33 protein-coding genes and 2 pseudogenes (1 of these 35 only partly in view) are annotated in these 42,438 nt (G+C 60.0%); 16 read left to right on the forward strand and 19 right to left on the reverse strand.

The annotated features are described in order from the left end of the window. From DU29_RS0104925 to DU29_RS0104935, 3 genes are all read left to right on the forward strand, one after another. Positions 1-83: the end of a TetR/AcrR family transcriptional regulator gene (locus DU29_RS0104925; protein ID WP_028620713.1), read on the forward strand. Its footprint begins 544 nt before the window's first position; only the last 83 of its 627 coding nucleotides appear in the window; its start codon lies off the left edge, out of view; the stop codon is at positions 81-83. 87 nt (positions 84-170) lie between these two features. Further along, positions 171-980, forward strand: a complete 810-nt coding sequence (locus DU29_RS0104930) for a substrate-binding periplasmic protein (protein WP_028620714.1) — start codon at positions 171-173, stop codon at positions 978-980. 91 nt (positions 981-1,071) lie between these two features. Beyond that, positions 1,072-2,085 (forward strand): GNAT family N-acetyltransferase, encoded by a 1,014-nt coding sequence (locus DU29_RS0104935; protein WP_028620715.1) that lies wholly within the window; start codon positions 1,072-1,074, stop codon positions 2,083-2,085. Between the two features lie 1,331 nt (positions 2,086-3,416). On the opposite strand, the gene DU29_RS0104940 is transcribed toward DU29_RS0104935, so the two are convergent. Then, the gene (locus DU29_RS0104940; RefSeq protein WP_028620716.1) at positions 3,417-3,965 is read right to left on the reverse strand and encodes an RNA polymerase factor sigma-70; all 549 of its coding nucleotides are present in this window, start codon (positions 3,963-3,965) and stop codon (positions 3,417-3,419) included. 380 nt (positions 3,966-4,345) lie between these two features. Here DU29_RS0104940 and DU29_RS0104950 point away from each other — a divergent pair, with 380 nt between their 5' ends. Together DU29_RS0104950 and DU29_RS1000000131155 are read left to right on the forward strand one after the other, a co-directional pair. Further along, positions 4,346-17,329 (forward strand): non-ribosomal peptide synthetase, encoded by a 12,984-nt coding sequence (locus DU29_RS0104950; protein WP_028620717.1) that lies wholly within the window; start codon positions 4,346-4,348, stop codon positions 17,327-17,329. Positions 17,330-17,435: 106 nt separating this feature from the next. Then, positions 17,436-17,582 (forward strand): annotated as a pseudogene (locus DU29_RS1000000131155) (alpha/beta fold hydrolase); the annotation flags it as partial. Between the two features lie 161 nt (positions 17,583-17,743). Here DU29_RS1000000131155 and dsbG read toward each other — a convergent pair. The 4 genes from dsbG to DU29_RS0104975 form a co-directional block, all read right to left on the reverse strand. Then, a complete protein-coding gene (gene dsbG / locus DU29_RS0104960) occupies positions 17,744-18,520 on the reverse strand; it encodes a thiol:disulfide interchange protein DsbG (RefSeq protein WP_028620718.1) in 777 nt (258 codons plus the stop codon). Continuing rightward, positions 18,496-19,362: a TlpA disulfide reductase family protein gene (locus DU29_RS0104965; RefSeq protein WP_028620719.1), complete on the reverse strand. Its 867-nt coding sequence runs from the start codon at positions 19,360-19,362 to the stop codon at positions 18,496-18,498. Before DU29_RS0104965 ends, dsbG begins: the two co-directional genes overlap by 25 nt. Further along, positions 19,362-21,098, reverse strand: a complete 1,737-nt coding sequence (gene dsbD / locus DU29_RS0104970; RefSeq protein WP_028620720.1) for a protein-disulfide reductase DsbD — start codon at positions 21,096-21,098, stop codon at positions 19,362-19,364. The genes DU29_RS0104965 and dsbD overlap by 1 nt, the downstream gene beginning before the upstream one ends. 107 nt (positions 21,099-21,205) lie before the next feature. Further along, positions 21,206-21,907, reverse strand: coding sequence for a hypothetical protein (locus tag DU29_RS0104975; protein WP_028620721.1), 702 nt, complete (start codon positions 21,905-21,907; stop codon positions 21,206-21,208). A 279-nt stretch (positions 21,908-22,186) separates the two neighbouring features. On the opposite strand from DU29_RS0104975, the gene DU29_RS0104980 reads away from it, so the two are divergent. The 5 genes from DU29_RS0104980 (at position 22,187) to DU29_RS0105000 (ending at position 26,683) form a co-directional block, all read left to right on the forward strand. Next, on the forward strand, positions 22,187-22,867 hold the full coding sequence (locus DU29_RS0104980; RefSeq protein ID WP_028620722.1) for a response regulator: 681 nt from the start codon (positions 22,187-22,189) through the stop codon (positions 22,865-22,867). Beyond that, positions 22,864-24,189, forward strand: a complete 1,326-nt coding sequence (locus DU29_RS0104985) for an ATP-binding protein (protein WP_028620723.1) — start codon at positions 22,864-22,866, stop codon at positions 24,187-24,189. Before DU29_RS0104980 ends, DU29_RS0104985 begins: the two co-directional genes overlap by 4 nt. A 207-nt stretch (positions 24,190-24,396) precedes the next feature. Beyond that, the gene (locus tag DU29_RS01000000129500; RefSeq protein ID WP_050483073.1) at positions 24,397-24,918 is read left to right on the forward strand and encodes a GNAT family N-acetyltransferase; all 522 of its coding nucleotides are present in this window, start codon (positions 24,397-24,399) and stop codon (positions 24,916-24,918) included. A gap of 40 nt (positions 24,919-24,958) precedes the next feature. Further along, positions 24,959-26,371 carry an aspartate aminotransferase family protein gene (locus DU29_RS0104995; RefSeq protein ID WP_028620724.1) on the forward strand — a complete coding sequence of 471 codons (1,413 nt, stop codon included), beginning with the start codon at positions 24,959-24,961 and terminating at the stop codon, positions 26,369-26,371. A gap of 81 nt (positions 26,372-26,452) precedes the next feature. Beyond that, entirely contained in the window at positions 26,453-26,683 is a 231-nt protein-coding gene (locus DU29_RS0105000) for an MbtH family protein (protein WP_028620725.1), read from the forward strand. A 121-nt stretch (positions 26,684-26,804) separates the two neighbouring features. On the opposite strand, the gene DU29_RS0105005 is transcribed toward DU29_RS0105000, so the two are convergent. The 9 genes from DU29_RS0105005 to DU29_RS0105045 form a co-directional block, all read right to left on the reverse strand. Beyond that, a complete protein-coding gene (locus DU29_RS0105005; protein ID WP_028620726.1) occupies positions 26,805-27,707 on the reverse strand; it encodes a metal ABC transporter substrate-binding protein in 903 nt (300 codons plus the stop codon). Further along, positions 27,708-28,607, reverse strand: a complete 900-nt coding sequence (locus tag DU29_RS0105010) for a metal ABC transporter permease (protein WP_028620727.1) — start codon at positions 28,605-28,607, stop codon at positions 27,708-27,710. After that, positions 28,607-29,350 (reverse strand): metal ABC transporter ATP-binding protein, encoded by a 744-nt coding sequence (locus tag DU29_RS0105015; protein WP_028620728.1) that lies wholly within the window; start codon positions 29,348-29,350, stop codon positions 28,607-28,609. Before DU29_RS0105015 ends, DU29_RS0105010 begins: the two co-directional genes overlap by 1 nt. Further along, complete coding sequence (locus DU29_RS0105020; RefSeq protein WP_028620729.1) at positions 29,347-30,273, reverse strand: metal ABC transporter substrate-binding protein; 927 nt, start codon at positions 30,271-30,273, stop codon at positions 29,347-29,349. Before DU29_RS0105020 ends, DU29_RS0105015 begins: the two co-directional genes overlap by 4 nt. A 34-nt stretch (positions 30,274-30,307) precedes the next feature. Beyond that, the gene (locus DU29_RS0105025; RefSeq protein WP_028620730.1) at positions 30,308-30,880 is read right to left on the reverse strand and encodes a DUF6162 family protein; all 573 of its coding nucleotides are present in this window, start codon (positions 30,878-30,880) and stop codon (positions 30,308-30,310) included. Beyond that, the gene (locus DU29_RS0105030) at positions 30,877-31,206 is read right to left on the reverse strand and encodes a hypothetical protein (RefSeq protein ID WP_028620731.1); all 330 of its coding nucleotides are present in this window, start codon (positions 31,204-31,206) and stop codon (positions 30,877-30,879) included. Before DU29_RS0105030 ends, DU29_RS0105025 begins: the two co-directional genes overlap by 4 nt. After that, entirely contained in the window at positions 31,203-31,742 is a 540-nt protein-coding gene (locus DU29_RS0105035) for a hypothetical protein (RefSeq protein ID WP_028620732.1), read from the reverse strand. Before DU29_RS0105035 ends, DU29_RS0105030 begins: the two co-directional genes overlap by 4 nt. Beyond that, on the reverse strand, positions 31,739-32,938 hold the full coding sequence (locus DU29_RS0105040) for a PepSY-associated TM helix domain-containing protein (RefSeq protein ID WP_028620733.1): 1,200 nt from the start codon (positions 32,936-32,938) through the stop codon (positions 31,739-31,741). The genes DU29_RS0105035 and DU29_RS0105040 overlap by 4 nt, the downstream gene beginning before the upstream one ends. A gap of 288 nt (positions 32,939-33,226) precedes the next feature. Beyond that, entirely contained in the window at positions 33,227-33,685 is a 459-nt protein-coding gene (locus tag DU29_RS0105045; protein ID WP_028620734.1) for a VOC family protein, read from the reverse strand. Positions 33,686-33,903: 218 nt separating this feature from the next. Here DU29_RS0105045 and DU29_RS0105050 point away from each other — a divergent pair, with 218 nt between their 5' ends. The 5 genes from DU29_RS0105050 to DU29_RS0105070 all read left to right on the forward strand — a co-directional run bounded on the left by DU29_RS0105050 (position 33,904) and on the right by DU29_RS0105070 (position 38,595). Continuing rightward, positions 33,904-34,269 (forward strand): antibiotic biosynthesis monooxygenase, encoded by a 366-nt coding sequence (locus tag DU29_RS0105050; protein ID WP_028620735.1) that lies wholly within the window; start codon positions 33,904-33,906, stop codon positions 34,267-34,269. A 151-nt stretch (positions 34,270-34,420) separates the two neighbouring features. Next, on the forward strand, positions 34,421-34,690 hold the full coding sequence (locus DU29_RS0105055) for a hypothetical protein (protein ID WP_028620736.1): 270 nt from the start codon (positions 34,421-34,423) through the stop codon (positions 34,688-34,690). A gap of 98 nt (positions 34,691-34,788) precedes the next feature. Then, entirely contained in the window at positions 34,789-35,403 is a 615-nt protein-coding gene (locus DU29_RS0105060; protein ID WP_028620737.1) for a LysE family translocator, read from the forward strand. Positions 35,404-35,562: 159 nt separating this feature from the next. Beyond that, the gene (locus tag DU29_RS0105065; protein WP_028620738.1) at positions 35,563-36,729 is read left to right on the forward strand and encodes an aminotransferase class V-fold PLP-dependent enzyme; all 1,167 of its coding nucleotides are present in this window, start codon (positions 35,563-35,565) and stop codon (positions 36,727-36,729) included. A 57-nt stretch (positions 36,730-36,786) separates the two neighbouring features. Continuing rightward, positions 36,787-38,595, forward strand: a complete 1,809-nt coding sequence (locus tag DU29_RS0105070; protein ID WP_028620739.1) for an aminopeptidase P family protein — start codon at positions 36,787-36,789, stop codon at positions 38,593-38,595. 56 nt (positions 38,596-38,651) lie between these two features. On the opposite strand, the gene DU29_RS0105075 is transcribed toward DU29_RS0105070, so the two are convergent. After that, entirely contained in the window at positions 38,652-39,242 is a 591-nt protein-coding gene (locus DU29_RS0105075) for a 2-hydroxychromene-2-carboxylate isomerase (RefSeq protein WP_028620740.1), read from the reverse strand. A gap of 34 nt (positions 39,243-39,276) precedes the next feature. Further along, positions 39,277-40,005 carry an SDR family oxidoreductase gene (locus tag DU29_RS0105080; protein WP_028620741.1) on the reverse strand — a complete coding sequence of 243 codons (729 nt, stop codon included), beginning with the start codon at positions 40,003-40,005 and terminating at the stop codon, positions 39,277-39,279. A gap of 92 nt (positions 40,006-40,097) precedes the next feature. Here DU29_RS0105080 and DU29_RS0105085 point away from each other — a divergent pair, with 92 nt between their 5' ends. Continuing rightward, positions 40,098-40,661 (forward strand): TetR/AcrR family transcriptional regulator, encoded by a 564-nt coding sequence (locus DU29_RS0105085; RefSeq protein ID WP_028620742.1) that lies wholly within the window; start codon positions 40,098-40,100, stop codon positions 40,659-40,661. Position 40,662: 1 nt separating this feature from the next. Here DU29_RS0105085 and DU29_RS0105090 read toward each other — a convergent pair whose 3' ends face one another. The 3 genes and pseudogenes from DU29_RS0105090 to DU29_RS1000000133140 form a co-directional block, all read right to left on the reverse strand. After that, positions 40,663-40,944: a hypothetical protein gene (locus DU29_RS0105090; RefSeq protein ID WP_028620743.1), complete on the reverse strand. Its 282-nt coding sequence runs from the start codon at positions 40,942-40,944 to the stop codon at positions 40,663-40,665. Between the two features lie 167 nt (positions 40,945-41,111). Then, positions 41,112-41,999 carry a threonine/homoserine exporter RhtA gene (gene rhtA, locus DU29_RS0105095; protein ID WP_028620744.1) on the reverse strand — a complete coding sequence of 296 codons (888 nt, stop codon included), beginning with the start codon at positions 41,997-41,999 and terminating at the stop codon, positions 41,112-41,114. Between the two features lie 239 nt (positions 42,000-42,238). Beyond that, positions 42,239-42,438, reverse strand: a pseudogene (locus tag DU29_RS1000000133140) (hypothetical protein); the annotation flags it as partial.

Below are 42,438 nucleotides of genomic sequence, written 5' to 3' on the forward strand. Positions count from 1 at the left end.
CCTGGTTCCGCCCCGAGGGCAGCATGAACCTCGATCAATTGGCCGATGAGGCATTGATTCTGGTTTTGGAAGAAAAACAGTAGTATCGGCGACAGGGAAGGAAACTGGCTAAGTGGCCGAAACCGCCTAGCTTCAACGCAATGCTGCGTCATTTTCGGGGAGTGGGTGTTTTGAAGTCTTCGCCAATCAGGACGGCCTTGGGGCTTTTGCTCGCAGCGCTCGCGATGCTGTGGGGTTTGCCCGTCCAGGCTGCACAACTGGTGCGAGTTGGCGCCGCACATTTCCCACCGTATACGGTGCGCCCTGAGTCCGGTGCCGACACGGGCCTGCTGCCGCAGTTGGTCGAAGCCCTGAATACCGCGCAAAGCGACTATCAGTTCGTGCTGGTGCCCACTTCGATTCCGCGGCGATTTGGTGATTTCAAGCAGGGTCGGGTAGACATGGCGATTTTCGAGAATCCGCAATGGGGCTGGACCGAGATCCCGCACACCACGGTCGACATGGGGCTCGAAGACGCGGAAATATTCGTCGCACAGCGCTCGCCCGATGGTCACGCGGCGCGCCAACAAACGTACTTCGCCGATCTCGCCGGCAAACGTCTGGCGCTGTTTAGCGGCTATCACTACGAGTTCGCCAATTTCAATGCCGACCCCAAAGTGCTTGCGCAAGACTACAACGCCACGCTGACGTATTCCCACGACAGCAACTTGCTGATGGTGCTGCGCGGGCGCGCCGACATTGCGTTGGTGACGCGTTCCTACCTGAGCGATTACCTGCTGCGTAACGAGAAGGTCGCCAGTCAATTACTGGTGTCTGAGCGCATCGACCAGATCTATCACCACTACGCGATCCTGCGCCCGGCGGCGCCGATCAGTGGCGCTGCTTTCGAAAAAATCCTGCGAGGGTTGCGCGACAACGGTCAGATGCTGAAGATTTTTGATCCCTATAAAATCGCAGTGGTGCCGGTCCAGGGCAACTGAGCCCGGGGCTGGTATTTTCCGCCGTCGGTTAAATTTCCCGCACTGGCTCACGTCACTTTGTTAAACCGTCGACGAATCGTGAGCCCCACCCATGCCCAATCCAAATGACCTGACGGCCTTGGCCTTGCCGACTGGCAAAAGCCTCACGGCTGATGAAACTGCAAGCCGCCTGATGTTGAGCCTGGAAGGGCAGCCCTTGATCTCGCTGTGCCTGAGCCGCCAGCCCGGCTTGCAGGTATCTGTCGGAGAGCGCTTTGCTCAGCCCGACACTCAGGCAATCTGGGCGAGCTGTTATTGGTTGTTCGCCCGCGACCCTGCCTGTCAGCGGCTTGTCTGGCGGCTCGACGAAGCGCCGGCGCACGCGTTGCTCAGCGGGTTGCTAATCCCCACCGAAACCGCTGGCGAGTATGGCTGCGAGCGCACGTTGTTCTGGCAATTGCCGCAGCCTTGGCTGGGTCAGACGATGGCCGGGGTGTACCCGCAGCAAATGGTCATCAGTGGCGGCAAGCGTCATCCGTTGCGCCCGGTCAAACCGCGCGGTGAGGTTTATCGGCGTTTCGATGCGCGGCTGGGGGCGTGGATTTCCCTGCGGACGGTGGAGATAGAGCTCGACCTGCAACGTTTCAACAGGTGGCAGAACAGTGCGCGCGTCGCCAGTTTCTGGGAGGAGGAGGGCAGCCTCGAGCAGCATCGCGAATACTTGAGCAAGCTTGAAGCGGACCCGCACACCTTGACGCTGATTGGCTGTTTCGATGATCAGCCGTTTGCCTATTTTGAAGCCTATTGGGCCAAGGAAGACCGCATCTCGCCGTTCTACGACGCAGGCGATTACGACCGCGGCATTCACATGCTGGTCGGTGAAGAAAATCACCGCGGGCCGCACAAGGTCGCGAGCTGGTTATCGGCGCTGGTGCATTACCTGTTTCTCGACGATCCACGCACTCAGCGGGTGGTCGCCGAGCCGCGCGCTGACAACGCGAAGATGATCGGCTATATGCAGAATCAGCGCTTCCACTGCGAAAAGGAATTCGACTTCCCGCATAAGCGCGCGGCGTTGATGGTGTTGGGGCGGGAGCGGTTTTTTGATCGGTGTGTGTTGGGCTGAGGGGCAGGGCTCGGAATCTTTGTTGGTTTTGAGTCAGTCTTCGCGAGCAAGCTTGGCTCCCACATTCGAGTGCGTTTTCTAAGAGAATTCGGTCAACTGTGGGAGCTGGCCTGCCAGCGATGGCGGACTTTGATTTGCCTGGATCTCAAGGCTGTACGCGGTTAACTGTGGGAGCTGGCCTGCCAGCGATGGCGGGCTTTGGTTTGCCTGGATCTCGAGGCCGTACGCGGTCAACTGTGGGAGCTGGCCTGCCAGCGATGGCGGACTTTGATTTGCCTGGATCTCAAGGCTGTACACGGTCAACTGTGGGAGCTGGCTTGCCAGCGATGGCGGACTTCTGATTTTGCTGGATTCTTGAGGGTGTAACCGGTCCCCTGTAGGAGCTGGCTTGCCAGCGATGGCTATGTTTTAGGCGCTGAGGATATTGCTGGTGTACATATCCGTTATTGCGGTCAGGGCTGCTATCGGTTTCGCCCTTACGGCGAGTCACTTGGAGAAGCACCAAGTAACCAAGTGCTCTTGCCCCTGACGTCCGGTGGCTCGCTTCGGCTCGCCATGCCTTCGCTCCGGTCCTGCTCCGTGGGCCCGGCGCGGTCGGCCATCCTTGGCCGTGCGCGCCTAACCCGGCATCCATGCCGGGTTGCCCACTGCGCAGAACCTGCGCTCAGCCTCCCGAGGGGGCGGCTAACCGCTACAGCCGCCGAGGCGGCCTACCGGCCGACCTGGCTGCGCAGGTTACGTTGCTCGTCGCCCGTCGCCCGCAGCTCATTCCCACGCTCCGCGTGGGAATGCATCCCGTGACGCTCTGCGTCACGACTTTGCAAGGCTGCAGTCTTGCGTCGACTTCGGAACGCAGAGCGTCCCTGGCGGCATTCCCACGCGGAGCGTGGGAACGATCAGCTTCGGGGCAGGAGCCTGGGGTTTTGCTTTGCTTTGCTTCAGATCTTGATCTTGATCCACCTGGCCCTTTCCCAGAGGCTGAACGCAGGCGTTGCGCAGGGGGCACCGCGGCAAGGATGCCGCGGTAGTCGCCCCCGGCCATGGATGGCCGATGGCGACGGGCCCCCGGAGCAATGCCGGAGTGAGGGCATGCCGAGCCTAGGCGAGGCACCGAATGGCGGGGCGAAAGCGTTTGGTTACTTGGGGCCGGGCCGCGTAGGCATTTCCAAGTGACTCGCCGTAAGGGCGAAACCCATATCAGCCGTCACCAAAAAAATCGGATATGTACACCAGCCAGATCCAAGTCGCCGGCAAGATGTGGGAGCGGCTTGCCCGCAAATGACGGCGACGCGGTTTAGCGGCTAGCGAACGGCAGCGACGCGGTTCAGCGGCTAACGCCGCGCAAACGTATCCGCGCGACTGCCCGAGACTTTGCGGCAGTGAACCAGTGCATCACGAATCATGAAGTTCACCAGGGTCGGCGATACGCCGAGTTCCTTGGCGATGTCCTTTTGCGGCACGCCGTGCAGCCGGTACATCTCGAAGGCGTAGCGCGTGCGGCTGGGCAGCTCGGTCAGCGCGTCGGCGATGTTTTCCAGCGTCGAGAAATTGATGTGCGAGGTTTCCGGCGAAGCGCCTGGTATCACCACGTTCAACCCTTCCTCTTCAGGCCCCGAATACTTCTGCTCCAGCGCCTGCTTGCGATAGTGATCGATCGCCAGATTTCGCACGATCTGGAACAGATAACTCAGCTGAGCCTTGAACGACGACGTGATCTGCGGCGCCGAGTGCAGGCGGAAGAACGCGTCTTGAACCACATCTTCGGCGCGTGACCGGCAGCCGGTAATACGCGCTGCAATCTTGACCAGAATCAGTCGGTTATCGACGAATGCCTGAAGTAGCGGTGAATCGCACCTGCTTGTGGATACTTGTTCCGTCATGGAAATCACCTTGCTGCAAATGGGGTCGTGGGACGTCAAGCGCAAAGGAGCCGTCCTACACATCGAGCGACAAATTATGTTGAATGATAATGATTGTCAATTGAGAAAGAGAATTAATGCGCCGTAAAGGCGCAAGCTGAGAACTGCGACACATGGCCACACCTTGGCCATGTCCTGGCCCCGCCGACGATCAGTCCGGCCGACTAATTATTTGCAGAGGTCATCCGTTCTCATTGGTGATGGAACCGGATGAAAGCCCGGTTCTCAGCGCATTTCCAATGCCTTGCGCGGTCGGCGAAGACCCCGCCCTGCATGCCCTCAATAGGCGTGGCGTTACAACACCGATACCCCTTGCAAGCCGAATACAGGCAGGAAACCTCATGACCGACGCGTTCGAAATCCCAAGTACCCTGGTCCAGGCCCTTCAGCGCCGCGCGGCCCTGACACCGGATCGGGTGGCTTTGCGCTTCCTCGCCGAAACCGCCGATCAGACCGTGGTGCTCAGTTATCGTGAACTGGACCAACGGGCGCGAATGATTGCCGGTGCGGTGCAGGCGCAAGCGGATTTCGGTGATCGCGCGGTGCTACTGTTTCCCAGCGGTCCGGACTACGTTGCGGCATTTTTTGGCTGTCTGTACGCGGGCGTGATCGCAGTCCCGGCTTACCCGCCTGAATCGGCCAAGCGTCATCATCAGGAGCGTCTGCTGTCGATCATCAGCGATGCCGAACCGCGCCTGTTACTGACCAGTGCCGACCTGCGCGACGCGTTGCAGCACATCCAAGGTGCACCGCCGCTGCTGTGCGTCGACACATTGGCGACCGAGTTGGCCGGACATTGGCTCGAGCCGGTTCTTGATCACGACCACATTGCTTTCCTGCAATACACCTCCGGCTCCACCGCGTTGCCCAAAGGCGTGCAGGTCAGCCACGGCAACTTGGTCGCCAACGAATTGCTGATTCGTCACGGCTTCGGCATCGACCTGAACCCCGACGACGTGATCGTCAGCTGGCTGCCGCTGTACCACGACATGGGCCTGATCGGCGGTCTGTTGCAGCCGATTTTCAGCGGCGTACCGTGCGTGTTGATGTCGCCAGCGTACTTCCTCGGCCGGCCGTTACGCTGGCTGGAAGCGATCAGCGAATACCGCGGCACCATCAGCGGCGGACCGGACTTTGCCTATCGCCTGTGCAGCGAGCGGGTCAGCGAATCGGCGCTGGCACGTCTCGATTTGAGCAATTGGCGAGTGGCTTATTCCGGTTCGGAACCGATTCGTCTCGACACCCTGGAGCGCTTCGCCGAGAAGTTCGCCCCGTGCGGTTTCACCCCCGGCAGTTTCATGGCGTCTTACGGTTTGGCCGAAGCCACGCTGTTCGTCGCCGGGACGGCGCGGGGGCAGGGGATCGGCAACCTGCGGGTGGACGATCAGGCGCTGGCGCAAAATCGCGCCGAGCCGGGCGAAGGCAGTGCAATCATGAGTTGCGGCATCAGTCAGCCGGATCACGCGGTGCAGATCGTCGATTCGCTCGCGCTCACCGAGCAGGCCGAAAACGCCGTCGGCGAAGTCTGGGCGACCGGGCCGAGCATCGCCCACGGTTACTGGCGCAACCCGCAAGCGTCAGCGCAAACTTTTGTCGAGCAGGCCGGCCGCACCTGGCTGCGCACCGGCGATCTGGGGTTCATGCGCGAGGGTGAGCTGTTCATCACCGGTCGCCTCAAAGACCTGCTGATCGTGCGTGGGCAAAATCTCTATCCGCAAGACATCGAACAGACCATCGAGCGCGAAGTGGAAGTGGTGCGCAAAGGTCGGGTCGCCGCGTTTGCAGTAAACGTTGGCGGTCAGGAAGGCATCGGCATCGCTGCAGAAATCAGCCGCAGCGTGCAGAAAATCCTGCTGCCGGACGCGTTGATCAAAGCCATCCGTCAAGCGGTGGCGGAGGTGTATCAGGAAGCGCCGAGCGTGGTGGTATTGCTCAATCCCGGCGCATTGCCGAAGACCTCCAGCGGCAAACTACAACGCTCCGCGTGCCGCAGTCGCCTGGCCGATGGCAGCCTCGACAGCTATGCGCTGTTCCCGTCGGCGAGCATGGAAAACGCTAAGGAAATCGACTCGGTTTCGGAACTGCAAACGCAGATCGGCCTGATCTGGTCCGAGCAATTGCAGGCTGGAAAGGTCGGCAGCGATGACCATTTCTTCTTGCTCGGCGGCAACTCCATCGCCGCCACGCAGGTGGTGGCGCGGCTGCGTGAAGAACTTGGCCTGGAGCTGAACCTGCGCCTGTTGTTCGAGGCACCCACCCTCGGCGCTTTTGCCGCTGCCGTGGCCCGCCTGCAACAGGATGGCGGCCTCGCTCAAGGCGCAATCACACGGCTGTCGCGCAGCGAAGCGCTGCCGCAATCGCTGGCGCAAAACCGTCTGTGGATCACATGGCAACTCGATCCACAAAGCAGCGCCTATAACATTCCCGGTGCTTTGCGTTTGCGTGGCGAACTGGATGAAGACGCCTTGCGCGCCAGTTTCCAGCAACTGCTCAACCGCCATGAATCCCTGCGCACACGGTTTTTCGAACGTGATGGCGTGGCGCTGCAACAGGTCGATGCTCATGCCGAATTCAATCTGCAAAAGATCGACCTTAGCGACTTGCCCGTCGCTAAGCGTGAAACCCGTGCGCTGCAAATCCGCGAGGATGAAGCGCGTACTCAGTTCGATCTGCAGAACGGCCCGCTGCTGTGGGTGACGCTGGTGCGCCTGGCCGATGACGATCATCAGTTGCTGGTGACGCTGCATCACATCATTGCCGATGGCTGGTCGCTGAACGTGCTGATCGATGAGTTTTCGCGCCTGTATGCCGCCGCCTCTCAAGGCCAGGCTGCGACGCTCGCAGCATTGCCGACGCAGTACGCCGATTACGGCAGCTGGCAGCGTCAATGGCTGGCGCAAGGTGAGGGCGAGCGGCAGTTGGCGTACTGGAAAACACAATTGGGTGAGGAGCATCCGACCCTTAGTCTGGCCACCGATCACCCGCGTTCAGCGCAGCAAACCTTCAGTGCGGCGCGTCATTCGATCAAACTCGACACAGCGTTGAACGAAGCGATTCGCTCGACTGCGCAGGCCCACGATGCCACACCGTTCATGCTCTTGCTGGCCGCGTTTCAGAGCCTGTTGCACCGCTACAGCGGCCAGCGCGACATCCGCATCGGCGTGCCGAACGCCAACCGTCCGCGCCTGGAAACCCAAGGGCTGATAGGCTTCTTCATCAACACCCAAGTACTGCGCGCCGAGGTGGATTCGCGGCTGTCGTTCGTTGAGCTGCTGGCGCAGACCCGTCAGGCGGCATTGGGCGCGCAGGCGCATCAGGACCTGCCGTTTGAACAGCTGCTCGAAGCGTTTCCGCAGGCGCGTGAACAAGGCCTGTTCCAGGTCATGTTCAACTATCAACAACGGGACCTGAGTGCGCTGCGACGCTTGCCGGGATTGCTCGCGGAAGAACTGCCTTGGCACAGCCGCGAAGCCAAGTTCGACCTGCAACTGCACAGTGAGGAAGACCGCAACGGGCGCCTGAGCCTGTCGTTCGATTACGCCAGCGAACTGTTCGACGCAGCGACCATCCAGCGTCTCGCTGACCATTTCTGCAACTTGCTCAACGCCGTTTGTGCACAACCGCAAACCGCCGTCGGCGACCTGTCGTTGCTCACAACTGGCGAGCAGGATCAGCAAAAAAACTGGAGCGCCGCACCGTGTGCTCCGGCGAGCCAGTGGCTGCCGGAACTGCTCAACGAACAGGCGCGGCGCACACCGCAAAGTACTGCGCTGATGTGGGACGGTGGCAGCCTCGACTTTGCCGAACTGCATATCCGGGCCAATCGCCTCGCGCACTATCTGCGCGATAAAGGTGTCGGCCCGGACGTCTGCGTGGCCATCGCGGCCGAGCGTTCGCCGCAACTGCTGATCGGCCTGCTGGCGATCATCAAAGCGGGCGGCGCCTATGTGCCGCTGGATCCGGACTACCCGGCCGAGCGTCTGGCCTACATGCTCAGCGACAGCGGCGTCGAACTGCTGCTCACGCAAACCGCATTGCTCGATCGTTTGCCGGCCAGCGCTGGCGTCAGCGTCATCGCCATGGACGCGCTGCATCTGGAGAGCTGGCCAAGTCAGGCACCGGGCCTGCATTTGCAGGGCGACAATCTTGCGTACGTGATTTACACCTCGGGTTCGACCGGCCAGCCCAAAGGCGTCGGCAATACCCACGCAGCCCTCGCCGAGCGCCTGCAATGGATGCAGAGCGCCTATCAACTGAACGACAGCGACGTGCTGATGCAAAAGGCGCCGATCAGTTTCGACGTCTCGGTGTGGGAATGCTTCTGGCCATTGATTACCGGGGCCCGTCTGCTGCTGGCCGGCACCGGCGAGCACCGCGATCCGCAGCGCATTGCCCAGCTGGTTCAGCAATACGGCGTGACCACCTTGCACTTTGTTCCGCCCTTGCTCTCGGTGTTTATCGATGAGCCACTCAGTGCTGAATGTACCAGCCTGCGACGGCTTTTCTCCGGTGGCGAAGCCTTGCCGGCGGAGCTGCGCGACCGTGTGCTGGCGCAGCTGCCGGCGGTGCAATTGCACAACCGCTATGGCCCGACCGAAGCCGCGATCAATGTCACCCATTGGCACTGCACAGCAGAGGATGGCGAGCGTTCGCCCATCGGACGTCCGCTGGGCAATGTCATCTGCCGGGTGCTCGACAGCGAACTCAATGCGCTACCGGCCGGTGTGCCAGGCGAACTGTGCATCAGTGGCATCGGTCTGGCGCGTGGCTATCTGGGCCGACCGGGTTTGACCGCCGAACGCTTCGTGGTCGACCCGCTGGGCGAGCAGGGCGCGCGCCTTTATCGCACCGGCGACCGCGCCCGCTGGAGTGCCGATGGCGTGATCGAATATTTGGGGCGTCTCGATCAGCAGGTCAAACTGCGCGGCTTTCGCGTCGAGCCGCAGGAGATAGAGGCGCGCCTGCTCGCGCAGTCCGGTGTCGCGCAAGCCGTGGTGCTGGTGCGCGAAACAGCGGCTGGCGGGCAGTTGATCGGTTACTACACCGCCCTTGATTGCAACGAAACTGTCGAGGAACAAAGTGCCCGCCTTAGCGCTGCGCTGGCGGCCGAGTTGCCGGACTACATGGTCCCGGCGCAGTTGATGCGTCTGCAGCAGATGCCCCTCAGCCCCAGCGGCAAACTCGACCGCCGCGCCTTGCCTGAACCGCAGTGGCAAGTGCGCGAGCACGTTGAGCCTGTCACGGCGCTGGAGCAACAGATCGCCGCTGTATGGCGTGATGTGCTGGGCCTTGCGCAAATCGGTTTGCGCGACGACTTTTTTGCGCTCGGCGGCCACTCGCTGCTGGCCACGCAAATCATTTCGCGCAGCCGTCAGGCCTGCGACGTCGAGCTGCCGCTGCGGACATTGTTCGAGCACAGTGAACTCGGTGCGTACGCCGAACAGGTTCGGCTGATTCAGGTCAGCGGCAACACCAACAAACAGCCGCCCATCGCCAAGGTCGACCGGCACAATCCGGTGCCGTTGTCCTATTCACAGCAACGGATGTGGTTCCTCTGGCAGATGGAGCCGGACAGCCCGGCCTACAACGTCGGCGGCATGGCGCGGCTGCGCGGTGTGCTCGATGTTGGGCGATTCGAAGCCGCATTGCAGGCGCTGATCATGCGCCACGAAACCTTGCGCACTACGTTCCCAAGCATCGACGGCGTGGCACTACAGCGGGTGCACGCCCAAAGCGGCCTGCGCATGGACTGGCAAGATTTCTCGGCACTGGACGCCGACCTGCGTGAACAACGGGTGCAAGCGCTGGCCGACAGCGAGGCGCACCAGCCTTTCAATCTGGAAACCGGTCCGCTGCTGCGGGCCTGTGTGGTCAAGACCGCCGAGCATGAGCATTACCTCGTGCTGACCTTGCACCACATCGTCACCGAAGGCTGGGCGATGGACATCTTCGCCCGCGAGCTCAGCGCGCTGTATGAAGCGTTGGTCGATGACCGCGAATCGCCGCTGCAACCCTTGCCGGTGCAGTACCTCGATTACAGCGTCTGGCAGCGTCAGTGGCTGGAATCCGGCGAGCGTCAGCGCCAACTCGATTACTGGACCGCGCAGCTGGGCCGTGAACATCCGCTGCTGGAGCTGCCCGCCGACCGGCCGCGCCCGGCGGTGCAAAGTCATCAGGGCGAGCTGTTGCGCTTCGATCTGAGCGATGAGCTGGCTGCCCGGGTCCGCGCCTTCAATGCGCAAAACGGCCTGACCCTGTTCATGACCATGACTGCCGCGCTGGCCGTGCTGCTTTACCGTTACAGCGGCCAGACCGACCTGCGTATCGGCGCACCGGTGGCCAACCGGATTCGGCCGGAAAGCGAAGGGCTGATCGGCGCCTTCCTTAACACTCAAGTGCTGCGCTGTCAGCTCGACGGGCAGATGTCGGTCGCGGAGTTGTTCGAGCAGGTCCGCCACACCGTGATCGAAGGCCAGTCGCATCAGGACTTGCCGTTCGATCATCTGGTCGAAGCCTTGCAACCGCCACGCAGCGCCGCGTACAACCCGCTGTTCCAGGTGATGTGCAACGTGCAGCGCTGGGAGTTTCAGCAGAGCCGCACACTCGCCGGTATGACCGTCGAGTACCTGGCTAACGATGCCCGCGCGACCAAGTTCGACCTGAACCTTGAGGTTACCGACCTCGATCATCGCCTCGGTTGCTGCCTGACTTACAGCACCGACCTGTTCGATGAACCGCGTATCGCGCGCATGGCGGGTCACTGGCGCAATCTGCTGGAAGCGCTGCTCGCCGACCCGCAGCAACGCCTCGGCGAACTGCCGCTGCTGGCCGCGAGCGAAGAGCAATCGCTGCTGGACAGCCTCGGGGTCGAGCCGGGTGAACATCGACTCGATCAGTGCATTCATCAACTGTTCAGCGAGCAGGCACTCATCCGTGGCGACGCACCGGCGCTGACGTTTGCCGATGAAACCCTGAGCTACGCCGAGCTCGACCGCCGCGCCAATCGCCTGGCCTGGATGCTGCGCGAGCGCGGTGTCGGACCGCAGGTGCGCGTCGGCCTGGCGCTTGAGCGTTCGCTGGAAATGGTCATTGGCCTGCTGGCAATTCTCAAGGCCGGTGGCGCTTACGTGCCGCTGGACCCGGAATACCCGCTTGACCGTTTGCATTACATGATCGAAGACAGCGGCGTCGGTTTGCTGCTCAGCGACGCGGCGATGTTCGACGCGTTAGGCGAATTGCCGCCGGGCGTTGAGCGCTGGTGTCTGGAAAAAGACGCCGCGGCACTGGCCGATTATCCGGCCAGCGAGGTGCCGTTTGTCAGCTTGCCGCAGCATCAGGCCTACCTGATTTACACCTCCGGCTCCACCGGCAAACCGAAAGGCGTGATGGTGTCCCACGGTGAAATCGCCATGCATTGCCGTGCCGTGATCGAACGCTTCGGCATGCGCCCGGACGACTGCGAATTGCACTTCTATTCGATCAACTTCGACGCCGCGACCGAACGTTTGCTGGTGCCGTTATTGAGCGGTGCGCAAGTGGTCCTGCGGGCTCAAGGGCAGTGGGATGCGCAAGAAATCTGCGCATTGATTCGCCGTCATCGCATCAACATTCTCGGATTTACCCCGAGCTACGGCAGCCAGTTGGCGCAATGGCTGGTCACCCAGGGCGACACTCTACCGGTGCGCATGTGCATCACCGGTGGCGAGGCGTTGACCGGTGAACATTTGCAGCGGATTCGCACAGCTTTCACACCGGAGCTGTTTTTCAACGCCTATGGCCCGACCGAAACCGTGGTCATGCCGCTGGCGAGTCTGGCGCCGGAGCAGCTCGAGGAAGGCCTCGGCAGCGTGCCAATCGGCAGCGTTATCGGTGCGCGCGTGGCGTACATTCTCGACAATGACCTGGCGCTGGTGCCGCAAGGCGCGACCGGCGAGTTATACGTCGGCGGTGCCGGTCTGGCGCAGGGTTATCACCAGCGTCCGGGGATCACTGCCGAGCGCTTTGTCGCTAACCCGTTCATGGCCGATGGCGGGCGCATCTACCGCACCGGCGACCTGGTGCGGCAGCGCGCCGGTGGCCTGGTCGAATACCTCGGGCGCATCGACCATCAGGTGAAGATTCGCGGCTTCCGCATCGAACTCGGCGAAATCGAAGGCCGGCTGCTGGAACATCCTTCGATCCGCGAAGCGGTGGTGCTGGCGCTGGACGCGTCAAGCGGCAAACAGCTGGTGGGCTATCTGGTCACTGACGTGGTTTCACAGGATGAAGATCAGAAAAAGGTACTGCGCGATGCGTTAAAAAATCACCTGAAATCCCAGTTGCCGGACTACATGGTGCCGACGCACCTGATCCTGCTGACGAGCATGCCACTGACCGCCAATGGCAAGCTAGACCGCCGCGCCTTGCCGGCCCCCGATCCCGAGCTCAACCGTCAGCATTACGTAGCTCCGAGCAGCGAACTTGAGCTGACCCTGGCGAGCATTTGGTGCGCTGTGTTGAACGTCGAACAGGTCGGCCTCAACGACAACTTCTTCGAACTGGGCGGCGATTCGATCCTGTCAATCCAGGTAGTCAGCCGGGCGCGGCAGCAGGGCATCCATTTCAGCCCGCGCGACCTGTTCCAGCACCAGACCGTGCAGACCCTCGCGGCCGTGGCGACTCGCACTGAACAGGTCAGGGCCGAGCAAGGCTTGCTCAGCGGAGAATCGCGTCTGACGCCGATCCAGCACTGGTTTTTCGATACCGAGATCGCTCAGCGTCAGCATTGGAATCAGGCGCTGCTGCTGGCGCCAACGGTGGCACTGGAACCGCATCGCCTGGAGCAGGCGCTGCTGGCGGTGATCGAGCAGCACGATGCGCTGCGTCTACGTTTTGAGCAAAGCGCCGGCGAATGGAAAGCCCATCATCAGGCGATCTGCGATGCGCCGGTGCTGTGGCAGTTGCAGGTCGCGGCGATGGACAAATGCACGGCCCTGTTCGCCGACGCGCAACGCAGTCTGGACCTTGAACACGGTCCGTTGATGCGGGTGCTGCTGGTCGATGGGCCGGAGGGCGTGCAACGCCTGTTTATCGCCATCCATCACTTGGTGGTCGACGGGGTTTCCTGGCGCGTGTTGCTGGACGATCTGCAGACCGTCTACCGCCAACTGGAACACGGGCAGTCGGTAAAACTGCCGGCGAAAACCAGCGCCTTCGGCGACTGGGCCGCGCGCTTGCAGGCGTATGCCGGCAGTGAATCGCTGCGTGAAGAACTCAGTTGGTGGCAAGCGCAACTGGCGGGGCCAGCGGCTGAATTGCCCTGTGATCGTCCGGATGGCGGTCGGCAGAATCGTCACGCGCAAACCGTCAGCGTGCGCCTCGACGCCGAGGCTACCCGGCAGTTGCTGCAACAGGCACCGAGCGCTTATCGCACTCAGGTCAATGACTTGCTGTTGAACGCATTGGCCCGAGTGATGTGCCGCTGGACCGGTCATGAATCGGCGCTGATTCAACTCGAGGGCCATGGCCGCGAAACCCTGTTTGACGACATCGACCTGACCCGTACCGTCGGTTGGTTCACCAGCGCTTATCCGCTGCGTCTGACCCCTTTGGCAGAGCAGGGCGCGTCGATCAAGGCGATCAAGGAACAACTGCGCGCCGTGCCGCACAAGGGCTTGGGGTATGGCGTGCTGCGTTACCTCGCCGACGATCCGTGCCGGCAAACCTTGGCTGCGCTGCCAGTTGCACCGATCACCTTCAACTACCTCGGTCAGTTCGACCAGAGCTTCGGCGCAGACGCGCTGTTCCGTCCGCTCGATGAGCCGGTTGGTGCCGCACACGACGAGCACGCGCCGCTGCCTAATGAGCTGAGCGTCGACAGTCAAGTCTACGGCGGTGAACTGGTGCTGCGCTGGACGTTCAGCGCCGAGCGCTACGACCCGCAGACCATTGATGATCTGGCGAACGCCTACCTCGGCGAATTGCACAGCGTGATCGAGCATTGCCTTGAGGACGCTGCCGGCGGCCTGACGCCGTCGGATTTCCCGCTGGCGAAACTGACCCAGCTACAACTCGATGCGGTGCCGATCCCGGCGGCCAATATCGAAGACGTTTACCCACTGACGCCAATGCAGGAAGGCATGCTGCTGCACACCTTGCTCGAACCGGGTACCGGCCTCTATTACATGCAGGACCGTTACCGCATCAACAGTGAGCTTGATCCGCAGCGCTTTGCCCAGGCCTGGCAAGCGGTGATCGCCCGTCACGAAGCCTTGCGCGCGTCGTTCTGCTGGAATGTCGGCGAAGACATGCTGCAAGTGATCCACAAACCGGGCAGTACGCCGATCGAGTTCCTGGACTGGAGTGCCGTTCTCGAGAGCGAGCAAGAGCCAAAACTGCAAACGCTGCTGAAAAGCGAACGCGAAGCAGGTTTCGAGCTGTTGCATCAGGCGCCGTTCCACCTGCGCCTGATCAAGGTTGGCGCGGCGCGTTACTGGTTCATCATGAGCAATCACCACATCCTGATCGACGCCTGGTGTCGCTCGTTGCTGATGAATGATTTTTTCGAAATCTACATGGCGCTGGGCGAAGGACGCGACGCGCAGTTGCCGCTGCCGCCGCGCTATCGCGACTACATCGGCTGGCTGCAACGGCAGAGTCTTACCGCGGCGCGCCAGTGGTGGAAAAGCAATCTGCAAGGCTTCGAGCGAACCACGCCGATCCCGAGCGACCGACCGTTCCTGCGAGAACATGCCGGCGATAGCGGCGGCATGATTGTCGGCGATCGCTACACCCGACTGGATGCCCGCGACGGTGCCCAGCTGCGTGAACTGGCGCAGGCGCATCAGTTGACTATCAACACCTTCGCGCAAGCGGCGTGGGCGCTGGTGTTGCGGCGCTTGAGCGGGGATCGCGACGTGCTGTTCGGCGTCACGGTGGCCGGGCGTCCGGTAGAAATGCCAGAGATGCAACGCACCGTCGGGCTGTTCATCAACAGCATTGCGCTGCGGGTGAAGATGCCCGAGGACGACCAACCCTGCAGCGTACGCGAATGGCTGAACGGTTTGCTCGACAGCAATATGCAGCTGCGCGAGTACGAATACCTGCCGCTGGTGAGTATTCAGGAAAACAGCGAATTGCCCAAGGGCCAACCGTTGTTCGACAGCCTGTTCGTGTTCGAAAACGCCCCGGTGGAAGTCTCGGTGCTGGACCGCGCGCAGAGCCTGAATGCGACCTCGGATTCGGGCCGCACCCACACCAATTTTCCGCTGACGGCGGTGTGTTATCCGGGCGATGACCTTGGCTTGCACCTGTCGTATGACCAGCGCTATTTCGACGAATCGACCATCGAACGCATGCTCGCCGAGTTCAAGCGTTTGTTGCTGGCGCTGGTCGAAGGCTTCCACGGTGAGATGGCGAATCTGCCGCTGCTCAGTGCCGAGGAGCAGGATTTTCTGTTGCACGGCTGCAATCAGAGCGAGCACGATTACCCGCTGCAGCAGAGCTACGTCGCACTGTTCGAAGCGCAAGTGGCTCGGCACCCGCAGCGGATTGCCGCAAGTTGCCTGCATCAGCAACTCAATTATCTCGAACTGAATCAGCGCAGCAACCGCCTCGGCCATGCATTGATCGCAGCCGGTGTCGGACTCGATCAACCGGTAGCATTGCTTGCCGAACGCAACCTCGATTTGCTCGGCATGATCATTGGCAGCTTCAAGGCCGGTGCGGGTTATCTGCCGCTGGACCCGGCGCTGCCAAGCCAGCGTCTCGCTCGAATTATCGACTTGAGCCGCACGCCGTTGCTGGTCTGCACGCAGGCCTGTCACGAACAGGCCGTCGCCTTGCTGGACGAGTTCGCCTGCGCCAATCGACCAAAGTTACTGGTTTGGGAAGTGATCCAGGCGAGCGCTGTCGCGCTGGATAATCCAGGCGTCTACAGCGGTTCGGATAACCTCGCTTACGTGATCTACACCTCGGGCTCCACCGGTTTGCCGAAAGGCGTGATGGTCGAGCAACGCGGCATGCTCAATAACCAGTTGAGCAAAGTCCCGTATCTCAACCTGAGCGAGGCTGACGTGATCGCGCAGACGGCGTCGCAAAGCTTCGATATTTCAGTCTGGCAGTTCCTCGCCGCGCCGCTGTTCGGCGCGCGGGTGGACATTGTGCCGAACACTATCGCCCACGATCCTCAGGGCTTGCTGGCGCATGTCTGCGCACAGAGCATCACCGTGCTGGAGAGCGTGCCGTCGTTGATTCAGGGCATGCTCGCGCAGGAACGCATGAGCCTCGATGGTCTGCGCTGGATGCTGCCGACCGGTGAAGCGATGCCGCCGGAACTCGCCCGTCAATGGCTGTTGCGCTACCCGGATATCGGCCTGGTGAACGCCTATGGCCCAGCGGAATGTTCCGACGACGTGGCGTTCTTCCGCGTCGACCTGGCGTCCACGCGGGGCAGTTATCTGCCGATCGGAACGCCGACCGACAACAACCGTTTGTACCTGCTCGATGGCGCGCTGGAACTGGTGCCGCTGGGCGCGGTGGGTGAGTTGTGCGTCGCCGGTACGGGCGTCGGCCGTGGTTATGTCAGCGATCCGTCGCGCACCGCGCAAGTGTTTGTGCCGAATCCATTCGGCGCGCCGGGTGATCGTTTGTATCGCACCGGGGATTTGGCGAGGCGGCGCAACGACGGCGTGCTGGAATACGTCGGACGGATCGACCACCAGGTGAAAATTCGCGGCTACCGCATCGAGCTGGGCGAAATCGAAGCGCGTTTGCACGAGCAACCGGAAGTGCGCGAAGCCGCAGTGGGTGTGCAGGAGGGCGTTAACGGCAAGCATTTGGTGGGTTATCTGGTGGCGACGGAGTCGGCGCTGAATCCGGGTGAACGTCTGGAGCGCATCAAGCAGCGGCTGCGCGCCGAGTTGCCGGAATACATGGTGCCGCTGCACTGGTTGTGGCTGGAACGGATGCCGCGCAATGCCAACGGCAAGCTGGACCGCAAGTTGCTGCCAGTACTGGAGATCGGTCAGTTGCAGAGTCAGGATTACCAGGCGCCGCGCAATGAACTGGAACAGACGTTGGCGGACATCTGGGCGCAGGTGTTGAAGGTCGAGAAGGTGGGTGTGCAGGACAACTTCTTCGAGCTCGGTGGCCATTCCTTGCTGGCTACGCAGATTGCCTCGCGAGTGCAGAAAACCCTGCAGCGCGATGTGCCGCTGCGGGCGATGTTCGAGTGCAGCACGGTGGCGGAACTGGCGGAGTACATCAACGGGCTGGCGGCAAGCGATATGACCGAGGAGAAGGTCGATCGCCTGAATGATTTGATGGCGGCGCTGGAGGGGCTTTGATGGGCGGGTAACGTGTCGAATACGGCAACGTTTGGGCGCATACCCCATACAATCGTGCGATTGACGCTCACGGCTCGTCGGCTCAGTCTTTGTGCTCCATTTTTTGCCGCGACCGCCGTCGGAGGCCAAGGAAATGGCTGAACTGATCGGCTGCCCGTGCGTGCTGGTGCCGGATGCCGGACATATTTCAAGTCGGGAAAATCCGCAATTTGTGACGGACAAGTTGCTGAAGTTTCTGGCTGATGGAAATTAACGGTTTTTGCTGACGCTTTCGCGAGCACGCTCGCTCCCACAGAGGAAACCATTCCATTGTAGGAGTGAGCCTGCTCGCGCGCTCACAGGGAACAGCATTCCATTGTGGGAGCGAGCCTGCTCGCGAAGGGGCCGGCGAGGTTTCGCAGTGTCTCAGAGGACCTACTTCGGCCCCAGAATCTTCACCAGCTTGTCCGGCGACGGTGCGCCTTGTTGCTGCTGCAACTCACCCTTGTCGTCCATGTAGAAAATCGCCGGGGTGGCTGACAATTCCAGCTCTTCCATCAACTGCATGTTCGCCGCCAGTTTCGCCTGAATCGCCGGTGGCACTTCTTTCAGTGCTTTCAGCGAACTGGCCTTGCCGGCACCTTCATGGTCTTGCAGGGCTTTTTGCGGATCCTTGGCGGCGAGCAATGCAGCTGATTTGCCCGGGCTGTCCTCGCGAATGATACCGACCATGATGTGTCGCAACTGCACTTTGCCCGCCTTCACCCACGGCCGGGCCTGCTCCCAGAACATGTTGCAGTAAGGGCAGTTCGGATCGCTGAACATGTAAACGATACGCGGCGCGTCTTTGTTGCCATCGGCGATCCAGCTGCTGGCTTCCATCTTGCCCCAGACTTCTTTCGACATCGGTGCGTAGACCAGCTTCTGCAAAGGCTCGCTGCTCAGGTCGTTGCCTTCGGCGTCATACAGATTGCCCAGCAATACGTGCTTGCCATCCGGCGTCAGGTACAGCGCCATGCCACGATTCTGGTATTGCGCGGCATAACCGCGCAAACCGTCAGGGGCGTCGAACTGGCCGACAATTTTGGCGCCCTTGGCTTCGATTTTCTTGATCGCCTCAGGCAGTTCTTCGGCGGCCTGCAGCGATGGCAGATGAAGAATTGCTGCGCTCAGGGTCAGGGTCAGCGTCAGCAGGTGGCGGAAGCGGGGCATGGCAATTTCCTTGAAGAGGTGGCCGGTGTGGCGGAAGGGAGGCTGTCGAAGTTTTCCAGGGCGCGCGCCAGACTGGCTTCCGACAACTCGCCCAGATGGCTGCCCAACAGTCGACCGTCAGGGTTATAGAACAGCGTAGTCGGCAATGCCATTGAACCCACGGCCTGGCCCAGGCGACCACTGCCGTCGAACAACACGTTGCTCAGGCTCAGGCCTTGGGTTTCCAGATAAGTGGCGACGCTTTGCATGCTTTCCGCCTGATTGACGAACAGAAAGGTCAGGTCCGGACGCTGCATCTGCGCGTTTTCCAGCACGGGCATCTCCCGCCGACAAGGCGGACACCAGGTCGCCCAGAGGTTGATGACCAGCGGTCCACCCTTGTAATCCGCCAGTTGCACGGTTTCCCCAGCGGCATTGCGCAGGGTGATTTCCGGCAGGCGTGTGCCTTGTTCGTAGATCGTCAGAGAAAACGTCGCCAACAACCAGAAGGCCACGCCGCTGACCACGCCGAAGCCTAATGGACGACGCAAACCAGGCCGACGCCAGCCGCGATATACGGCGCCGAGCAGCAGCGCAATCACGCCCGGCCAGGCGAGAAAACCGCCGTCGCGCACGTCGATCATCTGCCACGGATCATCACGGTAATGTGCCCAGTACATGGTCACAAAACTGATCCGTGCCGCCAGCATGCCGAACAGAAAAAGACTGAACAGCGCCGATTCGGGATTTTCGCCACCGCGTTTGGCCGCTCGCCAGCCGACAAAAGTCGCCAGTGCCAGCGCACTGATCAGCAGCAGATGGTTGAGCGCGATGGCGAAGGTGCCGAGGGTAAAAGTCAGCATTAACGGGCGTCTCGGGTGGTGGTCCAGCGTTGCAGGAACGTTTCGGCATCGACCTGGCCGGTGATGCGTTGGCTGCGTCGTTCTTCACCGTCGCCGCCAATCCACAGAAAGCTCGGCGGCCCCGGCACCTTATAGCGGCTGAGCAATTCCCGGCTGGCGGCATTGTCGGCGGTCACGTCGAGGCGCAGCAAGCGTACCTCACTCAGCGCGTCGAGAACTTCGGATTTGCCGAACACTTGCTTTTCCATGACTTTGCACGACACACACCAGTCGGCGTAGTAGTCCAGCAGCACCCACTGACCTTGCGCCTGTGCGGCGTCCAGCTCCTTTTGCAGCGCTGCCGGATCCTTGATCGTGGTGAATGCATCGTGGCCGACCGGACGGGTGACCGGGCTCGCGTTCGAGGCGTTGAACACCTGCAGTGGCTTGAACAGTTCACCACTGCCACCCGCCGCGCCGATGATCAATAAGCTGCCCCACAACCCCATCAGCAAAGCACTGGCGCCGAACAGATGAGCAACGCGACCGAACCCTTGCGACTGCTTCCAGGCGCTGTAAGCCGCGATCACGAGCAAGGCACCGCACAAGCCAATCCACAGCGAATCGTCCAGCAGCGGACGCACCATCAACAGCGCGGTGGCCAGGAACAGGAAACCGAACACGCCTTTGAGCAGGTTCATCCAGGCGCCGGGTTTGGGCAGGAAGCGGTTGCCCACGGTCACCAGTAGCAGCAGCGGAATACCCATGCCGATGCCCATGGCAAACAGAATCAAGCCACCGTGCAGAGCGTTGCCGCTTTGCGCGATATAAAGCAGCGCGCCTGCCAGTGGGGCGGTCATGCACGGCCCGACCAGCAAACCGGATACGGCACCCAGAACACCGGCACCGATCAGGCTGCCGCCGCGTTGACCGCGCGAGACATTTTCCAGTCGATCACGTACAGCGACCGGTAACTGCAGCTCGAAGAAGCCGAACATCGGCAACGCCAGCAGTACGAACACCGCCGCGAACGTGCCAAGCAGCCAAGGATTCTGCAACAGCGCCTGCAAATTCGCACCGAGCAGCGCCGCCAATACGCCCAGCGCTGCATACACCAGCGCCATGCTGACGACATAGCTGCTCGCCAGGGCAAAGCCGCGTTTCGGTGAAGCGCCGCTGCCGACGACCAAACCTGCGAGGATCGGCAACATCGGTAACGTGCACGGAGTGAACGCCAGCAACAGTCCCAAGCCGAAGAACACCAGCAAGCTCCAGCCCAGCGCGCGTTGTTGCAGGCCGCTGGCGAGTGCCTGATCAGGTGCTTGTTCGACCGCCGACGCGGCAGATATTCCGCCCAGGTCCACGACCTTGGTTTGCGGTGGGTAACAGAGGCCGGCATCCGCACAGCCCTGGAAACCGACTTTGATCTGGCCCGTGGCGCCGGCCGGGATCTTTAGCTCCAGACCCTGCCGATAGACTTGCTGTTCGCCAAAGAACTCATCGCTGTGCGATTCGCCCGCCGGTAATGCGGGGTTATGCTCCTTGGCCAAACCGTCGAACTTCAGACGTTGCTGGTAGAGGTAATAGCCATCGGCAATCTGCCAATAAAGCTGCATTTCCCCGGATTCCAGTCGCTCTGAGGTAAAAGTGAACGCTTTATCAACCGGAAGGAATTCGGGTTTGGTAGCAAACGGATTGGTCCCGGCCTGAACAAGGCCGGAAACCAGAAGAGCAAAAATGAAAAATAGCCGACGCATTGGTGAGAGCCTTGTCCCTGTGCAATTGCTGTGCACGATGGGGGGGCGCGATTAACCGTCGATTAACTTTACTGACCAGCGAGCGTCATTCTGTAACCGGCGGCGGTTTAATCGCGCAACAGCCCTGGCCAGCTGACATCACTGACCCGTAGCGGTCCTGCGAGAAATCTCATGTTGAAAAGGTCATAGCGCATATACCGGTTCTGCGTGAGAAAAACGTAGTAGTGGCTGTCGGCTAGTGTTCGGTCGTTTTGTACCGCCGTGATGATCAGATCCTTGTAGGGCGCAAGTCCAGGCAACGTTTCATCGAATACTTTCAATGCAACCGGTTTTGTTCTGTGCAGATCAAGGTAGATGGACTTTCCACCCTCCAGCAGGAAATGAAATCGACGAGGGTGCAAGGCGGAAGACTTGAATGTCCCGGCTATGATTTGATCGAAATACGGGAGAAGAGAGTGCCAGATGGATTTCGAAACAGGAATGATACTTTCTACCCGGTCGTCATCCTGGTCGTATTTGCAAACCGTCGGAACATTGTCCTTGTAGAAGAAAAGCCACAGCGTGTCGGAATCAAAGTCAAAGGCAGTTGTAATGTCAATGCCTGAGGTTGCAAAGCCGAAAAGAAGATGTTTCGCGTAGGGGTGAAAGTCGCCCCAGGTACTCTGATCGATATCTTTGGGGTAGCCGTCTTCCACTCTGTCTTCGGCGATGTCAAAGCGCGAATAGGTGTTGTTGTCCTTAAAGAAAAAATAAATTTTGTCCTTTCCGGCGCGCCAATCGACGGCCACAAAATTCTGAAGTGTCTGCATGATTATGAATCCGTTCATTAGTTTATAAGGCTTGATGGATGTTTGTGTCTGATCCGGACTTAGGTTATCTCGAAGTTTCAACTTGCGGATGTAATTACTGTTGGGTTTTGTTTCCTGATGGGCGCTGTGTTAGTTGCGTTTATAAAAGACAGTTGCAGTGGTTTGGAAACGGACAAGGCGCACCTGAATTATTGGTGCTACTCGTCAGCAACGGACCTTGCCATAATCACGGCTTAATGCCCGCTTGCTTCAATCGCTTTTTTACGCAGGAAGCTTTCAATGCACGTACTGGTTTGCGAAGACGATGAGCTGATCGCCAGCGGCATCGTCGCCGGCCTTACCGCCCAGGGCCTGACGGTGGAGCACGTCGCTACCGCGTCAGCTGCGCGGGCGATGCTCAAGGTCGCCGAATTTGATGTCATGGTGCTCGATCTCGGTCTTCCTGATGAGGACGGCCTCAAGTTGCTGCAACAGTTGCGGCATAACGGTCTGGAAATTCCGGTGTTGATCCTGACTGCACGCGATTCGGTCACTGATCGTGTCGACGGTTTGCAGGCCGGGGCGGACGACTACTTGCTTAAACCGTTCGATCTGCGCGAACTCGCCGCGCGTCTGCATACTTTATTGCGCCGAGTTGCCGGGCGCAGCGTCAACCTGATCGAACATGGTCGTCTGACGTACAACCCGAGCAGCCGTGAAACCCTGCTCGGAGGCCAACCCGTCGACCTTTCGCGGCGTGAACAGTCGCTGTTGCAGGCCTTGCTGCACAATCGCGGGCGGGTCCTCTCCACTGAACAACTGAAAGACAGCGTCTACGGCTTCAGCGACGAACTCGAAAGCAACGCCCTCAACGTGCACATTCATCACCTTCGGCGCAAACTCGGTAACGGTATCGTCGAAACGGTGCGCGGCCTCGGTTATCGCCTGGGTCCGGCCGACAGTGGGGAAGAATCGAAGTGATGAGCCTGCGTTTGCGCTTGAGTCTGACACTCGGCGCCGCTTTCGCGCTGATCTGGGCGTTGGCTGCGGCCTGGATGCTCAGCGACCTGCGTAATCAGATGATGTTTTCCCTTGATCAACGGCTCGTGGCCTCCGCTCGAATGGTTGCCGGGTTGATGGAGCAGTTGCCGGCACTGCCAAGCAACGGCGAAGGGACCCGTGTCAGTGCAGAGCAACTGAATCTTCCGGGGGGCATGGCGTGTCAGGTCAGCTCGTTGCGGGGTGAGATTCTGGCGCGCAGCCATACCGATCCTGAACAAACCCTGGAAGCCGAGAAAATGGGCTTTCACGATCAGATGATAGACGGGGCGCCGTGGCGCAGTTTCACCCTGGCCCGCGGAGATTTGCGGATCACGACGGCCGATCGGCAAATCGAGCGGGAAGCCCTCAATATGTCGATCCTGCTGGCTGCTTCGGTGCCGGTAGGAGTGGCGTTGCTCGGCTGTCTTTGCTTGCTCTGGTTGGGCATCGGTCAGGGGTTGGCCCCGCTCAATCGCATGCGTGATGCCTTGATGCGGCGCAGTGCCGACTCGCTGGAACCGTTGCAGATCCAACCGCTGCCGAGCGAGTTGCAGCCTTTGCTGGACACTCAGAATCAGCTGTTTCTGCGCATCGGCAAGGCCATTGAGCGCGAACGGCGCTTGACCGGTGACGCTGCTCACGAATTACGCAGCCCGCTGACGGCGATCAAGACGCACCTGCAGGTCGCACGCATGACCGATGGCGCTGCGCGTGATCAGTCGCTGGCTCGGGCCGAAGAGGGCGCCGATCGCCTGCATCGCACGCTTGAGCAGTTGCTGTTGCTGGCTCGAGTCGAGGGCAGCCTGTCCTTTGATGACGGCGTGCAATGCAGCGCCGAGCAAGTGGCAAAACTGGCGATTCAGGATGCGGCAAGCGGTGATCGTCAGCGCATCAGGTTTCTGCCACCTTCGAAGCTGTCGCACGCCCCCGTGCAAATGCCCGCCGTGCTGTCGATTGCGGCGCTACGCAACTTGCTGGACAACGCACTGCGGCATACCCCCGGCGACGAGCCGGTGGAACTCAGCCTGGAAACCAGCGCAGACCGGGTGCAATTCGTTGTGCGCGATCATGGGCCGGGAATCGCCGAAGGTGATTTACAGCACCTGACGCAACGCTTCTGGCGCAACGGCCAAAGTACCGGCTGCGGGCTGGGCCTGGCGATCGTGCAAGCGATCGTCCAGCGCTGCGGCTGCACCCTGCATTTCGACAGCCGCCCGGACGGGCTAAGGGTTGAACTCACCATGCCGTTACAACCCGTCTGACCTCTGCCCTTGTAGGAGCCGAGCTTGCTCGCGATAGCGGTTTAACATTCAGCATAACTATTGCCTGACACACCGCTTTCGCGAGAAAGCTCTGCTCCTGCAGATCTGCGCCGCACATCAAATGTAACCTCTGTTCGATGTATTCCTGATGTCACTGGCGCTATCGTCGGCCTCCGCTTTTTCTCAATGGATTGAGGCAGCAGCGCCATGGATTCTCTTATTCGCATCTGCAAGGCCACCTCTGCCGACGCCGGCATCATCAGCCGCATCGTCGAACGCTCCATCCGCGTCGGCTGTGCGCTCGACCATCGCAACGATCCGCACACCGTCGCCACCTGGACCCACAGCAAAACCGTCGACCACATTCAAGCCTGGCTCACCGATCCGCGGGTGTACCTGAACCTGGCCCTGCTGGAGAACAAACCGGTGGGCGTTGCGATGGCTGCGACGAGCGGCAGGATCGCATTTTGCTACGTGCAACCGGAATGGTTCCGCCGCGGCGCCGGGCAGGCACTGGTTGGCGACCTTGAACGCTGGCTGCACGATCTGGGGTTCAGTCAGGCTCGGCTCAACAGCACGCGAACCAGCGAAACGTTTTACCGTCATTTGGGTTACCAGCCCGCTACTCCTCCCTTCCAGATGGCCGGGCTCCAGGCGATTCCAATGTTCAAAGACTTGACAGTGCCGTTGCAGAAAGCCGATCAAGGACCTAAATCCCCGGCGCCCTGATGCGTTTCCAGAACAGGAAAACCTTATCGAGGGTCGAGAGATGTCAGTCGCTACCAGCCTTATGGAAGATCAGTCGGCCCGGACCGCTTCGGCGCCGGGCGAAACGCTCTATCACTTCACCGAGTCACCGTTGCTGGCGCGTCAGAACCGCCAGGAGTCCAACGCCCGCAGCTACCCGCGACGCATCCCTCTGGCACTCAAGCGAGCCAAGGGTATTTACGTCGAAGACGTTGAAGGGCGGACGTTCATCGACTGCCTCGCCGGGGCTGGCACGTTGGCACTGGGGCATAACCACCCGGTGGTGATCGAAGCAATCCGGCAAGTGCTGAGCGATGAACTGCCGCTGCACACGCTTGACCTGACGACCCCGGTCAAGGATCAATTTGTTCAGGACCTGTTCGGCTTGCTGCCACCGGCGCTGGCGGCTGAAGCAAAAATCCAGTTCTGTGGCCCGACCGGTACCGATGCGGTGGAAGCCGCGCTGAAACTGGTGCGCACCGCCACCGGGCGCAGCACTGTGTTGTCGTTCCAGGGCGGTTACCACGGCATGAGCCAGGGCGCATTGAGCCTGATGGGCAGCCTGGGTCCAAAGCAACCGATGGGTGCATTGCTCAGCAGTGGCGTGCAATTCATGCCGTATCCATACGATTACCGCTGCCCGTTCGGCCTGGGTGGTGCGCAGGGTGTGCAGGTCAATTTGAGTTACCTGGAAAACCTGCTGAATGATCCGGAAGCCGGCGTGCAGTTGCCGGCGGCGGTCATCGTTGAAGTGGTACAGGGCGAAGGCGGGGTGATTCCGGCCGATCTCGACTGGTTGCGCGGCGTTCGGCGCATCACTGAAGAGGCCGGCGTGGCGCTGATCGTCGATGAAATCCAGAGCGGTTTTGCGCGCACCGGCAAGATGTTCGCCTTTGAGCACGCCGGGATCATTCCGGATGTCGTAGTGATGTCCAAAGCCATCGGCGGCAGCCTGCCGCTGGCGGTCGTCGTCTACCGCGACTGGCTCGACACCTGGCTGCCAGGCGCGCATGCCGGGACTTTTCGCGGCAACCAGATGGCCATGGCTGCGGGCTCTGCAGTGATGCGTTATCTGATTGAGCACAAGGTTTGCGAACACGTCGCGGCGATGGGTGAGCGCTTGAGCGAACACCTGCGGATTCTCCAGCGGGACTTTCCGCAATTGGGCGATATCCGTGGGCGCGGCTTGATGCTCGGCGTGGAACTGGTCGATCCAACCGGAGCACCCGACGCGCAAGGTCATCCGCCGATTTTCGCTCGACTCGCGCCGCTGGTGCAGCGCGAATGCCTCAAGCGCGGCTTGATCCTCGAACTGGGCGGACGGCATGGCGGCGTGGTGAGGTTCCTGCCGCCCCTGATCATCACCGCCGCGGAAATCGACAGGGTCGCGGAGATTTTCGGTCGGGCGATGGTGGCGGCAACAAGCAGTGTCTAAATTTCCTGACCCGCGCAACGTTCCTTCTACATAACGGCTGTGCACCGCTGCGCAGCCAACCGACAACGATGGAGAATCAGCATGACTTCAGTATTCGACCGCGAGGACATCCTCTTTCAGGTGGTAGTGAACCACGAAGAACAGTATTCGATCTGGCCCGACTACAAAGCCGTGCCCGGGGGCTGGCGCACCGTGGGTAAAAGCGGCTTGAAAAAGGAATGCCTGGCCTATATCGAAGAAGTCTGGACAGACATGCGCCCGTTGAGCCTGCGCCAGAAGATGGAAGAGCAGGCGGCAGTGGCTATTAATTGAGACGCTGATCGTCCCACGATGCGTGCCAACGCAGAGCGTGAGAAAAAAGCCCGCTGGACCGAGAAGGTCAGCGGGCTTTTTTCATGTGCGCATTTCGTGTCGCCTTGCGGTCCGGCTGACGTTACGCCCCACTCAATCCTTTGATAACCAGATCCACGTTGCCTTCGAGCTCGGCCACCGGATCGGCCGCATCGGTACTCAATACCACCAAGCGACTTCCTGACTCAGCAATCGCCGCTTTCACCGCGTCAGACGGCTGCCGATGATGCAGCACGATTGCCACGTCGTTGTCCTTCAGCGTCGCGACCAACTGCTTCAGCGCCTCGGGCGTCCACTCGGTATCCGGTCGTGCATCCAGCCCAACCAACTCCAGATTGAGCCCGCCGATCAGGTAGCCGAAGTGATCGCTCAAACTCATCACGCTCAGATTGTCAGCGGCGGCCAGCCGCGCTTCGCTGTCGGCGCTGAGTTTGAGCAAACGCTGTTTCAGCGCCGCCAGGTTTGCCTCGATCGCAGGCTTGGCCGCAGGCGCCAGGCGCACCAGGTCCGCCGCCATCACGTCCGCCATGCGCCCCATGTTGTTGCTGGAAAACCACGGCTGACTGTTGAGGCCATCGACTTTAATGTCCGGTTGCAAGGCAATGCCGGGCAGGGCGCCGTCCACCGGGCGGGCGGCATCAATTTCGACGATGCGAATGTTGCTGCGGCGGGAAAACGGATACAGCGGATCATCCGCCCACAGCGAGCGCACACCGATAACTGCATCAGCATCGCTCGCCAGTTTCGCCAGCGCCGGTGCGCCACGGCCAGTGAAATAAGCGGTCTGACGACTGCCGGGCAAGTTCGCCGGCGCTGCACGTTCAAGTTTGACGTCGGTGCCTTTGAGCAGCACTTCGCCCAGACCATAGGTGATCGGCAATGACGCGAGTACATGCAAGGGTTGCGCGCCCTGCGCGGCGAATGACGTATTCACCAGCCCGCAGAGAGCCACGGCAAGGGCCAGTTTTCGCATTGAAAAAATCATTTATCCGAGATTCCCTTTAAGACTGGGGACCACGCCGCGCGCAATGGCGGAGAGGGCGAAGGCGATGCCGGCGACCAGGATGATGGCGGCGCCAGACGGGATCGGCAGGTCGAATACGATCGGTGCGAGGATCCCGCACAGCGTGCTGACCGTGGCGATCAATACCGAGCACCAGAAAAAGCCCTTGAGCGACTGGCTGAGCAAACGTGCGGCCGCGGCCGGAATCACCAGCAATGCCCCCACCAGAATGGCGCCAATGACTTTCACTGCCGCCACGGTGATCAGCGTCACCAGAATCACGAACAGATAATCCAGGGTTTTCACCGCCACGCCGCGCACCGCCGCCAGTTGCGGATTGAAGCTGGCGAGCATGATGCGGTTGTACAACGGCAGCGCCAGCGCCATCACCAGCGAGCCGACGATGGCCAACACCAGCAGGTCATTGCCGTTGACCGTCAGCACCGATCCGAACAGCACGTTTTCGAGGATGTGCACGTTGATTTTGCCGGCCAGAATCAGCAACAGACTGGCGCCCAGTGCCAAAGACACCGACAGGAAGACGCCGATCAATGTATCCGGCGAGAGCCCCGTACGGTTTCGCAGGTAATTCAGCGAAATCCCGAACAACAGGCAGTAACCGAACAGGCTGCCATAAGGCCCGGTGTAGGGTTCGCCGAGCAGAATGCCGATGGCAACGCCGGTCAGCGCCGCGTGACCTACCGCCTCGGAGAAAAACGCAAAACGCTTGACCACCACCAGCGTGCCAAGCCCACCGAGCACCGGGCCGATCAATAGCCCCGCGAGCAGGGCGTTGACCACAAATCCATACGCCAGCGCTTCAGGCAGATAACCCGAAGACGCCCAGCCCTGAATCATCAAACGAAAGGCTTCATAACTCATCAGGCAGCGCTCCGTGGATGGGTCGAAAACAGCGTCAGCAAACGCTCCGGGGTCAGTGCCTGTTGCGGCGTCGCATCGAACAGTACTCGACGGTTCAGCCCGGTGACGCGATCGGCCAGCCGACCGACGGCTTCCAGGTCGTGCTCGATCCACAGCACGGTAATGCCGCCTTGGCGCCAGTCACCGAGCAAACGCTCGAAGACCCGGATACCAGCCTCGTCGAGTGCCGACATCGGTTCATCGAGTACCAGCAACTGCGGCGCCGGAATCAGCCCTTGCGCCAACAGCACGCGCTGACGCTCGCCTCCGGACAGCGCGCCCATGCGGCGCTTGCGCTTGTCCTGCATGCCGACGCGCTCCAGTGCTTCGCCGATGGCCGCGGCGTAATGCTTGCTCACCCCGAGAAACGCCGGGCGCCGCTGGCACATCGCAGCCATGAAATCATCGACGGTCATCGGCAGGCCGCGGTCGAATTCCAGGGCTTGCGGCACATAACCGATGGTCCCGGGTTCGCCGGGCCATTGCAGGCTCAAACGACCTTGATGAGGCATCTGCCCGAGCAAGGTCTTGATCAGTGAACTCTTGCCGCCACCGTTGGGACCAACCAGCGCGTGGATGCTGCCGGGCTGAACCTGAAAGGTCACCTTGTCGAGGATGGTCGTGCGGCCGAGCGTCAGGCTGATTTCGGCGAAATCCAGGGTCGGGCCGGCGGTCTGGACGAGGCGGGTTTCCTGGACAGTCATGCGCCGGACTCCTGAATAGCGCGTACCACGGTGTTAAGGTTGCCGGTCATTTCCTTTTCATATTTGTCGGCGGTGTATTCGCCGTAGGAAATGTGCGACAGCGGGTAGAGCTTCACCCCGGATTCACGCTGAATGGTGTCAACGTAGCTGGACGGGAAGTCCATCTCGGAGAAGATCACCTTCACGTCCAGGTCGCGCAGTTGATCGATGGTTTTCTTCAACTGGCTCGGGCTTGGCTCGATACCGTGGGCGGGTTCGACCACGGCCGTCACTTCGAGGCCGAATTCGCGCAGCAGGTAGTCATACGCCGCGTGCACGGTGGCCACGCGCAATTCGGCATTCGGCGCTTCGGTCAGTTTCGCCAGGGCATCGGCGCGCATCGTGCGCAGGCGCTTGCCGTAAGCGCGGGCGTTCTGGGTGTAGGTCTTGGCGTTCGCCGGATCGAGTTTGCCGAGCTCCCGGGCGATGTTGTTGACTTGGGCGATGGAAGCGCTGATCGACAGGAATGTGTGCGGATTTACGACCTTGCCGGCACCGCGAGCAGCAACGCCGGTTGCCGCCAGCAGCGGCACATTTTCATTGGCTTCGATCACGGCGATATTCGGCGTTTCGCTGGCAGCGATCATACGGTCGGCGAAATCGTCATGGCCGACGCCATTGAGCACAACCACGTCGAGCCCGCCAATGCGCTTGATGTCTTCTGCGCGAGGTTCATAGGCGTGCGGGTTGAAACCGGCCGGAATCAGCGGCACCACTTCGGCCTTGTCGCCGACGATATTTGCTACATAGCTGTAATAAGGGTGCAGCGTGATGCCGATGCGCAGGCGCTTGGCCTCATCGGCGCTGACCATGGGGGGCAGCAGGCAAGCGAGCAGGCCGACCAGTAGCAGGCGCACGAAGGAACGTTGAGATGAACTAGGCATGGGAAAGCGGTCTTCTTCGGAGGAAGGCGAGGGTTCAGTGCCGATGCTGGCGGGTCACACCGGCATCGAATTGCGCGACGATCTGCTGCCATCCGGCGCTTTCCAGCGCGGCGTCAGTGAGGTCGGTCGGCGCTGCGAGGGCTTTGCCGCGATTGAGCCAGACGTCCGGCGCATCGTCCGCAGCGGTCAGGCGCATCAGGAACGAGCCTGCCACGTCCGGCGCCTGGCTCAGGCCGAAATAGGCCTTGGCGTCGAGCAATTGCCAGGCATGACCGCCGCGACTGACCGAGCTCGCGTCCTGAGCGAACGGCGCGAATCCTTCGTCTGCGAGGGCTGCCGGCGTCGGCAGGGCTTGCTGTTCCTGGCGCAACAGGTGGATCTCGTCCAGTGTCACTCGCAAGTCGGCGTAGATACCTTGTTCGGATGCGCCGAGATCACGGCGTGCATCGAGCTGATGGCTTTTGACGCTGCTGACCTCCTGCTTTTCTCCGCGCCAGGCGGCCACCGTGCCGGCCACCGCGAGGATCATCAGGCACAACAGCAGCACGTAGAGGGTCTCATGGCCGGCACCGGCCGGGCGCACAACTTGCGTGGTTGGTGTACTCATGGCGCCTGAATGTCCGCCTGGTCGATCTCGACGACGTGGCCGGGGCCGGCGTCGAACAGCACGTAGAACTCGGCGCCGGGTTTTTTGAAGGTCACCTTGGAGTCAGCCCCGAGCTTGCCCGGCACCAGGATGGTTTCGTCATAGCCGATCACGTCGAGCGTCACACCCGGTGCGCCGCTGCCGTCGGAGAAACCGCCGGTGCATTCGATCTGCTCGGCGTCGACGGCTTTGCATTCGCACATCGGATTGTGCGCCAGCGCACTGGCGCTGAAGCCAGTACACAGCATCAACAGCGCGACGTTGCGGCGAATGAATAAGTTGCTCATGGTTTGCCTCCTTGTTTGTTCAGCCACGCGAGGGTAGCGGGGGATGCCTGACTCAGGGGGATCGACGCCTGATGCATGGCGCCGTCCCAGCCTTCCATCGTGATCCACAGTTCGGCGTCAGCCTTGGTCTTTTCCGGGATGGGCAACATGGCGCCCATGCGGTGCGGCGTGCCGAAGAAAATAACCCCGGCGGCGCGCAGGCTGCGCGGTTTGCCGACACGCAGGTAGGTCGCCTTGACTTGATCGCGGCAGCTGTCGCACAGGGCCGCATTGAAGCTTTTCATGTAACCGGCCGCATCCAGTTGCGGCGCTTCATTGCGCAATTCAGCCAGACGCACGCTCCACGGGCCCACTTTGACTTCACCGATTTCCCGCTCGCCGAGGCCGGCGTCACCGCGAAACAGCGCCGCATCGGCAAAGTATTTGGGCATGAAACCCAGCGGAATCAGCAACAGCAGAATGTTGATGTGGAAGCGCCATTTGTGCCAGAAACGGCTCAACGCCGACGCCGGTTTATCTGCGACGAACAGGCTCATTGGCTCACCTCCGTGGCTTCATGACTGGTCGCCGAAACCGTCTCGTTGCGCGTTTGCTTGCCGGTGCGTTTAAGCGCATTTGCCGTGGCCAGGGCAGTACGCTTCGTCCAGATCAGCAAACCGCTGAGCACCATCATGGTCATGATCAGGCCAAAGAAGAACCAGATCAGCTTGATCCACAGTCCACCGAAATCGCCGGTGTGCAGTGGACGCATTGATTCGGTCACCAGCTCCAGGCCCGAGCGATCCTTGAGCAGGCGAGTCGCGGCAATTTCCCCGGTGTAAGGGTTGATATCGGCTGTCTGGTACATCAGTGGGTACCAACTGCGGCCACCGACCGAGAGGTAGCTGTAGGCATTGGCAGGAAGACTGACAAAACTGTCCTCAAGACCTGGAATCCGCTGCTTCGCCTGCTCGATTGCAGCTTGCATGCTGATCATCGGTGCCGGTGAGCCATCGGCGGTGATCGGCACACTTTCACGCGGAACTACCAGCGCCACGGGGGCGGTGGAGATCGAAATCTGATTGTCGAACATGAATGCCCGGATCAGGAACCAGACGCTGGTGATGGAAATGATCGCGATGAACCAGATCGACCAGATCCCGCTGAGTCGATGGAAATCGCCCCAGAAAATCCGTGCGCCGTGACGAATGCGCAAGGTCGGTCGGAAGAAACCTTTCCAGAAACGCTTGTAGACCACCAGCCCAGTCACTAGCGAAGCGAGCAATGGCAGGCTCAGGAACGACACCAGGTACCAGCCCCAGCTGAATCCGTTGGTGAACGGTACCAGCCACCACCCGTGCAGCGCCCGGGTGAAGGCCTTGAAGTCAAATTGCGGAGCGGCTCCCTGAATCACCCCGGTATACGGGTTGACGTACACCGTGACGTTGCGGCCATCGGGGTAGCTGACGTTGACGTCGAGCGCAAAGTGCGATTCGTCCGGCCGGTTGATTTCTTCGACCAGCGTGTCCGGCTCGGCCTTTTTGATTGCCGCGATGATTTGGTCGTAATTCAGCAGCGGCGCATCGTCGGATGGCTGGCTGGCGCGCATCTGCGGGTTGGCCAGCCAGACGATTTCCTGGCTGATCACGGCCAGCGTGCCGGTGACACAGACGATCAATACGAAAAACCAGATCGGCAGTGCCAGCCAGCTATGGACGAGAAACCAGAGTTTGGAGCGGGATTTCTTCGACATGTTTAGGGTCTTGTATCGATGAGAGGGCCTTGGCTGCGGGCTTCCCAGCGTGGGGTCCATGAAAAGTACGGTCGTGGCTTTTGCCTACGCGAACCGCCTGCATCTATATAAGACGAATGAGAATCAAAAATCCCGAAGATGTTTATGAAAGAAAATGTTTCTTGTTCGCGATAGACATTCTGTAGGTGCAAGCTCGCTCGCGAGAGCGGTGGATCAGACAACATCTCTCTGCGCTGTTCCGTTGTCGCGATCAAGCGTGCACCCACAAAACATTTTGATACCTAACCTTCATTCCTGCTGAAACATCTCCTTCGCGCGCTGTTCGATCTGCTCCTGGGTCAGGTCCTCCTTGTGCGTCGCCAGAAACCACACATGCCCATAAGGGTCCTTCAAGGTTCCCGACCGGTCACCGTAGAATTGATCCTTCACCTCGGACACTACGGTAGCGCCAGCGTCGATGGCCTGTTTATAGGACTTGTCGACATCGCTGACATATAGATGCAGGCCCACTGACGGTGACGATTGCGGGTTGCTCAACGGCCCTTGATCACAGGGCGTGCCCAGCATGATGGCGCTGTCGCCGATACGCAGTTCCGCATGGCCGATGCTTCCATCCGGCATGGCCAGACGCATGACCTCGGCCGCGCCAAAGGCTTTTTTATAGAAATCGATGGCTTCGGCGGCTTTCTGAATCCCCAGATAGGGCGTGATGCTGTGATAACCCTCGGGAATGGGTTTGACGCTCATGACGGCTCTCCCTTTTTATTGTGAACAGTGGGAAATCGGTTGCTCCGACTTCCAGCCGCATAACTATAGGCCAGACCCTTTTGGTCGACCGGGAGCCCGACGAGCAGCAGATTTCGGGGCGGACAGCGGAAATAATTTCTTGACCTTAACTTAACTGGAGGTTTTACCCTGCCGGCTTTCGGATCGTCATATTCGGCTTTCAGGCAGAGGGATTATTCATGCAGCCCGTTGAGAAAAATTGCAGCTTCACTCAACTCATCGAATTCCATGTCGAGCCCCATAGGCATCGGGCGCTGGTGTCGGCGCTCTCGGCCCAGACCGAACGTTTGGCTCAGGCTTATGGCGGTTTCCTTAGCGCGAGCATCCAGGTCAGCGACGACGGCAGTCGGGTCTTGAATTACCTGCAGTGGCAGTCACGCGAGGCGGGGGAGGCCGCATTCCGCAGTTTCGAACGCGGCGAGGAAGATTTCTGGCAATTGATTCGCGCGCACCAGGCCAGAACGGTGACTTTCGGCTCGTATCAAGTGCTGCACAGTCTGGAGCGCAGCCGTGACAACGCGTTGCATTGCAACCTGGTGGGCTAGATCGAGTGCAGCAGCCTGGGCATCACGCGGAATATACAGCCAGGCATTAGCCAAACTCGATAGCGACTATCGAGAGCGTTGATTTCTGCTCATTCGGCTGCCCGAGTAGCCTGTGTTCATTGCCCCGAACCCAGATTCCAGGACGCCGGAAATGAAAACACTCCTCGCCACCAGCCTCATGCTCGCCGTCTCCGTTCTCAGCGGATGCGCCACTCACGTTTCGCCGGAACTACGGCCGTACACCGCTGAAGAAACTCGTCAGTTGGCACTTGAGGCGCTGAACCGGCGCGGCCTGTCCTTCGATGAATACCACTCGAGGAAAGCCGCATTGATCGGCGAACCGCAGAAATCGTTCAGCTTCGATAAACAAGGTGAAATGAACGCGGAACGTGCCGTGCAACTTCACGGCCGTCCAAGCTGAGCGACTGTACTGCTCGAAGTTTCACGCAACTGTCCGTGGGTTTCTCCCGAGGCGTGCGATAGGGTCGTTACCTGACTGACCTTGATGGACTGCCACCCATGACACTCTCGCTCGATTTGCTGCTCGGCTTCGCTTTGTTCGCCCTGGTCACTTCGATCACACCCGGCCCCAACAACACCATGTTGCTGGCATCGGGCGTGAACTTTGGCTTCCACCGCACCATTCCTCATATGCTCGGTATTACCTGCGGCTTCTTCGTCTTGGTCGTGGCGGTGGGCTTTGGTCTGGGCGCAGTGTTTCAAACCTATCCGCTGCTCTACACGGTGTTGCGCTACGTCGGTGCCGCGTATCTGTTGTACCTGGCGTGGAAAATTGCACACTCCGGGCCTGTGTCCGACGCAGAGCGGGGCGACGCTAAACCGATCAGCTATCTGGGTGCTGCGGCATTTCAATGGGTCAATCCGAAGGCGTGGATCATGGCCATCGGCGCCATCAGCACCTACACGCCGATGCAGGGCTACTTCACCAATGTCATCGTGATTGCTGCCGTCTTCGCGCTGATCAACCTGCCCAGCGTGAGTGTCTGGGCGGCTTGCGGCACACTGTTGCGCAACGTCTTGAAGGACCGGCGCTGGTTGCGGCTGTTCAATTGGGGCATGGCGACGCTGCTGGTGATTTCGCTGTATCCGTTGTTGCTTGAAAGCTTTAGCTGACGCATTGCTTCAACCGGTTGGCCGATGCCTGTTAAGCTCGACTTCAGGAGCGTTCCTACGCACTTTTCACTGAAGTCGTACTTTCTTAACGCATCCGATCAGGTATTGCTGTGTGCTCTTTCCAGCCGCTGATCCCGGAACAAGCTCTGCGAGTCTTTTATGAACAAACGTCCGTTGTATTTCGACTACGCCGCCACCACTCCGGTGGATGAGCGGGTCATCCAGGTCATGGTCGAGTGTCTGGGTTTTTCCGGCAATTTCGGCAACCCCGCGTCCAGTTCCCACGCGTTTGGCCAGCAGGCCCGGCAAACGGTTGAGCGGGCGCGGCAGCAAGTGGCAGAGCTGGTCGGTGCTCAGGCCCAGGAAATCGTCTGGACGTCCGGGGCGACCGAATCCAACAATCTTGCGCTCAAGGGTGTGGCCCAGGCTCGTGCTGTTGGCGGCGGTCACATCATTACCAGTCAGATCGAACACAAAGCCATTCTCGACACGGCCAGCCAGTTGCAGGACGCCGGCGTTTCCGTCACTTACCTGATGCCGGACGCGGACGGCTTGATCACAGCTCAAGCGGTCAGCGATGCCCTGCGTGAGGACACTTTTCTGGTGTCGCTGATGCTGGTCAACAATGAGTTAGGTACCGTGAATGACATCGCGGCGATCGGCGATACCGTCCGCGCGCATGATGCGCTGTTCCATGTGGACGCGGCGCAAGGCGCAGGCAAAGTCGCCATCGACCTGGCTCGTTTGCCGGTGGATCTGATGTCTTTTTCGGCGCACAAGATTTACGGCCCCAAAGGTATCGGCGCGTTGTATGTCGGCCCGCGTGCGCAACAGCGCTTGCAGGCACAGATTCACGGCGGCGGGCACGAAGGCGGTTTGCGTTCAGGCACGTTGGCGACACATCAGATTGCCGGCATGGGCGCGGCTTTCGCCCTGGCTGCCCAAGTGTTCGAGCAAGAGCATGACGCGATCGAACGTCTGCGCGAGCGTTTGCTCGAGCCATTGTTGAGCCTTCCCGGCGTACGCCTCAATGGCTGCGCAACCCGGCGCATTCCTCATACGTTGAGCCTGACTTTCAACGAAGGCGAATTCAGCTCCGCCGCGTTGAGCAATACAATTGCGTTTTCCGCGACGTCGGCCTGCAATTCCGCGAGTAACGCGCCTTCTCATGTACTGCTGGCTTTGGGGCATGATGGCCGCTCGGCAGGTCGCACCATCCGCTTGAGCCTGGGACGGTTCACCACCGAACAGGACATCGACCAAGCGATTCACCTGATTAAAGCGTCTTGCGCCAGTGCCCCGGCATTCTGGGCGACAGGGCCGTGAAAGCGCCGACGTCGATCGGCACTCAACAATAATATGCAGTGATTAGCAGGAGACACGATGAGTACGCAGCCTTCGATCAACGGATCGGTGCCCGAGCGCCTGGCGCACACCCGCGAACTGATGAGCCGGGAGGGCATTCATGCCCTGCTGGTGCCGTCGGCCGATCCGCATCTTTCGGAATACCTGCCGGGCTATTGGCAAGGGCGGCAATGGCTGTCGGGTTTTCATGGCTCGGTCGGCACTTTGATTGTTACGGCGGACTTCGCCGGCATCTGGGCTGACAGCCGTTACTGGGAGCAGGCGAGCAAAGAACTCAATGGCACCGGCATCGAGCTGGTGAAACTGCAGCCGGGGCAACCCGGTCCGCTGGACTGGCTGGCGGAGCAGACACCGGAAGGCGGTGTGGTCGCGGTGGACGGTGCGGTGATGGCCGTGGCGTCCGCGCGCACGTTGGGTGAAAAACTTGAAGCGCGTGGCGCTCGACTGCGCACTGATATCGATCTGTTGAGCGAAGTGTGGAGCGATCGCCCGAGCCTGCCGAACGAGCCGATCTATCAGCACCTGCCGCCGCAGGCAACCATCAGCCGTGTCGAAAAACTGGGCAAGCTGCGCGAAACCTTGAAAGCGCGCGGTGCCGATTGGCATTTTATTGCGACCCTGGACGACATCGCCTGGCTGTTCAATCTGCGCGGCGGCGATGTGTCGTTCAATCCGGTATTCGTTTCATTCGCCTTGATCAGCCAGAACCAAGCCACCTTGTTTGTGGCGTTGAGCAAGGTCAGCGCCGAGTTACGTGGCATCCTTGAAGAGGACGGCGTCACCCTGCGCGATTACAGCGAAGTTGCCGACGCCTTGCGCGCGGTCCCAAGTGGCTCGAGCCTGCAAGTCGATCCGGCACGAGTGACTGCAGGCTTGCTGGACAATCTGAACAGTGGGGTTGCGTTGATTGAAGGGCTGAACCCAACCACTTTGGCAAAATCGCAAAAAAGTCTGGCCGATGCCGAACACATTCGCAAAGCCATGGAACAGGACGGCGCAGCGCTGTGCGAATTTTTCGCTTGGCTGGAGTCAGCGTGGGGACGTGAACGCATCACTGAACTGACCATCGATGAGCACTTGACCGCAGCGCGCATGCGTCGACCGGATTATGTTTCGCTAAGCTTCAATACCATCGCCGCGTTCAACGCCAATGGTGCGATGCCGCATTACCACGCCACCGAAGAAGAGCATGCGGTGATCGAAGGGGACGGTCTGTTGCTGATCGACTCCGGCGGTCAATACCTCGGCGGCACCACCGACATCACGCGGATGGTGCCGGTCGGTACGCCAACCGAGGAGCAGAAACGCGACTGCACGCGGGTGTTGAAAGGCGTGATCGCACTGTCCCGGGCGCAATTCCCACGCGGGATTCTCTCGCCACTGCTGGATTCGATTGCAAGGGCGCCGATCTGGGCAGAAAGCGTCGACTACGGTCACGGCACCGGGCATGGCGTCGGCTACTTCTTGAACGTGCATGAAGGCCCGCAAGTCATCGCCTATCAAGCCGCCGCAGCACCGCAAACGGCGATGCAACCGGGGATGATCACGTCTATCGAACCGGGCACCTATCGTCCGGGCCGCTGGGGTGTGCGGATCGAAAACCTGGTGTTGAACCGTGAAGCGGGCTCCAGCGAATTTGGCGAATTCCTCAAATTCGAAACCCTGACGTTGTGCCCGATCGACACTCGTTGCCTGGAGCCTTCGTTGCTGACGCTTGAGGAGAAGCAGTGGTTCAACGCTTATCACGCCGAAGTCCGCCAGCGCCTCAGCCCGTTGCTGGACGGTGCAGCGCTGGAGTGGCTGAACACGCGAACGGCCGCGATTTGAATGGGTTGAGTCAGGCGCTGTTAGCAGCGCCTGGCTCATCCTTTATGGCATCGACTTTACCGTAAGGCTTCGATGACAAAGTCCAGGCGATCCTGGCCAAAGAACAGCTGATTCCCGACAAACATGCTCGGCGCACCGAAAACGCCGCGCTGCACGGCTTTCTCGGTGTTTTCCTTTAGTGCTGCTTTGACTTCCTCGTCTGCGGTCAGGGCCAGCACTTCAACAGGATCGAAGCCGTTGTCGGAGAGCAACCTGGCCACGGTAGACGGATCGTCAAGGCCAAGACCTTGTACCCAAAGCGCCTCAAACAAACAGTCTACAAACGCCTGAAATCGTTCGGGGTGGCGCAGTTGCATGCCCGTGACTGCTCGCATCAGCAACAGTGTATTGATGGGAAAGTGCGGGTTGAATCTCAGCGCCACGCCGTAGCGTCTGGCGAAGCGGTCCAGGTCTTGAAACATGTAGCGACCCTTTGCCGGGATAGTCGCTGGCGAAGAGTTGCCGGTGGCTTTGAATACTCCGCCCAGCAGGATCGGAACGTAGATCAGACGAGCGTCTGCCTGTGTGCATATTGTCGGCAGCTGGGTGTAGGCCAGATAGGTGGCGGGGCTGCCAAGGTCGAAGTAGAACTCAACGGTTTTGCTCATGGTCGATACGCACTCGTTATTGTTTTTGGATGGTTTACCAGCGCTCGTTCCAGGGACGCAGATCGAGCTCGAAAGTCCAGGCGTCTCGTGGCTGGCTGTGCAAATACCAGTAATTCTCAGCGATGTGTTCGGGATTCAGGATGCCGTCCTGATCTTTGGTCGCGTACTTTTCCGGAAAGCTCTCGCGGATGAAGTCAGTGTCGATGGCGCCATCGACCACCACATGAGCCACGTGAATGTTCATCGGTCCTAATTCTCGAGCCATGCTCTGAGCCAGTGCGCGGATGCCATGCTTGGCACCGGCGAACGCTGCAAAATTGGCGGCACCGCGCAGGCCAGCGGTTGCACCAGTGAAAAGGATCGTGCCGCGTTGACGCGTAGCCATACGTTTGGCCACTTCCCGGGCGTTGAGAAAGCCGGAAAAACAGGCCATTTCCCAGATCTTGAAATATTTGCGCGCAGTTTCTTCAAGAATGCTGCAGGGAACGTTGGCGCCGATATTGAAAACGAAGGCCTCAATCGGACCTACCTCACTCTCGATCTGCTCGACCAGCGCAATTACGTCCTCTTCTTTGCGTGCGTCACAGGCGAAGCCATGAGCTTGACCGCCATCGGCGTTGATCGAATCTACCAACGGTTTCAATTTCTCGGCGCTGCGCCGCGTTACGCAGGCGGTAAATCCTTCCTGAGCGAAACGCTTGGCGATGGCACCTCCAGTGGCATCACCCGCGCCGACAACCAGTACGACCTTCTTGTTATTCATGGGGTAGGTCCTTTGCTAAACGATCGTTAACTAAACGAACGTTATGCTACGATTCGGCAGGCGTCAAGGCGATCAATCCTGAGGGTAGGGCAATGCGGTATTCGGCAAGTCACAAGTTGGAAACCAAAGAGAAGTTACTCGACAGCAGCGCGGTGCTCGCGAAGAAGTCGGGCTTCTCGACGGTCGGTGTCGATGGCTTGATGAAGGCAATAGGTCTGAGCGGCGGGGCGTTCTACAGTCACTTCTCGTCAAAAGACGAGCTATTCGCTTCCATCGTCGAACGTGAACTTTGCCAAAGCATGGAGCGGCTGGGTGCAGATCAGGATCGCGAGCGGCTGCGGCGCTGTCTCAAACATTATTTAAGCATGGCCCACGTTGAGCACCCGGAAGCCGGCTGCGCGCTACCGGCATTGGGCGCCGAAATCGCCCGGTCTGACGTGGTTGTACGCCAGCAGGCAGAGCACTGGATCTGCCTGCTGCACAAGCGTTGGGCGGACACACTGGACAGCGACAGTCTGGCGTGGGCAATTCTGTCGCAGTGCATCGGTGCGCTGGTCGTAGCGCGGATGCTGGCGACTCCGGACGTTCAGCGTACGGTGCTGAAGTGCAGCTACGAGGAAATTGAACGCCAGATGGCCATTCCGCGCACGGCGTAGCCTACTTGCAGATGACGATCATGCTGCGACTGGTATAGCCGGCCGGGTTGAGGCCGAACGGATAATCGCCTGGTTCTTCTACCCCGTCCCCTGATTTAGCGATGACCTTGTAGCCCTTTGGCGCGCACGAATTGGCTGCGCTGGTGTGACACTTGCTCCAGGCCGACGACAGCCCTGAACAATTGATATGCAGACCTTTCTTGCCGCGCTTGGTTTGGGTTTCCGATGTTGCCGCGCAGCCCGCGATCGCAAGCACTGCGATCAGTATCAAAATTCGTTTCATTACTATCCTTAAAGCGTCCCCGGATCTTCATGCCCGGGTCTGGCCGTATTCGCTAGCGCATCAAGCGTTCCGATATCCTTGTCTTTTATATCCCTGTTCGACACTGCGTGACGGTCTAAACATGGCCTAAATGCGCTGCAAATACCAGACCTGCGTCAAATCCAGTATCAATCCGCCGCGACTGCCGGCTTGGCGGCATTGCCCATGGTCATGGTTGCACCGACTGACGCGAGGATAATGCACAGGATGGCCATCCACTGTGAAAACGTGAGGTACTCCTCCAGGAAAAGCAAACCCGACAGCGCGCCGATGGCTGGTTCAATACTCATCAACGTGCCGAATGTGCGGGTTGGCAGTCGAGTGAGTGCAACCATCTCAAGCGTATAGGGGAGGGCGGTGGACAAAAGCGCTACGGCGATGGCCACGGGAATCAGGGAGGGAGTCAGCAGCGCGGCCCCGGCATGAACAATGCCGATGGGGGCAACGAACAACGCGGCGATCATGACGCCCAGTGCGGCAGTTTGAACGCCGTTGTCGGCGCCGGCTTTCTGACCAAACAATATGTACAGCGCCCAACAGACGCCTGCGCCCAGCGCATAACCGGCGCCTACCAGATCAATACCAGCAGTGGTCGTGCCAGTGGGTATCAGAAGCAGCAAACCAACGGCGGCCAAGGCTATCCATACAAAGTCGATTGCTCGCCGTGATGCGTAGATTGCTACGGCCAAGGGCCCGGTGAACTCAAGCGCCACGGCGATACCCAGCGGCACCGTGCGCAAGGACATATAGAAGAGGAAATTCATGCCGCCCAGCGCAATGCCGTAGACGATGACGGTGCGCAGCGATTGCGCGTTTAGCTTGGCTCGCCACGGTCTCAGTAATATCAGCATGATCAGGCTGGCGAAAATCAGCCGCAGGGTGGTTGTACCCTGAGCGCCTACAACCGCAAACATGCTTTTCGCCAGTGATGCGCCCGATTGGATTGATGCCATGGCTATTAATAGAAGGCCAACCGAGTACAAAGTGGAGGCGAGGCTGCGGGGCTGGTTATTCATTTGAAAGCATCATCCTTGCGGGGCGCAACATAGAGAGGTTGAGAGTTGAGCAATATACTGCGCATTATGGATGGCTGCATCTATATATGTGGTGTCATTTCGAGAATGTTCCAGGAAAGACGAAATTAGGGGTTGACGGCAGATTCTGGAAGTCTATAATTCGCCCCACTTCCGGCGCAGTCGAAACGGAAAACTCCTTGGTAAACAATGAGTTACGCGGTTTTCGACAGCGGCTTGCTTCAGATCATCGAAGCCTGGAAGGAGTTGAAAGAGCGGTGTTGTTTGTCTCTTTTGACGATTCGATCTTCTCGGTCGAAAGCGGAGAAAAAGAGGTGTTGACAGCAGCGAGTAACGCTGTAGAATTCGCCTCCCGCTAACGAGAGATCGGAAGCGCAAGTGGTTGAAGTTGTTAAGGATTTCCAAGCGAAACTTTGAAAAC

This window comes from Pseudomonas sp. Ant30-3, assembly GCF_000690905.1.
GTDB lineage: Bacteria > Pseudomonadota > Gammaproteobacteria > Pseudomonadales > Pseudomonadaceae > Aquipseudomonas.

What these genes read in the sequence shown, in the direction of transcription:
- DU29_RS0105060 (WP_028620737.1), top strand. Translation starts at nt 34,789, where the DNA reads ATGACACTCTCGCTCGATTTGCTGCTCGGCTTCGCTTTGTTCGCCCTG.
- DU29_RS0104935 (WP_028620715.1), top strand. Translation starts at nt 1,072, where the DNA reads ATGCCCAATCCAAATGACCTGACGGCCTTGGCCTTGCCGACTGGCAAA.
- DU29_RS0104975 (WP_028620721.1), bottom strand. Translation starts at nt 21,907, where the DNA reads ATGCAGACACTTCAGAATTTTGTGGCCGTCGATTGGCGCGCCGGAAAG.
- DU29_RS0105055 (WP_028620736.1), top strand. Translation starts at nt 34,421, where the DNA reads ATGAAAACACTCCTCGCCACCAGCCTCATGCTCGCCGTCTCCGTTCTC.
- DU29_RS0105070 (WP_028620739.1), top strand. Translation starts at nt 36,787, where the DNA reads ATGAGTACGCAGCCTTCGATCAACGGATCGGTGCCCGAGCGCCTGGCG.
- DU29_RS0105075 (WP_028620740.1), bottom strand. Translation starts at nt 39,242, where the DNA reads ATGAGCAAAACCGTTGAGTTCTACTTCGACCTTGGCAGCCCCGCCACC.
- DU29_RS0105025 (WP_028620730.1), bottom strand. Translation starts at nt 30,880, where the DNA reads ATGAGTACACCAACCACGCAAGTTGTGCGCCCGGCCGGTGCCGGCCAT.
- dsbG (WP_028620718.1), bottom strand. Translation starts at nt 18,520, where the DNA reads ATGCCCCGCTTCCGCCACCTGCTGACGCTGACCCTGACCCTGAGCGCA.
- DU29_RS0104950 (WP_028620717.1), top strand. Translation starts at nt 4,346, where the DNA reads ATGACCGACGCGTTCGAAATCCCAAGTACCCTGGTCCAGGCCCTTCAG.
- DU29_RS0105015 (WP_028620728.1), bottom strand. Translation starts at nt 29,350, where the DNA reads ATGACTGTCCAGGAAACCCGCCTCGTCCAGACCGCCGGCCCGACCCTG.
- DU29_RS0104995 (WP_028620724.1), top strand. Translation starts at nt 24,959, where the DNA reads ATGTCAGTCGCTACCAGCCTTATGGAAGATCAGTCGGCCCGGACCGCT.
- DU29_RS0105020 (WP_028620729.1), bottom strand. Translation starts at nt 30,273, where the DNA reads ATGCCTAGTTCATCTCAACGTTCCTTCGTGCGCCTGCTACTGGTCGGC.
- DU29_RS0105005 (WP_028620726.1), bottom strand. Translation starts at nt 27,707, where the DNA reads ATGATTTTTTCAATGCGAAAACTGGCCCTTGCCGTGGCTCTCTGCGGG.
- DU29_RS0105090 (WP_028620743.1), bottom strand. Translation starts at nt 40,944, where the DNA reads ATGAAACGAATTTTGATACTGATCGCAGTGCTTGCGATCGCGGGCTGC.
- DU29_RS0105065 (WP_028620738.1), top strand. Translation starts at nt 35,563, where the DNA reads ATGAACAAACGTCCGTTGTATTTCGACTACGCCGCCACCACTCCGGTG.
- dsbD (WP_028620720.1), bottom strand. Translation starts at nt 21,098, where the DNA reads ATGCGTCGGCTATTTTTCATTTTTGCTCTTCTGGTTTCCGGCCTTGTT.
- DU29_RS01000000129500 (WP_050483073.1), top strand. Translation starts at nt 24,397, where the DNA reads ATGGATTCTCTTATTCGCATCTGCAAGGCCACCTCTGCCGACGCCGGC.
- DU29_RS0105030 (WP_028620731.1), bottom strand. Translation starts at nt 31,206, where the DNA reads ATGAGCAACTTATTCATTCGCCGCAACGTCGCGCTGTTGATGCTGTGT.
- DU29_RS0104965 (WP_028620719.1), bottom strand. Translation starts at nt 19,362, where the DNA reads ATGCTGACTTTTACCCTCGGCACCTTCGCCATCGCGCTCAACCATCTG.
- rhtA (WP_028620744.1), bottom strand. Translation starts at nt 41,999, where the DNA reads ATGAATAACCAGCCCCGCAGCCTCGCCTCCACTTTGTACTCGGTTGGC.
- DU29_RS0105085 (WP_028620742.1), top strand. Translation starts at nt 40,098, where the DNA reads ATGCGGTATTCGGCAAGTCACAAGTTGGAAACCAAAGAGAAGTTACTC.
- DU29_RS0105035 (WP_028620732.1), bottom strand. Translation starts at nt 31,742, where the DNA reads ATGAGCCTGTTCGTCGCAGATAAACCGGCGTCGGCGTTGAGCCGTTTC.
- DU29_RS0105080 (WP_028620741.1), bottom strand. Translation starts at nt 40,005, where the DNA reads ATGAATAACAAGAAGGTCGTACTGGTTGTCGGCGCGGGTGATGCCACT.
- DU29_RS0104940 (WP_028620716.1), bottom strand. Translation starts at nt 3,965, where the DNA reads ATGACGGAACAAGTATCCACAAGCAGGTGCGATTCACCGCTACTTCAG.
- DU29_RS0105000 (WP_028620725.1), top strand. Translation starts at nt 26,453, where the DNA reads ATGACTTCAGTATTCGACCGCGAGGACATCCTCTTTCAGGTGGTAGTG.
- DU29_RS0105010 (WP_028620727.1), bottom strand. Translation starts at nt 28,607, where the DNA reads ATGAGTTATGAAGCCTTTCGTTTGATGATTCAGGGCTGGGCGTCTTCG.
- DU29_RS0104980 (WP_028620722.1), top strand. Translation starts at nt 22,187, where the DNA reads ATGCACGTACTGGTTTGCGAAGACGATGAGCTGATCGCCAGCGGCATC.
- DU29_RS0105050 (WP_028620735.1), top strand. Translation starts at nt 33,904, where the DNA reads ATGCAGCCCGTTGAGAAAAATTGCAGCTTCACTCAACTCATCGAATTC.
- DU29_RS0105045 (WP_028620734.1), bottom strand. Translation starts at nt 33,685, where the DNA reads ATGAGCGTCAAACCCATTCCCGAGGGTTATCACAGCATCACGCCCTAT.
- DU29_RS0105040 (WP_028620733.1), bottom strand. Translation starts at nt 32,938, where the DNA reads ATGTCGAAGAAATCCCGCTCCAAACTCTGGTTTCTCGTCCATAGCTGG.